General features: G+C 67.5%; 56 protein-coding genes and 1 pseudogene (2 of these 57 only partly in view). 28 read left to right on the top strand and 29 right to left on the bottom strand.

The annotated features are described in order from the left end of the window. From FHR32_RS37700 to FHR32_RS37685, 4 genes are all read left to right on the top strand, one after another. Positions 1–776 carry the 3' portion of a S8 family serine peptidase gene (locus FHR32_RS37700; RefSeq protein ID WP_184759254.1) on the top strand. 910 nt of this gene lie to the left of the window's left edge, so only the last 776 of its 1686 coding nucleotides appear in the window; its start codon lies off the left edge, out of view; the stop codon is at positions 774–776. After that, entirely contained in the window at positions 773–1249 is a 477-nt protein-coding gene (locus FHR32_RS37695; RefSeq protein WP_184759253.1) for a hypothetical protein, read from the top strand. The genes FHR32_RS37700 and FHR32_RS37695 overlap by 4 nt, the downstream gene beginning before the upstream one ends. 120 nt (positions 1250–1369) lie before the next feature. Then, the gene (locus FHR32_RS37690) at positions 1370–1996 is read left to right on the top strand and encodes a hypothetical protein (RefSeq protein WP_184759252.1); all 627 of its coding nucleotides are present in this window, start codon (positions 1370–1372) and stop codon (positions 1994–1996) included. A 193-nt stretch (positions 1997–2189) separates the two neighbouring features. Beyond that, a complete protein-coding gene (locus FHR32_RS37685; RefSeq protein ID WP_184759251.1) occupies positions 2190–2513 on the top strand; it encodes a putative quinol monooxygenase in 324 nt (107 codons plus the stop codon). A 208-nt stretch (positions 2514–2721) separates the two neighbouring features. On the opposite strand, the gene FHR32_RS37680 is transcribed toward FHR32_RS37685, so the two are convergent. Continuing rightward, a complete protein-coding gene (locus tag FHR32_RS37680; RefSeq protein ID WP_184759250.1) occupies positions 2722–3150 on the bottom strand; it encodes an HIT family protein in 429 nt (142 codons plus the stop codon). 95 nt (positions 3151–3245) lie between these two features. Then, positions 3246–4982 (bottom strand): IS1634 family transposase, encoded by a 1737-nt coding sequence (locus FHR32_RS37675; protein ID WP_184757321.1) that lies wholly within the window; start codon positions 4980–4982, stop codon positions 3246–3248. A gap of 233 nt (positions 4983–5215) precedes the next feature. On the opposite strand from FHR32_RS37675, the gene FHR32_RS37670 reads away from it, so the two are divergent. Then, the gene (locus FHR32_RS37670; protein ID WP_184759249.1) at positions 5216–5734 is read left to right on the top strand and encodes a hypothetical protein; all 519 of its coding nucleotides are present in this window, start codon (positions 5216–5218) and stop codon (positions 5732–5734) included. 669 nt (positions 5735–6403) lie between these two features. Here the strand turns inward: FHR32_RS37670 and FHR32_RS37665 are convergent. The 3 genes from FHR32_RS37665 to FHR32_RS37655 form a co-directional block, all read right to left on the bottom strand. Further along, positions 6404–6844: a hypothetical protein gene (locus FHR32_RS37665; protein ID WP_184759248.1), complete on the bottom strand. Its 441-nt coding sequence runs from the start codon at positions 6842–6844 to the stop codon at positions 6404–6406. A 123-nt stretch (positions 6845–6967) separates the two neighbouring features. Next, positions 6968–8614 carry a helix-turn-helix domain-containing protein gene (locus tag FHR32_RS37660; RefSeq protein WP_184759247.1) on the bottom strand — a complete coding sequence of 549 codons (1647 nt, stop codon included), beginning with the start codon at positions 8612–8614 and terminating at the stop codon, positions 6968–6970. Positions 8615–8724: 110 nt separating this feature from the next. Further along, the gene (locus tag FHR32_RS37655) at positions 8725–9276 is read right to left on the bottom strand and encodes a transposase (RefSeq protein ID WP_221466769.1); all 552 of its coding nucleotides are present in this window, start codon (positions 9274–9276) and stop codon (positions 8725–8727) included. A 150-nt stretch (positions 9277–9426) separates the two neighbouring features. On the opposite strand from FHR32_RS37655, the gene FHR32_RS37650 reads away from it, so the two are divergent. Beyond that, positions 9427–9735, top strand: coding sequence for a hypothetical protein (locus FHR32_RS37650; protein ID WP_184759246.1), 309 nt, complete (start codon positions 9427–9429; stop codon positions 9733–9735). A 255-nt stretch (positions 9736–9990) separates the two neighbouring features. Here the strand turns inward: FHR32_RS37650 and FHR32_RS37645 are convergent, their stop codons facing one another. Continuing rightward, positions 9991–10545 (bottom strand): class I SAM-dependent methyltransferase, encoded by a 555-nt coding sequence (locus FHR32_RS37645; RefSeq protein ID WP_221466767.1) that lies wholly within the window; start codon positions 10543–10545, stop codon positions 9991–9993. Between the two features lie 62 nt (positions 10546–10607). Then, the gene (locus tag FHR32_RS45380) at positions 10608–11087 is read right to left on the bottom strand and encodes a MarR family winged helix-turn-helix transcriptional regulator (protein WP_184759244.1); all 480 of its coding nucleotides are present in this window, start codon (positions 11085–11087) and stop codon (positions 10608–10610) included. 59 nt (positions 11088–11146) lie between these two features. On the opposite strand from FHR32_RS45380, the gene FHR32_RS37635 reads away from it, so the two are divergent. After that, complete coding sequence (locus tag FHR32_RS37635) at positions 11147–11332, top strand: hypothetical protein (protein ID WP_184759243.1); 186 nt, start codon at positions 11147–11149, stop codon at positions 11330–11332. After that, a complete protein-coding gene (locus tag FHR32_RS37630; protein WP_221466766.1) occupies positions 11329–11556 on the top strand; it encodes a hypothetical protein in 228 nt (75 codons plus the stop codon). Before FHR32_RS37635 ends, FHR32_RS37630 begins: the two co-directional genes overlap by 4 nt. Positions 11557–11722: 166 nt before the next feature. Here FHR32_RS37630 and FHR32_RS37625 read toward each other — a convergent pair whose 3' ends face one another. Both FHR32_RS37625 and FHR32_RS37620 read right to left on the bottom strand, forming a co-directional pair. After that, positions 11723–13027: an ISAs1 family transposase gene (locus tag FHR32_RS37625; protein ID WP_184752030.1), complete on the bottom strand. Its 1305-nt coding sequence runs from the start codon at positions 13025–13027 to the stop codon at positions 11723–11725. 308 nt (positions 13028–13335) lie between these two features. Beyond that, on the bottom strand, positions 13336–14118 hold the full coding sequence (locus FHR32_RS37620) for an alpha/beta hydrolase family protein (RefSeq protein WP_184759242.1): 783 nt from the start codon (positions 14116–14118) through the stop codon (positions 13336–13338). Between the two features lie 133 nt (positions 14119–14251). On the opposite strand from FHR32_RS37620, the gene FHR32_RS37615 reads away from it, so the two are divergent. Beyond that, the gene (locus FHR32_RS37615; protein WP_184757841.1) at positions 14252–15067 is read left to right on the top strand and encodes an HARBI1 family protein; all 816 of its coding nucleotides are present in this window, start codon (positions 14252–14254) and stop codon (positions 15065–15067) included. 168 nt (positions 15068–15235) lie between these two features. On the opposite strand, the gene FHR32_RS37610 is transcribed toward FHR32_RS37615, so the two are convergent. From FHR32_RS37610 to FHR32_RS37600, 3 genes are read right to left on the bottom strand one after another with little or no spacing between them, the layout of a single operon-like run. Then, positions 15236–16147 carry an IS3 family transposase gene (locus FHR32_RS37610; protein WP_184759241.1) on the bottom strand — a complete coding sequence of 304 codons (912 nt, stop codon included), beginning with the start codon at positions 16145–16147 and terminating at the stop codon, positions 15236–15238. Then, positions 16114–16401 carry a transposase gene (locus FHR32_RS37605; RefSeq protein WP_184755296.1) on the bottom strand — a complete coding sequence of 96 codons (288 nt, stop codon included), beginning with the start codon at positions 16399–16401 and terminating at the stop codon, positions 16114–16116. Before FHR32_RS37605 ends, FHR32_RS37610 begins: the two co-directional genes overlap by 34 nt. A gap of 30 nt (positions 16402–16431) precedes the next feature. Continuing rightward, complete coding sequence (locus FHR32_RS37600; protein WP_184759240.1) at positions 16432–16842, bottom strand: hypothetical protein; 411 nt, start codon at positions 16840–16842, stop codon at positions 16432–16434. A gap of 479 nt (positions 16843–17321) precedes the next feature. Between FHR32_RS37600 and FHR32_RS43615 the strand changes: the two genes are divergently transcribed. From FHR32_RS43615 to tnpC, 3 genes are all read left to right on the top strand, one after another. After that, complete coding sequence (locus FHR32_RS43615) at positions 17322–17558, top strand: hypothetical protein (protein WP_221466765.1); 237 nt, start codon at positions 17322–17324, stop codon at positions 17556–17558. Positions 17559–17562: 4 nt separating this feature from the next. Further along, positions 17563–17832 (top strand): DUF6191 domain-containing protein, encoded by a 270-nt coding sequence (locus FHR32_RS37585; RefSeq protein WP_184759239.1) that lies wholly within the window; start codon positions 17563–17565, stop codon positions 17830–17832. A 201-nt stretch (positions 17833–18033) separates the two neighbouring features. Further along, a complete protein-coding gene (gene tnpC / locus FHR32_RS37580) occupies positions 18034–19614 on the top strand; it encodes an IS66 family transposase (RefSeq protein ID WP_184759238.1) in 1581 nt (526 codons plus the stop codon). A 179-nt stretch (positions 19615–19793) separates the two neighbouring features. Here tnpC and FHR32_RS37575 read toward each other — a convergent pair whose 3' ends face one another. From FHR32_RS37575 to FHR32_RS37565, 3 genes are all read right to left on the bottom strand, one after another. Beyond that, positions 19794–20048, bottom strand: a complete 255-nt coding sequence (locus FHR32_RS37575) for a hypothetical protein (protein ID WP_246466180.1) — start codon at positions 20046–20048, stop codon at positions 19794–19796. A 240-nt stretch (positions 20049–20288) separates the two neighbouring features. Beyond that, on the bottom strand, positions 20289–21542 hold the full coding sequence (locus tag FHR32_RS37570) for an IS256 family transposase (RefSeq protein WP_184759237.1): 1254 nt from the start codon (positions 21540–21542) through the stop codon (positions 20289–20291). 177 nt (positions 21543–21719) lie between these two features. Beyond that, a complete protein-coding gene (locus tag FHR32_RS37565) occupies positions 21720–22625 on the bottom strand; it encodes a helix-turn-helix transcriptional regulator (RefSeq protein ID WP_184759236.1) in 906 nt (301 codons plus the stop codon). 172 nt (positions 22626–22797) lie between these two features. On the opposite strand from FHR32_RS37565, the gene FHR32_RS37560 reads away from it, so the two are divergent. Then, positions 22798–23778, top strand: coding sequence for an aldo/keto reductase (locus FHR32_RS37560; RefSeq protein WP_184759235.1), 981 nt, complete (start codon positions 22798–22800; stop codon positions 23776–23778). 12 nt (positions 23779–23790) lie between these two features. Here the strand turns inward: FHR32_RS37560 and FHR32_RS46390 are convergent, their stop codons facing one another. Beyond that, positions 23791–23925 carry a hypothetical protein gene (locus FHR32_RS46390; protein ID WP_281391180.1) on the bottom strand — a complete coding sequence of 45 codons (135 nt, stop codon included), beginning with the start codon at positions 23923–23925 and terminating at the stop codon, positions 23791–23793. Between the two features lie 302 nt (positions 23926–24227). Between FHR32_RS46390 and FHR32_RS47815 the strand changes: the two are divergent. The 4 genes and pseudogenes from FHR32_RS47815 to FHR32_RS37540 all read left to right on the top strand — a co-directional run. After that, positions 24228–24509, top strand: a pseudogene (locus FHR32_RS47815) (transposase); the annotation flags it as partial. Positions 24510–25115: 606 nt separating this feature from the next. Continuing rightward, complete coding sequence (gene ltrA / locus FHR32_RS37550; protein ID WP_184759234.1) at positions 25116–26540, top strand: group II intron reverse transcriptase/maturase; 1425 nt, start codon at positions 25116–25118, stop codon at positions 26538–26540. Positions 26541–26682: 142 nt separating this feature from the next. Next, complete coding sequence (locus FHR32_RS37545; RefSeq protein ID WP_184759233.1) at positions 26683–28140, top strand: transposase; 1458 nt, start codon at positions 26683–26685, stop codon at positions 28138–28140. Further along, positions 28052–28663: a type ISP restriction/modification enzyme gene (locus FHR32_RS37540; protein WP_281391179.1), complete on the top strand. Its 612-nt coding sequence runs from the start codon at positions 28052–28054 to the stop codon at positions 28661–28663. The genes FHR32_RS37545 and FHR32_RS37540 overlap by 89 nt, the downstream gene beginning before the upstream one ends. Positions 28664–28996: 333 nt before the next feature. Here the strand turns inward: FHR32_RS37540 and FHR32_RS46385 are convergent, their stop codons facing one another. The 4 genes from FHR32_RS46385 to FHR32_RS37525 form a co-directional block, all read right to left on the bottom strand. Then, positions 28997–29131, bottom strand: coding sequence for a hypothetical protein (locus FHR32_RS46385; protein WP_281391178.1), 135 nt, complete (start codon positions 29129–29131; stop codon positions 28997–28999). Between the two features lie 393 nt (positions 29132–29524). Beyond that, positions 29525–29890, bottom strand: a complete 366-nt coding sequence (locus tag FHR32_RS37535) for a DUF2809 domain-containing protein (RefSeq protein WP_184759231.1) — start codon at positions 29888–29890, stop codon at positions 29525–29527. Positions 29891–30112: 222 nt separating this feature from the next. Beyond that, positions 30113–30544: a hypothetical protein gene (locus FHR32_RS37530; protein ID WP_184759230.1), complete on the bottom strand. Its 432-nt coding sequence runs from the start codon at positions 30542–30544 to the stop codon at positions 30113–30115. Between the two features lie 39 nt (positions 30545–30583). After that, positions 30584–30883 (bottom strand): hypothetical protein, encoded by a 300-nt coding sequence (locus FHR32_RS37525; RefSeq protein ID WP_184759229.1) that lies wholly within the window; start codon positions 30881–30883, stop codon positions 30584–30586. Between the two features lie 306 nt (positions 30884–31189). Here FHR32_RS37525 and FHR32_RS37520 point away from each other — a divergent pair, with 306 nt between their 5' ends. From FHR32_RS37520 to FHR32_RS37510, 3 genes are all read left to right on the top strand, one after another. Continuing rightward, on the top strand, positions 31190–31417 hold the full coding sequence (locus FHR32_RS37520) for a hypothetical protein (protein WP_184759228.1): 228 nt from the start codon (positions 31190–31192) through the stop codon (positions 31415–31417). Next, positions 31414–31965: a hypothetical protein gene (locus FHR32_RS37515; RefSeq protein WP_221466763.1), complete on the top strand. Its 552-nt coding sequence runs from the start codon at positions 31414–31416 to the stop codon at positions 31963–31965. Before FHR32_RS37520 ends, FHR32_RS37515 begins: the two co-directional genes overlap by 4 nt. 176 nt (positions 31966–32141) lie before the next feature. After that, complete coding sequence (locus FHR32_RS37510) at positions 32142–33149, top strand: RNA polymerase subunit sigma-70 (RefSeq protein ID WP_184759227.1); 1008 nt, start codon at positions 32142–32144, stop codon at positions 33147–33149. Between the two features lie 317 nt (positions 33150–33466). Here FHR32_RS37510 and FHR32_RS37505 read toward each other — a convergent pair whose 3' ends face one another. Further along, positions 33467–34030, bottom strand: coding sequence for a dihydrofolate reductase family protein (locus FHR32_RS37505; RefSeq protein WP_184759226.1), 564 nt, complete (start codon positions 34028–34030; stop codon positions 33467–33469). Between the two features lie 845 nt (positions 34031–34875). Continuing rightward, positions 34876–35844: a recombinase family protein gene (locus FHR32_RS37500; protein ID WP_312882885.1), complete on the bottom strand. Its 969-nt coding sequence runs from the start codon at positions 35842–35844 to the stop codon at positions 34876–34878. 223 nt (positions 35845–36067) lie between these two features. Between FHR32_RS37500 and FHR32_RS37495 the strand changes: the two genes are divergently transcribed. Beyond that, on the top strand, positions 36068–37132 hold the full coding sequence (locus FHR32_RS37495; protein WP_184759224.1) for a protein kinase family protein: 1065 nt from the start codon (positions 36068–36070) through the stop codon (positions 37130–37132). A gap of 208 nt (positions 37133–37340) precedes the next feature. On the opposite strand, the gene FHR32_RS37490 is transcribed toward FHR32_RS37495, so the two are convergent. After that, positions 37341–39077 (bottom strand): IS1634 family transposase, encoded by a 1737-nt coding sequence (locus tag FHR32_RS37490; RefSeq protein WP_184759223.1) that lies wholly within the window; start codon positions 39075–39077, stop codon positions 37341–37343. A 684-nt stretch (positions 39078–39761) separates the two neighbouring features. Between FHR32_RS37490 and FHR32_RS37485 the strand changes: the two genes are divergently transcribed. Next, on the top strand, positions 39762–41216 hold the full coding sequence (locus FHR32_RS37485) for a transposase (RefSeq protein WP_281391177.1): 1455 nt from the start codon (positions 39762–39764) through the stop codon (positions 41214–41216). 14 nt (positions 41217–41230) lie between these two features. Here the strand turns inward: FHR32_RS37485 and FHR32_RS37480 are convergent, their stop codons facing one another. Both FHR32_RS37480 and FHR32_RS37475 read right to left on the bottom strand, forming a co-directional pair. Then, positions 41231–42583 carry a 6-phospho-beta-glucosidase gene (locus tag FHR32_RS37480; protein ID WP_184759221.1) on the bottom strand — a complete coding sequence of 451 codons (1353 nt, stop codon included), beginning with the start codon at positions 42581–42583 and terminating at the stop codon, positions 41231–41233. Positions 42584–42650: 67 nt separating this feature from the next. After that, entirely contained in the window at positions 42651–43409 is a 759-nt protein-coding gene (locus FHR32_RS37475; protein WP_184759220.1) for a DeoR/GlpR family DNA-binding transcription regulator, read from the bottom strand. A gap of 131 nt (positions 43410–43540) precedes the next feature. Here FHR32_RS37475 and FHR32_RS37470 point away from each other — a divergent pair, with 131 nt between their 5' ends. The 5 genes from FHR32_RS37470 to FHR32_RS37450 are packed head-to-tail and all read left to right on the top strand — an operon-like array spanning position 43541 to position 50561. Beyond that, a complete protein-coding gene (locus FHR32_RS37470) occupies positions 43541–44758 on the top strand; it encodes a PfkB family carbohydrate kinase (RefSeq protein WP_184759219.1) in 1218 nt (405 codons plus the stop codon). A 4-nt stretch (positions 44759–44762) separates the two neighbouring features. After that, positions 44763–46166, top strand: coding sequence for an extracellular solute-binding protein (locus tag FHR32_RS37465; protein ID WP_246468406.1), 1404 nt, complete (start codon positions 44763–44765; stop codon positions 46164–46166). Then, entirely contained in the window at positions 46163–47044 is an 882-nt protein-coding gene (locus tag FHR32_RS37460; protein ID WP_184759218.1) for a carbohydrate ABC transporter permease, read from the top strand. Before FHR32_RS37465 ends, FHR32_RS37460 begins: the two co-directional genes overlap by 4 nt. Next, positions 47041–47868 (top strand): carbohydrate ABC transporter permease, encoded by an 828-nt coding sequence (locus FHR32_RS37455; protein WP_184759217.1) that lies wholly within the window; start codon positions 47041–47043, stop codon positions 47866–47868. Before FHR32_RS37460 ends, FHR32_RS37455 begins: the two co-directional genes overlap by 4 nt. Positions 47869–47882: 14 nt before the next feature. Continuing rightward, positions 47883–50561, top strand: a complete 2679-nt coding sequence (locus tag FHR32_RS37450) for a sugar-binding protein (RefSeq protein WP_184759216.1) — start codon at positions 47883–47885, stop codon at positions 50559–50561. A gap of 137 nt (positions 50562–50698) precedes the next feature. Here FHR32_RS37450 and FHR32_RS37445 read toward each other — a convergent pair whose 3' ends face one another. From FHR32_RS37445 to FHR32_RS37430, 4 genes are read right to left on the bottom strand one after another with little or no spacing between them, the layout of a single operon-like run. Continuing rightward, positions 50699–51607 (bottom strand): aldose epimerase family protein, encoded by a 909-nt coding sequence (locus FHR32_RS37445; RefSeq protein ID WP_184759215.1) that lies wholly within the window; start codon positions 51605–51607, stop codon positions 50699–50701. Beyond that, the gene (locus FHR32_RS37440; RefSeq protein ID WP_184759214.1) at positions 51604–52380 is read right to left on the bottom strand and encodes an IclR family transcriptional regulator; all 777 of its coding nucleotides are present in this window, start codon (positions 52378–52380) and stop codon (positions 51604–51606) included. The genes FHR32_RS37445 and FHR32_RS37440 overlap by 4 nt, the downstream gene beginning before the upstream one ends. After that, complete coding sequence (locus FHR32_RS37435; protein ID WP_184759213.1) at positions 52377–53207, bottom strand: NAD-dependent epimerase/dehydratase family protein; 831 nt, start codon at positions 53205–53207, stop codon at positions 52377–52379. The genes FHR32_RS37440 and FHR32_RS37435 overlap by 4 nt, the downstream gene beginning before the upstream one ends. After that, positions 53207–55135, bottom strand: coding sequence for a DUF6259 domain-containing protein (locus tag FHR32_RS37430; protein WP_184759212.1), 1929 nt, complete (start codon positions 55133–55135; stop codon positions 53207–53209). Before FHR32_RS37430 ends, FHR32_RS37435 begins: the two co-directional genes overlap by 1 nt. Before the next feature lie 147 nt (positions 55136–55282). Between FHR32_RS37430 and FHR32_RS46980 the strand changes: the two genes are divergently transcribed. Continuing rightward, positions 55283–55806, top strand: partial view of an enolase C-terminal domain-like protein gene (locus FHR32_RS46980; protein WP_221466762.1) — the 5' portion only. Its footprint extends 790 nt past the window's final position; 524 of the gene's 1314 nt are visible here — the first part of the coding sequence; it begins with the start codon at positions 55283–55285; its stop codon lies beyond the right edge, outside the window.

The raw sequence follows: 55806 nt of genomic DNA, 5'->3' as shown, positions 1-55806 counted from the left end.
TCGGCAGGGTCTGCAACAACTCCGGCTGTCCCAACTCCGCCATCATCGCGGGCATGGAGTGGGCGGCCGCGTCCGGCGCCAAAGTGGTGAACCTCAGTCTGGGCGGCGCCTACACCGACGGCACCGACCCGATGTCGCAGGCGCTGAACACGCTCACCGACAAGTACGGCACGCTCTTCGTCGTGGCTTCCGGCAACGCGGGCCGTGACCGTACGGTCAGCGCGCCCGGCAGCGCCGATGCTGCGCTCACCGTGGGCAGCGTCACCAAGGACGGCCAGCTCAGCTACTTCTCCAGCCGTGGTCCCAGGGTCGGCGACGACGCGGTCAAGCCGGAGATCTCCGCGCCCGGTTACGCCATCGCCGCCGCGCGGGCCGCGGGCACCAGCATGGGACTGCCGCTCGACGACCGCTACACGCTGGCCAACGGCACCTCGATGGCCACGCCGCACGTGACGGGAGCGGCCGCGATCCTCGCCGCCCAGCACCCCGACTGGCCGCCGGCCCGGCTCAAGGCCGCGCTCGTCAGCACGGCCGAGCCCATCGACGACGCCACGGTGTTCGAGCAGGGCGCGGGGGTCGTGGATCTGGACCGGGCGACCCGCCAGCAGGTCCGCGCCGAGCCCGCCACACTCAAGCTCGGCACCGCCCCCACCGGCACGATCACCTATCGCAACGACGGTGACCGGCCCGTGAAGCTGAAGCTCGGTGTGCCGCCCGGCAGGACGTCGTCAGGACCGCCGTCTCCGCCTCCTCGACACCGGTCACCCACCAGGTGACCGTCAACACGATCGACAGGGACGGCGTGACCAACGGCACGACGTACGGCTTCGTCGTCTACCTCGCCCGGCACGAGACCGGCCAGTACTACGGCGGCGGCACTTTCGGCACGTCGATGCGGGGCGCGCTGCCAGAGGGCAGGTACACGGCTTTCTCCTGGATCCCGACCAGGAATCCCGCGCGTGAACCGTGGATCCCCTCATTCACCCTCGTCGCCCAGACCGTAAACCTTGACGGGGACGGCGAGGTGACGCTGGACGCGCGTAACGGCGTGAAGATCGCCGCCACCCTGAACGGCACGGAGGCGGACGGAATGACCGGCACGGCGCTCGGCCTGGCCGGGACCGGCACGGCGTACGCGGCCCAAACGGTCGAGGGCTACGTCGCCCCGGCCGAGCCCATCAGGGCCGACGAGCTGAGCCTGCCGGGCACCCTCACGTCCTACTTCCACGGAACCGGCCCTGTCGGCTGATCCTCGGTCGTCTACCAAACCTCGCCGGGGCTGGCGCAGCTTCAGAACCAGACGAGGCGGGAGTACGCCGGAGGCCGGGAGTACACGGAGCCGTGGCTCTCCGGCGTGTTCGGCCCGGCGGTGAGCTCCACCACGGCCAACCGCCAGGGCAATCTCATCACCGCGTCTCTGCCGCTGCTGTCGGATCCGACCCCAGGTCACTATGCCCACGCGACATGGGGCGGCGGCACTGGAAAGACCGAGCTCTACCGGAACGGCAAGATCTTCTCGGGTGGGCTCTCCCCGAACGGCGGCGGCTTCCAGGTGCCGGCTGACCGCTCTCATTACCGGCTGGCGATGTCCGCGACCCGCCAGGCGGACGTCTCCACCAAGGTCGAGGCCGTGTGGGAGTTCGACTCGAAAACCACGCGCGACGCCACCGCACTGCCGCTGCTCGCCGTCCGCTTCTCTCCCCGGCTCGACGGGGACGGCTCCGCGCCCGCGGGCGGCGTGTTCCAGATCCCGTTCCTGGTCGACAGGACCGCCACGGCGAGCCGAATCCGCAAGGTCGACGTCGAGGCATCCTTCGATGACGGCACGACATGGACAAAGGCGGAGGTCAGGCTGCTCGATGACGGTGGCGTCGTGACGGTCCGGCATCCCAGCCTGGCCGACTCCTCCGGGTACGTGTCGTTGCGGACGAGCGCCAGGGACGTACACGACAACACCGTGAACCAGAACATCCTGCACGCCTACAGGCTGCGATAGGAAGTCCCGATCGAGGGCGTTCCCGCCGTAGCGGCCGGGAACGCCCTCAGGGCGAGTGACGCCGCCGCCGGGGAGTACGCAAGTACTCCTTGACCATGCTCTCGCTTATCTTGGTCGTGGCGCCGCATGCCCGTCCCATCCGGCGCCCGCACGCGGAGAACACCCACCCCAGCACAGCGGAAGAAACCAACTCATGATCTTCATCGCCGTCAAGTTCACCATCCGTCCCGAGCGGAGCGAGGAATGGCTCTCGCTCGTTGACGACTTCACCCGGGCCACCCGGCAGGAGCCGGGTAACGTCTTCTTCGAATGGTCCAGGAGCGTCGACACGCCCAACCAGTTCGTCCTGCTCGAGGCGTTCGCCTCATCCGCAGCAGGTGAGGCCCACGTGGGCTCCGAGCACTTCACGACCGCCATGGCGTGGATGCCTGACGTGATCGCGAAGACGCCGGAGATCATCAACGTCGAGGTGCCCGGCGAAGGCTGGTCGCAAATGGCGGAACTGACCCCGGCCTAGTAGTGCTTCGTTAGGCGGTTAGGGCGGTCCTTGCCGGCAAGTGGGGCATCGGCCGGTCCAGGTGGCCAGCAGGGCCTGCAGCTCTTTGAGGGTGCAGCGAACGTCTCCAGTCGCCGACGGATATGAACGAGCTGTTCGGGGGTCACGCCCGCATCGAACCACCACCCGGCCGACCCGACCAGCCACAACAGGCTGGCCTAACAAAGCACTACCTGGCATCCAGGGCGTGCCGTATTGTCGCGGCCAGGGCGGCGGCCTCTTCGGACGTGTGCTCGATGATCCCGTTCTCCGCCATGAGCGCGTGGTACTGCTGTTGTTCATATGGGACGCCAGGTGGCAGGGCCGCGATGTGCCAGTGCAGGTGGGTGTTTCCCTGCTGGCTGCCCAAGGACAACAGGTACGTTCGCTCGCAGGGCACGCTTGCCTCCAACGCGAGAGCGACTCGGCGCACCACCCGCATCACCGCTATGAACTGGTCCTCATCAAGATCTCGGACGACGTGCTCGACGTGGGCTTTGGGTGCCACGAGGATGTATCCAGGCAAAGCGGCAAAGCGCGCAAGAAACCCGATGTGTGTGCCGTCGTCATAGACGATCTCTTCCCCGGGTTCGACAGATGATTGTTCTACTAGGGGCATCAATGCCTGCCTGAACAGCGGAAACGCCTAGGGCGCGCCGGAAGGGCGTGTCACTAGGCGTGCAGGTGGTCGCGAGGCGGGACTCGGGCCGGCGGTCAGTCGGCGACGGCCAGATCGAGGATTTTCTTGGGCGCGGGGACGTCGAGGGCGATGAACAGGTCGCGCTGGGGCTTGGTGAGCTCGGTGGACTGGCGGAAGGCGCCCGAGGGGCCGGTGTAGGCGATGACGTGCAGGCGCTGCAGTTCGGCGCGCAGCGTGGTCCAGGTCTGGCCGGTGGCGTTCTCGGCGACGCGGATCAGCAGCAGGGCGAGCCAGCAGAGCAGGACATGGGCGCGGATGCGGTCTTCGCGGCGGTGGTAGACGGGCCGCAGGTCGATGATCGATTTCATGTCGCGCCAGCCTCGTTCCACCTGCAGGAGTTGCTTGTATCCAAGCGCGACATCCTCGGGGCTCAGGCTGGGGTCGCTGCAGCGCAGCAGGTACTTGCCGTCCAGGTTCGTCTCGCGTTCGATCTTCGCGCGGTCGACGCGGAGTAGTCCACCGGGCGTCTGGCGTAGGAAACGGTGCAGGCCTGGCTTGGTGGAGATGACTCCGGCGAGCTCGGCTCGTTTGGTGCGGCTAAGGGTGTCGGTGCCGTCGATCATCTCGGTCAGCTGGGAGATGAGTTGCTCACGGACGGCGGCATCGCGGACGGCCTGATCGGGGTTATAGCAGATGATGAAGCGGTCAGCCGATCCGATCTTCACCTCTTTGACCTGCAGGTTGTCGGCGACGGTGGCATAGCGGCCCTGCCGGGACAGGGCCGTCTTGGCCTCGGCGGTGCCCGAGCGGAGCTTCTCGCCGATGATGTAGCCGGTGCCCCCTTGCATCAGAGCCTTGCGGTTCGTGGCGGAGGAGAAGCCTCGATCGGCCACGTAGATGACCTTGGACAGCGTCCATTCGCGCAGGTCGTCGCGGACCTGGCGGATGAGGGCCGAATCGCCGGTAGCGCCCGGCCAGGACCAGACCCGCACCGGAATGCCGTCGCGGGTCACCGCCATGCCGACCACGACCTGCGGGAGATCAGGCCGTGAGTCCTTGCTCTTGCCGTAGGAGCGGAACCCGCGCAGCTTCACCTTCTCCCCGGCGCCGTCTGGGTTGTCGTCGCCGGTGGCGGACGGGCCGGCGGGCTGGTCGAGGAGGCGGCCTCGCTCGTCGCGAGCGACGGGCTCATCGGCCTGATCGGTCTCGAAATACGTGCTGGTCGTATCGAAGAAGATCAAGTCGACTTCGAGGTTCAGCAGGTCGGTGACCTGGAAGTACACGTCCTTGGCCAGGACGGGTTCGATCTCGGCCAGCCAGTCCATTGCCCGGTGGCAGGCCTGCTCGTCGATGACGGTCAGGCCGTCGATGTGCACGTCGGAGTTGATCCACTCGGTCGCGGCCGGCTTGGACGACGGCGCGAGCGCCCGGTTGGCGACCAGCGCGAACAGCGTCCGCTCGGCTCGGGCGTCCATCCGCCGCCCGGCCAGCAGCCGCTTCATCGTGGCGTCGATGCCCAGCCGTCGCCACAGCCCGTCGAGCATGTGGGTGCCGCCCAGCGGGCGTGCCTCCAGGAATTCCAGTCCCGCCGGGGCGCTCAACACTGCGGCACGGTCCGGATCGAGCAGTCGGCCTAGCGACACGACCAGCCGCTCGATCGCGGCCCGGTCCAACTGGTCGGCGCGGCCGAAGGAGTGCAGCACCTTGGTCCGGGACCGCTGCGCGTCGGCGTCCCACTCGTTGTGGGCCAGTTGGAGGTAGCGGATCTCCTGGCCGTCCTTGGTCCGCCGGGTCGCAGTCTTCACGTACATGCCACTAGACGATACCGCTATATCCCCGCGTAAATAGCCATCTTAGAGCGAAAGCGTGTCACTAGGCGATTTCGTTGTTTCCGCTAGCCGTGCGGCCTGTGACCTGCACGTACAGATCCATAATGTCCCCGAAAGCCCGATGATCTGTCGAACCCGGGTGGAAGGGCCTGCATCAAAAGCTCACCCGCACCGGTCGCTGGGCCGGTCACCCCGCCGATGAGCGGCTGCCCATCGTGCGCGGTACCGTCCTGCAGATCGTCGTGGACCGGCTGCCCGACGGCCGCAAGCCCACCAAAGATCTCTGGCTGTGGCATGCCGGGCCCGTCGAGGTCGATCTGGATCTGGTGGATCTGCTGTGGAAGGCCTACCTGCGTCGCTTCGACCAAGAGCATTTCCACCGGTTCGCCAAGGTCTACCTGGGTATGGCCCGCGCCCACCTTTCCTCCGCGCAGGCCACCGACCGCTGGATGCATCTGATCATGGCCGCCTACGCCCAACTCCGGCTGGCCAGCCCGCACGTCGATGACCTGCGCCGCCCCTGGCATCCACGCCCCGAACCGGGAAGGCCGCTCAGCCCGTACCGGGTCCGCCTCGGCTTTCGCCGTCTCCGTGCGAAATTGGGGACGCCCGCCGGCTCACCGAAACTCACCCGACCCGGACCCGGACGCCCAAAAGGATCAAGGAACCGGCCGAAGGACAAGCGTCCGCCCTACCGAAAGACCGTAACGACCGGCAACGAACACCGAGAGTGACGTTAAATCGCAAGCTAAGTGGTCTGCGCCGTAAATCCTTCGGGGGTTATGTGGCGGCATCCTTGTGGGCCGGCTCGGCCTGCAGCGCCTCTACCTGGCGCCGCAGCCGGTCGATCTCGGCCTGCTCACTGCTCTTACGCGGGCGTTTACCGGTCTTGGCCAGCCCGTCCAGCGCCCCGGCATCGGCCGCTCGCCGCCACTCGACCAGGTGCGAGGAGTACAGGCCCCTCGCGGCGCAGCAGCGCGCCTCGCGCGCCCGGCTCGGTCAGCGCGTCGTACTCGGTGAGGACCGCCTGCTTGTATTCGGGCGTGAACGTTCGAAGTCGCGGCCGATCCGCGCGGTCCCTCGTTCTTGCCGGCGCCCACCACTCCATCATGGACGATCGTCGCTTCCGAGTGGTCGGTCAGCATCGTGCTCACGGTTCGTTGACATCCTTACTCGCCCTCAAACGTGCCCGCCGCGCGAGCCTGCTCCAACGCGGTGGCCCCGGGCAAGGCGCCGGGCTTGTGGGCCAGCGTCTCCAGATAGTGATCCAGCTCCAAGCGGATCCCACCCTTGGCGAGTGGCGCCTTCGGCCCAGCGCTGGCCACCCTCCTGATCACGTGACGCCGCGTGAACGGGAGGCGAGGCACCCGGCGCGCCGGGTGCCTCGCCTCCGTATACTGCGGCTATTCCTTCTTCCACTTGCCGCATTTGACGTCGCCGGTACGGTACTTGACGCACGCCCGGACACCGTGTCCAGGATTGGACAGGTACTGGACCCCCGCGAAGTAGGTGCCGTCCCCTTGCGAGACCACCGTCTTCGGTCCGCAGATCCGCCCGTCGGTGCGCTCCAGGTAGATCTTCATTCCCTTCCACTTGGTCGTTACCGTGGCAGCGTTCTTGTCCGAGATACGAAGCTGTGAATGCTTCACCTTGGTCGATCCGAACGTAAAGCTGTAGGGAGAGCCGAAGGTGTAGAGGTAATCCGGATACCACGGTCCTGATGCACACTTGCTCGCCGCGGCGAACTCTCGATCTTCTGTCATTTCAGCATGTGCCGCGGGCCCAACGGACAGTGCGACGACCGAAGCCAAAGCCGTGACAGCGGCCGACCCCCATCGGTTCATGCCAACCACCCCTTGCCGTGTTCGGCACCGCAGTTGCGATGCCTCCACCACCGTCTCCGGCAGCGGCCACGAGTGACAAGCGGTTCATCGTCCCGTGTCGTGGTGGGACATCTGTACACGCGACTACCAGCCATTTCGTCCCGAGCGCGGGACGGCATCATCGGCCCGATGCGTGATCAGCAAGGGCGTCTCGGTCACCCGAATCGAGTCGCCGGGTCGCAGCGCTGTGGTCGTGCCGTCGATGCCGGTGAGTGATTCGACACCGGGGCCCGCAGCGGTGTCCGCCGTACCCGTATGGGTCCAGCGGACGATCAATCGGCGGTCCGCCTCGTCGATGAACTCACACTGCCACGCGTTGCCGGGCAATCCTGCGGGAAGCCCCTGCCCGCAGGATTGCAGCCGGGTCCCGACCAGCCACCGCTGGAGCGTCTCCACCGCGAGTCCCGCCCCGGTCGGCGGGGTCCCCTCCGCCTGCAGCACCAGCGGTAGCCGGCCGGATCCCCAGTTGTAGAAATACATCCGCGCCAGGCCGAATTCTCTGCCGTAGAGCCCGGCGAGATAGAAACGCATCGCGTAGTCGACGGAGCGTCGCCGATCGAGCGAGCCCTGCAGCGGGATGTCATACGTGGTGCCCGTATTCCACAGCGCGGGATGGACGCCGGCCGCGTGCATGGTGCTGTCAATCTCGGTGAGCAGCCGCACGAGTGTCTCCGGCGGGTCGGCGGCGTGGCGCTGGTGCAGCTTCACGCCGGCGGCGTCGCAGTGCTCATAGCCTCCCAGCTCGGCGAACCTGCGCAGGATGTCACGCCCCTTGGCCTGCCACAGATGTCCCATGGAGGGGCACACGATGACGGCGTCGGGGTCGGCGGAACGCACAATCGTCGCTGCCCTTCGCGTCATCTCCGCCAGAGTGTCGACCGACCCAGAGTAGAACCTCGGGTCGGTGGCATAGGCCCACAACTCGTATGCGTCCAGCCTGCCCCGATATCGCTCGACGAGAGCACGGACGAATCGGTCCCAGTCGGCCAGGTCGTCCGGCGGCGCGGTTCGCGAACCGTCAGGGTAGGCGCCTTTCGGCGAGTTCGGTGCTGCCCACTGCGGCGTACCGCCCAGCACGAACAGCGCGGGCAGGCCCGCGTGCCGCGCACCGTCGACCAGCCTGTCGAGCGTGGCCCAATCGAAGCGGTCCCGCTGCGGCTGCAGGTTCGCCCAGCGCGTGTGGCTGTCCCACAACCGCACGCTGCCGACCCTGAACGACGGCATCGCGCCGGTGGTGCTGTTCATCGTCACGCCGAACAGTGCCGAGGGCACCGGATCCGGATCCGTCACCCAGGAGAGAGCGGCAATCGGTTCGGTGGACGCGACACCAGTCGTGTCCGGCGCGCTCGAATGGACCAGAAGGAACGTGAGTACGACAAGCGCGGCGAGCGCTCCGACCGTCAACCGTCTGTGGCGCCGACCGGCCTGTGGCCTGCTTGCCCTTACGGCGGGCGGGTCCTTCGTCGGTCGCGACGGCTGCGGAGATTTCCCGGTCGAGCACCGCCACCGGCGTAGCAGGTCGTTCAGCTCCTCGCCGGAGGCGCCGCATGCCTGACCGATCTTCGCCACCAGTTGGTAGTCCGGCGGGTTGCCACGCCCGGTGCAGTAGCGATGCAGCGCGGAGCTACTGGTGTAGGTCCGCCGGGCCAACTCCGCATAGCTCAGGCCGCTGCGCTGCTTCAACTCCGACAAGAGCCCGGCAAGGTCATCCCGTTGCCGCTCCACGGCCATGCCGATGCCCCCCGTGACTAGCGCCCCCGTGACAGGCTGCCACGATATGTCCCATCATGAAGCCGAAACGGCGGACTAGCTAATGTCCTGCGCCGTAAATCCTTCGGGGGTTATGCGGCAGGGTCCAGCACGGCTGGCTGATGGTCGCAGTCATCGTGCTGCTGGAGGTTCGGCTCCTTCTGTTCGTGTCGCTCGATCCGGGCCAGCAGGTCCTCGAGGGCGGCCGGGGTGAACTTCCATCTGAACGGCCGGGCGGTCGCGTTGTAACGCCACTCGAAGGCGATGAGCCGGTCTTCGACCTGGTCAAGGCTGGTGAAGTCGTTGGGCGTGACAACTTTGCGCTGCACGATGGAGAAGAAGATCTCTATCTGGTTCAACCAGGATGCGTATACGGGCGTGTGCACCATGACGGCGTTGGAGAACCGCTTGGTCAGCCGGTCGGCGGCGGCTTTGCCGCGGTGGGAGGAGCCGTTGTCGACGACCCAGAACACCCGGCGTGCGGAGGCGTACGGCTCGGTGGTCATGACCTGCTCGACCAGGTCCATGAACGGCACGATGCCGGTCTTGGCCGCGCAGTGTCCGAATACGCGGGCGCGGTGGACGTCGTAGGCGGCCAGGTAAGCCAGTGCGCCGCCTCGTTCGTAGGTGTGGTTGACCCGCATCGTCCGGGCGGCTCCTGGTGGCAGGGTGGGGTGGCAGCGGCAGCGGGCCTTGATCTCGGCCCGGGGGATCTTCGCGATGATCCGCTCGACAATGCCCTGAGATGCGTCGATGGTGGGCCAATGACACGCCGGAGGGGCATGATGTGCCTCATGCCCGCGATCCCCGAGTCGACCAAGACCTCCCTGGCGCAGCGGCTTCGTGCGCACGCCAAGGACGCCTGGCCTCAGCTGGCCGCTGTCCATGTGCGCTACCGCGCGTCCTTCGGCTACGTCGAGGGGGAGTTGGCCGACGGTGAGATGCAGCCGCTGATGCGGCTGCGCTACGGAGGCTCAGCCCACCGCTGGGGCCTTGCCATCTATTCGGCCGGCAAGGACGGCCATGAGGAGCAGATCTGGTTCACCGGCAGCCCGCAAGAGGCCCTCGACCTCGTCTGTGACATCTACGTCACGAACGCCTGACCGCTGAGCCAGCCCGGCACATGATCAGCTTCCAGGTCAACCCCAACACCGCCCGGTCCTACGCCACGGCGCTGCGCGCCCTGGTCGCGAGGTTCGGCCCTTTCACGCCGGTGACCGCGCTGGTATCCCGTTAGGGGATCGGGTTATGCAACACCCGATTATCTTGTTGCCGGCGCCTTCTACACATCGGGGGTGTGGCCGGCTGTCGGTCTGCGCGGTCCTTGTCGTGTCCATGAGGCCGCGGGTCCGCTCGGGTCAGTGATGCTTTCGGGCATGGACGCGTTCGATCGCGCCCATGGTCAGCCGCTCGTTCTCCTCGATGGTGACCCCGAGTCCACGCAGCTTGGTGACGGGTCGGCGGGTGTAGTGCTCGCCCTGCAGGGGGACGCTGACCAGGTCCACCGCGTGCTGGAGTACACGAAGCGGCCAGAAGGAGGCGGCGACATGGTCGGTGAGCAGCAGACGCCCTCCGGGCCGCAGCACGCGGAGCGCCTCGATGAGGGCGGCACGTTCGTCGGGAATGCAGCACAGGGCGAAGGTGCTGACGACAGTGTCGAACGTCTCCGAAGGGAACGGCAGGGCGGTGGCGTCGGCCTGGTGGAGCGTGACGCGCCGGTGGATCCGGTCCCCCTGGCCGCGTGCGACGAGGAGCATGGCAGGGCTCCAGTCGATCCCGGTCAGGTCGACCTCGTCGGGATAGTGGGAGAGGTTGGCCCCGGTGCCGATGGCGATCTCCAGGGTGGCGCCGCGGGCCCGGCCGCAGACCCAGCGTCGGCTGTCGGCGAAGAACCGGCGTTCGACCGCAGCCATTCTCGTGTCATAGGTGGGTGCTTGCCGGTCCCAGTAGCGGACAAGTGTCCCGGTGGACCGAGTCATAGCACTGAGGCCTTGGGTGTGTCGGCGCCGTGAGGTGAGGAGGCGCCGAGGATGTCGGCGAGGGCGGACTTGACGTCCTGGAGCCGGTCGCGTCCGACAATGTCGCCCCAGCGGACATCCATGTCGGCGAAGAAGGTGGTGGCGACCTCAGCGGCGTGGGTCCCACGGTCGGCGTAGACGACGATGCGGCCGCGGCCGTCCGAGGGATCGGGGACACGTCGGACGTAGTCGCATCGTTCCAGGTAACCCACGAGTTCGCTCATCGCCTGAGGGGTCATCCCGGCTCGACGGGCCAGCTCGCTGGGCCGGGTGCCGTCGCAGTCCATGAACCGGAAGACGTTGAGGCAGTGGGTGGGGCGCAGGTCCCCATGACCGGTCTCGACGAGGTGGTGGAGCAGGTCGTCCATGACCAGGTTCAACGCCTGGCTGATGAGCTGTGGCAGGTACGGCACCCCACTTGCAGGTTCTTCGGGCACTTTATAACCTCACCTTATAAGGTTCCTTGAATACTTTTATTGTAGCCGAACGGAGCGCCATGACCAAGCACAACCCGTCCGACGTGGTACCCGTCCAGGACTTCACCATCGCCATCTCCCACCCCGACCTTGACGACCTAGACCGGGGTTCGGCCGCCGCCCGTCGCCCTCCAGGTGCGGCGCCGGCTACGGGGCCCCTGGCCAACGCCCGGGCTCGCACCGAGCACTGGGTGGTGTGGCCGTGACATGGCGCAAGACCGCGAGGGTGGTCGCGGGAATGCTCCTGATCCTGCCGGGACTGTTGTGGATCCTTCAGGGGGCCGACCTGGTACGGCTAGGGCCCATCCTGTGCGTCGCGGAATGTCAACCCATCACCGGTGGGTCACTCGGCTGGTTCGCCACCGGCGTGGTCACCTTGATTGCTGGACTCGGAGTGGCGGGTGTCCTGCGGCGACGACGTGAACCGTGACTGACCTGCCCTGAGCATCGGCCTCGCTCGCCGGGGGGTGTCTCTCCAAGTGTGTAAGGAGTGATACCCCCCGGCAATGACTACGAGGCGCTACTAAATGCTGGCCGGCGGCCACGGCCCCGGCATGTTGAGGATTTGAGTGTGGCTGGTCCGATTGATACCGCGTTCACAGGGTGAACAGCGTGAGGAGTCGTTGTGGGACGTGGGTGTAATGCCTGCGGGCGTGCGCGATGTTGACATGACCGCGTTGACGAAACGTACTGATGACCAGGTTGCGTAGGGTGGCCAGGACGTGAGGCAGCTGTCCGGTTCTGGCCTGGCAGTCGTCCTCGTGGAAGGTGCGATCTCGGACGTAGTGCTCGGAATTTTCCACGCTCCAGTGCTGGCGAACGTAGGTGCTCAGATGCGCGGGACCGGCCACGTCCGGGGGCGCGTTGGTGATCCCGTAGGCCACCTCTTTGCTGGTGCCGTGGCCGTCCAGGTCGGCGACGTGTCGCACGATCCGGAAGAGCTGTGCGGCGTGCGGGAAGTCCAGACCGATGGCGAGCGCGGTGCGGATGGTGCGGCTTTCGATGCGGCCGTGGCCTCGGTCGGCCTCGGTGTGCCCGGTGCCGGCCCGCTCGTGGTCTGCATCCGTTCCAGGGGCGAGCCGGGCCTGGGCCGCGGCCAGGAGACTGGGCTGGTTCTCCTTGAGGACAAGCACGTAGTAGCAGCCGAAGTCCTCGCTGATCTGCCGGGCGCTTTCGCGGGCGGTGTGCAACGCATCCGCGGTGATAACGGCCACGTCGCTGCCGCACAAGGCGTCGGCCAGCAGGGGCGCGAGCTCGGGCACCTCGTTGGTTTTGTCGGCGATCTGCCGCTGACCCAGCACCACGCCACGGCGGTGATGCAGCAACGACAGCAGTTGCGGTGCGCTCGCCTGCCCATGGCCCGCGCCGCGCACGGTCTTGCCGTCAGCCGCGCCTGCCTCCAGCATCCCCGCAGGCCGAGGACGCTCCCGCGTCCGCTGAGCGGCCCGGCGCCCCTCACGCTCACAGCCCTGACCGACGCGGAGCTCGGCGGGAATTTCCCGGCCATCGCCCCCGTCCCGCTCTCCGGCCCGTTCCCCGTGGCCCGGTGCCGACAGATCGCGGACGTCGTGGCCGCCGGCCAGGTAGGAGCAGGTCTGCCGGTCCAGCTCGTCCCCGTCGGTCTGGGCCAGGACCCGGCGCAGGGTGCGTTCGCTGGGCGGATAGTGCCGACCGGTGAACGGATCGCGCCTGCACCCCAGCCCGGCCAAGATCTCCTGCGGGGCATCATCGGCCCAGTGGCTGATCGCGGTCACCGTGTCCCCTCCCACCGTCGCCGTACCGAACGCGGCCACCGCCAAAATCGACTCCAGGGAATGCAGCGTGTTGTAGACGGCCCGTTTGTCACAGATAACCCGGAATCGCGCCCTCAGCCCGCCCTCACCACCACGACCGGATGGCACGTCATGACCCAAGCCGGCACCTCGGGCGGGGCTGGTCGGCGATGATAGGGCGGCAGCGGGCACGATTCCCCCTGGAGATCGGTTGGTGTGAGAACCCCGATCTTGGGGAGTCGTGCCCCCTCTCATGCCCGGATTGGGGCAGAGATTACCGGCCGCGAAGGTCGGCACCGGTCACACGCAAAGAATCAAACCCGATCAAATCCTCAACATGCCGGGGCCGTGGGCCGGCGGCGGTCTTCTCGTGACCCGGTCGCGGAGGTCGCGGAGCTGGCCTTGAAGTGAGCGTGAGCTGGGAACGTCCCCGATCATCAACGTTCGAAAATCATCTCGGGGTAGCGCCCGGAGGGCCTGTCCAGGAGCCGCTGATGGTGATGGTCGAGCTGTTCGATGAAGAACGCGAGGAGGTATTTTCGCTCGATGGTGACGGCGCGTTCCGGGGCGAGCGTCCCGAACAGCGCTTGTCGTGTGGCCGGTGGGGTGTTGAGTTGGGGGGCGAAGGTTTCGAAGTCGGTGAAGGCTAGGTGGCCGGTACCGCGAAGCCTGAGCCAGCGGCTCCAGCCGGTCAGATGCGGCCACAGGGTGGTCAGGTTCTCTTCGGTCATGGGATGGCCCGCCGAGGAGTTGCCGCTGATGACCATGAAGGGGGTGTTCAGCCCGGCGGTGGCGACACGGTCGCTGACGCCTCCGTCCAATCCTGCTCCCGCGGTGATGCGGTGGTCTTGCAGCATGGTCTCGGCGGTGGCCTCAGCACCGTGGGAGTGGCCGAACATCCCTACCCGGGCCAGGTTGAGGGTGTGACGGAAGGCGGGCAGACGCTGGTGATCGACATCGGGATTGTTACCGGTGTTCAGCCGGGCGATTTGGTCGAGCACGAATCTGGCGTCAGCGGTGCGTACCAGAGTCTCCTGGTCCGCGCTGTCAGGCGGGATGGACTGGGCGACTTCGACCCTGCCCCCGGGGAACTCGACCTGCCCCGAATCGTGGGTGTGGTCGATGCCCGCCACGACGAATCCATGACTGGCCAGATCCTCCGCGAGGCTCGTCAGTGAGACGTTGTCAGCAACGGTCGATGACCGTGTGTAGCCGATCACGGCGGGCGTGGGAGTGATCAAGTAGAGAAAAGCGTGAAGCCCCTGGTAGGGGTGGGTCTTGTCGAAGGATCCACCGCACCGCACACAAGGGCTTCACGTGACCTCCAGTATCACCTACACAGCCGAGTTGGACATGCCGCGCGAGGTTGTGCTGTTTCTGGCCGGGCTGTTGCGCGCCGAGCGGGTACGGCGCCGCACCCGCGCGGGCACTCGGGCGCTGGGCGAGTTCAAGCAGGCCGTTCTGATCATCCGCTGGCTGGTGGACGGCGCTCGGATCGCCCGGCCGGCCGCCGATAACGCCATCTCGCACGCGACCTGCGATCGGTACGTCGAAGAAGGGGTCACCGTATTGAAGGCCCAGGCGCCGACGCTACAGGAGGCGCTCACGGCGGCGAAGGCCGCCGGCTACACCCACCTGCATCTGGATGGCACGCTGATCGAAACCGACCGCTGCCGCGCCCTGGGCCCGAACGGCGCCGACCTGTGGTGGAGTGGAAAACACAAGCAGCACGGCGGCAACATTCAGGTCCTGTCCAGCCCCGGCGGCGACCCGCTGTGGACTTCTGAGGTACGGCCCGGCCGTGAACACGATCTCACCTGTGCCCGCCTGCACGGCCTCCTCGACCCGCTGGCCAAGGCCGCCGAGGACGGGCTGATCACGTTGGCCGACCTCGGCTACGTCGATGCGGGTATGGGGTTTCGCCTGCCGTACAAGAGGTCTCGGGGTGGCACACTCACCGACGATCAGATCCAGTACAACAAGGTCCACGGTGCGCTCCGAGCCCTCGCCGAACGAGCGAACGCCCAGCTCAAGATGCGGTTCAAGGCACTGCGGAACGTCAGCAAGTGCCCTTGGAAGATCGGCGGTATCGTCGCCGCGGCGCTCGTCCTCTTCCACCGGGAGCAAGCTCACAAGCAGCTGTCACCCAGCGTGAACGCCGGTTGCTGACAATGACTCAGTGACGAACGATTCATCCCATCACCTGGAGAGAACACGATGATCGGCCAGCCTGCCTTGCCCGGGCGAGCAACCGGCGCGCCTTGATAGGAATGCGTCCGCAGCTCATGAAAGGTGACGAGCCCCGCATTTTCCGGACACCGGAGTAAATGAATCATATCACGCCGCCGTGCTATTCGTCAGCCATTCATCGAGCACTTCGACGGGAGGTCTGTATCCCAACGCGGAGTGCAGCCTCCTGGAGTTGTAGAAGCCCTCGATGTACCGAATGACGGCACGACGCGCTTCCGCGCGGGTGGCGAACGACCGATGGTGCACCAGCTCGGTCTTCAGCTTTCCAAAGAACGATTCAGCCATCGCGTTGTCGAAACATATCCCGGTTCTCCCCACCGACCTCCGAATCCCGCGCCTTTCGAGTACCTGCCCGAACTCAGCCGAGGTGTAATGGCTTCCCCTGTCAGAATGGAATATCGCATCCACCGGAAGAGGAATGCGCTGCGCGGCCATCTCGATCGCCGCGCACACCAAACTCGCCGGATAGCGCATATCGATCGACCACCCGATAACCGACTTGGAGAAACAATCGACGACCGTGGCCAAGAACAGCGGCCCCTCGCCGGTGTCGATCTGTGTGATGTCGCCGACCATCTTGGCGCCGGGCGCCGACGCGGTGAAGTCCCGCCCGACCAGGTCAGCGATCGGATCGGCCTGCGCGTCGGCCACGGTGAGCCCACGACGCCGCTTGACCTGCACCGGAACCAGCCCCATCTGCCGCATGAGCCGGCGCACCAGCTCGTCGTCGACCACCTGGCCCGAGCGCAGCAGCTCAGCGTGCACCCGCCGGTAGCCGTAGGTACGGCCCGATTCGTCGAAGATTTCCTGAATTCTTTCCGCGAGCTCGCGTCGGCGTTGTTCGGTGACCGACGGCGGGCGATCCTTCCATTCGTAGTATCCCGAGGTCGACACATGGAGAAGACGGCACATCATGGCCACGGGAAAGTCGGCCTCCTCCGCACGGACGAGCGTGTACCGCTCGCTTACCGCTGCTCTTTCGCGAAGAAGGCGGCACATTTTTTTAGGAAGGCGTTCTCTTGTTCGAGCTCGGCGATCCGACGCTCCATCTCACGGACCCGCGCTCGCTCCGCGGCATCCCGCGCCTGCTCGGTGTTCCCCGACCGGCGACGCTTTTCCTTGCTCACCCAGTTCCGTACGGTCTCCCGTGAAACCCCGAAATCCTTCGCGGCCTGCCCGATCGTCACCTGATCGTCCAAGACAGCTTTGACGACTTCGTCCTTAAACTCCTGGGCGTAGTTCTTTCCTGCCACGTACCCGTTCCTTCCAGATCAGTCAGCACCCTACTGGGCACCGTGTCCGGAAGACTGGGGGCTCCTCAAGGTCCCGGCCGGCACCGATGTGCCCAGCGCTTGCGCCGTCTGCGCGTCCAACAGCCGCCCGGCCAGCGCAGGAATGTAGCGAGCTCGAGGAAACCCCGCGGTATGTGCGGCCGGATACCACAACTGCACCATCAGCTCTCGCAACGGATGCGAAGAGACCCAGGGATCGCGCCGGGCGCTGTCCACCAGATGGAGCGACACCGTGCCCACCTGATGTTGGCCAGCCGGGCTCGGCAGCGACAACATCGAATCAGCTGCCACGAGCTGGACCGGAGGGGAAGCCAAGACGGTCGCCGAGATCGGTCGGGATCCCGGAACCAAAGCGGCCACCATGGTCAAGACCGCCATCGCCATCCAAACAAGCCTGCGCATCGCCTACTCCTCTCACCGACAAGTCATCCGACCCGTGCAACGGATAGGAGCGGCCACCGATCACACTCAAGATCACATCGTTACTGTCACGTGATGTGAGGTGCTCAGGGACTGAGAGATGTGCGCGACTGCGCCATGGGTGTCCGGTCAGCCGAGGGCTTGGGCGACGTATATACCGCCGAGGACGACGGCGAGAGACGGCGCCTGTCGTGGGATCGACGGTGGACGGCGTAAACCAGGGCGGTCCCGACCGTGGTTGGCCGCCGAAGTAGCAACGTCAGAGAGCAGAGCAGTCGGCGCCGATGCGAAGCACCCGAAGCGCCTTTAGAGATTGGGGCCAGTAGTCGAAGCCCTGCCCCTGGACGACCGATTTGAGTCCGAGACTCGGCACTGACGCCCAGGATGCTCCGTTCCGGAAGGCATTCCACAATTCATGTTCCAGAAGCGCGTCACAACGATGAACTCGGTACGGTTCTATTATGGGAACCGATCACCACCTCAGCGCCGGCGTCACCCTGGGGTATGCCCGCGGTTCGACCACTCGTCAGTCCCTAGAGCGCCAACTCGATGCACTGACCGCTGCCACACCTCAGACCAGCGAGTACTCTCGCCTCCTCAAGGTGGGAGGCGCCTTCCTCGGCAAGATCGCCACCAAGACCGGCACCCCCAGGACCTCACTCCACTGCTACTTGGCCACCAGCGACCAGGCGGTGTGAGCACATGGAACTGGTGGCGTGTCTGCTGATCATCGTGGCCCTGCTTGAACGCCTGTGGAAGTGGGCAGCCGGGGTGAAGCGATCCGGCCGCTCCTTGGCGTCCCCCGGATTCGATGAGTTCACGGCCGCCTTCCAAAGCACGAAACGGATACAGCTGGAACAGCAGCAAGCAGAATCGATGCTCCGCGACGACGAAACGGACGGCGCACCACCGGCTGACCGCGCCGACCTCACCCGTGGCAAAGTCGTCATCAGTGTGCCGGATAAGAAATAGGCGGCGCGGCCCCGGTACAGCGGGCCGGATGGGCGCGGCTCGAACTGACCTAGGCCGAGCAAGATGGGGATGCCTTCGGCGCGCAAGCTCTCGACACTTCGGCGGGCCTCCACGGAGGTTGCAGGACTTCCCTCGGGTGTAGGCATTCAGAGGTTCGCGATCATGGTGTGAGCACCGCCCGCGCGGTGGGATGATCTTTGGGTGCCGAAGACCCCGGATCGCCGCCCGTCGTATGACGAGCTGGCCGCGTTGGTGGTCCGGCAGATGGCCACGATCGAGGCTCAGCGGGAGACGATCGCGCAGCTGGAAGCGACGGTTGAGCGGCTGACCGCGCGGGTCGCCGAGCTGGAACGCAGGCAGGGCCGCAACTCGGGGAACTCCTCGCTGCCGCCGTCCAGTGACACCTTCGTCCGGCCGGACAAAAAGCCGACGGCCAAGAGCGGGCGCAAACGGGGCCGCCAGCCCGGAGCACCGGGAAGCGGCCTGGCCATGGTCGATACCCCCGACGAGGTCGAAGACCACGTCCCGGCCGCCTGTGGCGGATGCGGGAAGGAGCTGTCGGCCACCGACAGCGTGGGCTATTCGCGCCGCCAGGTCCGCGACATTCCCCTGGCCACCGTCACGGTGACCGAGCACCGCGCGCATCGGTGCCGATGCGGCGGGTGCGGCCGCCTCACCAGCGCGGACATGCCCGAGACGGTGGCAGGCGCGCCATCGTCGTACGGGCCGAATCTGCGAGCACTGGCCGCCTATCTGCTGGTGTTCCAGCACGTGCCGGTGGAACGCTGCGCCCAGTTGATCGCTGACGTCACCGGAGCCCGGGTCTCGCCGGGCTGGGTGTCGTCGATCCTGGCCGAGGCCGCCACCCTGGTCGCCGACGGCATCAAGGTGATCCGCGCGCTCCTGACGCTGGCGCACGTGCTGCATGTCGATGAGACCACCACCCGGATCGGGGCCGGGCGGCGCTGGCTGCACGTGGCCTGCACGAACACCTTGACCCTGCTCGGTCTGGGCGAACGCTCCCGCCAGGGTGCCAACTCCCTCGGCATTCTGCCCGAGTTCCGCGGGGTGCTGGTGCACGACTCGCTGTCGCTCTACAACGGCTACCCGCACGCCAGGCATCAACTGTGCGGTGCCCACCTGGTCAGAGAGCTGACCGCCGCGGCAGAGGACCATCCCGGCCAGCGGTGGCCGGTACAGATCCGCTGGGCGCTGGCCGAGTTGAACAAGCAGGCCGTCAAGGCCCGTGAGAGTGGGTTGACCGAGATCCCGCCCGAGCGGTCGCGGATCTACCTCGAATCCTTCCACCACGGGATCGCGGTCGGGCTGTCGCTGCATCCCCGCGCGCCGGGACGGAAACAGGCCCCGGCCCGCAACCTGCTGGAACGCCTGCGAGACCGGGCGGCTGACGTGCTGCGCTTCGCCGACTTCCCCGGCTGGGTGCCGTTCACGAACAACACGGGCGAGCGCGCGCTCCGCCCGGTCAAGACCCAGGTGAAGATCTCCGGCTGCCATCAATCCGAAGACGGCGCCGCGCACTGGCTGACCGTCCGCTCCTACCTCGACAGTGCCCGCAAGCACGGGCTGAGTGCCTTCGAAGCGATCCACCGCGCCTTCACCGGCAACCTCTGGATGCCCCCCCGTCGCACTCAACGCCTGATCAGCGCGTATCACGCAGCGTCACAGAACCTTCTGATTGCTTACCCTCGGGTTGTGCTCGGGACCGTTGACCGCCGATCTTCGGACAAGTCCGTCTTTCCCCTGCCCGGTGGCCCTTTTTAGAGACTCAGCGAATCAACATTTCGTCAACAGAAGGAGGTGGAATGGGTGACATCGGACCCACCAACTTCCAATGACCCTCGCCCAAATCTGCCTTCTGACCTGGCTAACAGCAGAAGCCCGGAGTCACACACTCCCCCCCCACTCTGAGCAATTGTCAAATCCTGTGGATTGCGGGTGATTCACAGAGCTCGAAGCCATTGATCGAGGGCTGCGAAGTCTTCGTCGGCGAGTCCTCGGAATGACTCCACGTGGTGCAGGAGTGCCCGGCCGCTATGGTGCGTGGAGACCCAGTCTCGATCGGCGTCGGTGATCTCGTCGTCGACCCAGGCGAACGGGCGTCCGGCCGCCCAGTTCACCAGGGTCCGGGTCTTCCAGTGGAGCCCGAACCATTGGTCCTCGCGTTCATGCTCGTCGGATGGCTCCGGCCAGTTCACGACTGGCAGGCGTGGCAGCCCGATTCGGGGGGGCTATCTCGGCGTTCGCCTCGTCTTCCCAGGTTGTGGCCCAGACGAGATCGCAGGGCAGCGCCGCCAGTCGACGCCCCACCTCGGAGGGGAGCCGCGCCAAGTGCGAGTCCGGTGTAGTGACCCGCGGTGCGCGTTGCGGGTCCTCGCCGAACGGGAGAAGCGGCCCGTCGATGTCGAGGAAGAGCAGCGGGCGTTCCGTGTGGCCGGTCATGCGGCGGTGTCCTCGTCGCGCTCGACGAGGACACCGCGTTCGAAGCGGGCTCCGGCACGCACGAGAGCGACCAGGTGGGGCGCGTTGACCGAGCGCCAGCGTTGTTGGGCGGACTCGATGAGCTTGAACGTCATTGCCAGGGCCGCCGCGCGGGAACCGGCACCGCGGGTGACCTTGGTGCGCAGCCGGACGGTGGAGAATGTTGACTCAATCGGGTTCGTGGTGCGCAGGTGGATCCAGTGTTCGGCCGGGTAGTCGTAGAACGCCAGCAGCACGTCCGCGTCGTCGACGATCTTCTTGACGGCCTTGGGGAACTTCGCGCCGTACTGCCGCTCGAATGTCTTGATGGCCTTGGTGGCCTGGTCTTTGTCCTCGGCGTTGTAGATGTCTGCGATCGCGGCTTTGGCCGCCGGCTGCGCCGACTTCGGCATGGAATCCAAGACATTCGCAGTTTTGTGCACCCAGCAGCGCTGCTCCTTGGTCTCGGGGAACACCTCGCGCAGCGCCTTCCAGAAGCCCAGCGCCCCATCGCCGACGGCAAGGTGCGGGGCGCGCATCCCGCGCCGGGCGCAGTCACGCAGCAGATTCGCCCACGACTCCGACGACTCCCGATAACCCTCGTCCAGGGCTATCAGCTCCTTGCTGCCGTCAGCTCGGACGCCCACCAGGACCAGCACGCACGCCTTGGCCTGGTCCAACCTGACCTTCAGATGCACGCCGTCGGCCCAGACATAGACGAAGTCGGTCGCCGACAAGTCGCGCTTCTGGAACGCCTTGTGATCGTCGGTCCACTGCGACGTCGGCCTCGACACCGTCGCCGACGACAGCCCAGCGGCCGACCCGAGGAACTGCTCCAGGGCCGGGACGAAGTCGCCGGTGGACAGACCGTGCAGATACAGCAGCGGAAGCACCTCGGAGATCTTCGGGGTCTTGCGTGCCCAGGGTGGCAGGATCGCTGAAGAGAATCGCTTGCGCTCCCCGGTCTCGGCATCTACACGCTTGTCGTTCACCCGCGGTGCCTTGACCTGCACAGGCCTGGCCGAGGTTGCTATCGTCCGCTCGGCGTGGAACCCGTTGCGCACCACCAGACGGCGGCCGTCGGCGTCGCGAGCGTCGGCCAGTTCGGCCAAGTAGGAGTTGACCTCGGCCTCCAGCGCGGCGGCCAACATCCGCCGCGCTCCCTCCCGGACGATCTCATCGATCAAGGAACCATTCGACGTCGCGCCGTCGGCATTGACTACGGTAAGCATGGGCGTGCCCTCCCAGCCGACGCGCCAACGTCGGCCTACTCAGTGACCTTCGAATCGATCACTCGGGAGGGTACGCCCCCGAGCCGATCCACAGGTTCTGAGCATTGCTCGGTCGAGAAGCTGCTCCACTCTCGGTAGGGACTGAGGCGGTCGCGATGATGGACGATCGGCATGCTTTTAGGCGGAGGTGCCGGGCCACGGAGTGGGAGTGGGATGAGTCTCCGAATCGGAGATGTTGTTCTGGTTGATGGTCGCGGCCCAACTGGCCAGCAGGTTCAGGGCGTCGCGTGCGGGTGTGGCGGGTGCGGCGCTGTAGGCCATGATGGTCAGTCCGGTGTCGGCGGGTAGTTCCAGGGCGTCGTAGTCGAGGGTGAGTTCGCCGACGACGGGGTGGTGGAGGGTTTTGACGCCGGTGCGGTGCTGGCGGACGTTGTGGGTGGCCCAGCGGGTGCGGAATAGGTCGCTCTGGGTGGAGAGTTCTCCGACCAGGTCGGTCAGGGCTTTGTCGTGGGGGTCGCGTCCGGCTTCGGCCCGCAGGATCGCGACGGTGCCGGCGGCCATGCGTTCCCAGTCGAGGTAGTAGTCGGTAGCCGTGGGGTCCAGGAACATGAAGCGGGCTACGTTGGGCGGCCGGCGCGGGGCCGCGAGGATCGGGTTGATGAGGGCTTTACCGAGTTGGTTGGTGGCCAGGATGTCCAGGCGGCGGTTGCGTACGTAGGCCGGGGTGGTGGACATGGAGTCCAGGATGCGCTGGATGCTGGGGCGCACGTGGGGTTTGGGGGTGCGCGTAGGTGTCCGTGTTCTGTTGGCGGCGGCCAGGTCGAACAGGTGGGCGCGTTCGGCCTCGTCGAGCTGGAGGGCGCGAGAGAGGGCTTCTAGGACGCTATCGGAGACGCCGCGGGCATTGCCGCGTTCGAGTTTGATGTAGTAATCGGCGCTGACGCCGGCCAGTAGCGCGACCTCCTCGCGACGCAAACCAGTCACCCGGCGGTTTCCGCCGTTGGCGGGCAGGCCGGCCTGTGCGGGGGTGATTCTGGCGCGGCGGGAGGTGAGGAAGTCGTGGAACTCGGTGCGCGCGTCCATATCTACCACTGTAGGTCTACTTCTGCGTGCATGGGAGGTCCTGGCAGTACTTGCAACAGCAGGAACCCCATGGTGGGAAGCCATAGGCGGCAGTTCGTGCCACGGTGGGGAGTGCAGGCAGCCGCCTTCTGGAGCAAATACACAAGTCCACCTCACCGAGGAGAAGTAAGCCATGGAGTACACGCGGTTGGGAACGTCAGGGCTCAAGATCAGCCGGATCGCCTTGGGCTGTATGAGCTTCGGCGACCCCGCCAAGAGGACGACCTGGGCGCTCGACGACAACGCGGCCGAGCCGATCTTCCGCCAGGCTGTCGAGCTCGGCATCACGTTCTGGGACACCGCGAACATCTACAGCCTGGGCACCTCGGAGGAGATCGTCGGGCGGGCGCTGCGCAAGTACACCCAGCGTGAGGACATCGTTCTGGCCACCAAGTTGTGGGCGCCGATGCACCAGGGCCCGGGCGGGGCGGGGCTGTCCCGCAAGGCCATCATGGAGCAGATCGACGCCTCGCTGCGGCGCTTGGACACCGACTTCGTTGACCTCTACCAGATCCACCGCTTCGACCCGCAGACGCCGGTCGCGGAGACGATGGAGGCGCTGCACGATGTAGTCAAAGCAGGCAAGGCCCGCTATATCGGTGCTTCGTCGATGTGGGCCTGGCAGTTCGCCACCATGCAGCATGCCGCGCAGGCCCACGGGTGGACCCAGTTCGCCTCCATGCAGGACCAGTACAGCCTGATCCACCGCGAGGAGGAACGCGAGATGTTCGGCCTGCTCGCCTATCAGGGCGTGGGAAGCATCCCGTGGAGCCCTCTGGGTGGGGGAATGGTCACCCGACCCTGGGGCGAACGCTCCACGCAGCGCGCGGAGACCAACCGGAGGGTCGACCAGCAGGACCGGCCGATATTCTTCGACAGCGACCGGGCCATCGTCGAGGCCGTCCAGCGCATCGCCCTGGCACGTGGCGTGTCGATGGCGCAGGTTGCGATGGCCTGGGTGTTGAAAAACCCGGTGGTCTCCGCCCCGATCGTGGGCGCGACCAAGCCGTACCACCTCACCGACGCCGTCGCCGCGCTCGACATCAAGCTCACCGCTGAGGAGATCGACTCCCTCGAAGAACCCTACGTCACGCGCCTGCCCACGTTCTTCTAGCCCCGTCCCCCGTTATTGATTGCACAGCACGTGTCGGTCGGCGTAGATGATGTCGCGGGAGATGCCGACGGCACGGGCGAGGGCGCGGATGTTGCGCTCACCAGAGCGCCAGGCCACCGCGATCAGATTCCATTGGCACGATTTCATCGAGCTCCGAGAGCCGGTCCTTGAGGGGAGCGGCCCCATCCCACAACCCATATTGAGTGGATAAGGAATAACCCCACAGTTCCCTGAGCCCTCCATCGTCGTAATAGCTCCAGGACCTGGGCGTTCTCCGTACATGGCCCTCCACCCGGGTCGGCGTCACCAGGGGAAAAGTAGCGAGAAAGACGACCCTGCTGGTTAACTCGCGGCATGCGAACGGCCAGCCCGTGACATGGCCCGGTAGACCCTGACAACATGCCGTGCACGGTCGTCTCCTCATCGCGGCCGTGGATGGAGCACGCTGGATGTCGATGCAGCCGAAGGCCTGGCCCGAGCCTGACCCGCAGATCGCTCAGGCGATCAACGCGATCTACCGGGGAAAACGGCAGCGACCGCTACCGGTCCGGGTCCGTGACGAGCTCGGCGAGTTGTTCACCGACACCGAGTTCGCGGGTGCGTTCGGCGCCGAGGGCCGGCCGGGCTGGTCACCGGGACGGCTGGCGCTGATCACCGTGCTGCAGCGGGTGGAGAACCTGACCGACCGCCAGGCCGCCGAGGCCGTGCGCGCCGACCTGTCCTGGAAGTACGCGTTCGTGCGCCACGAGGCGCCACCGTTCCGGATGGGGGTGGAAGACCCCCGTCTCCGGATTGTCGCAGCAGTTCGGTGAAGCTGAGGGCAGCTCGATCGTGGAGACGCACGGGAGAGTGGCAAGCGGCCCTGACAACGACGGGACGCACCGGGACTGCCAGACGGTGCGGGTCCGGCAAGCGAGATGAGATGCCGTACGCGAGGAACCAGCGTCTGAAGCTCCGTAACATTTCCACCGGCTCGAATCTGGCGGATCTGGGCCGGGATGCAGTGCACGCCGCCGGAAGCTCGGCGGCGACTTCGAAGCCGGTTAAGTGCGACGGTGAGGAGGCCACGCCGAAGGTCTGCGGCGTAGGTGTGGCGATGCTGCCGGGGTACAGCTGGGCGGCGTGCTCGTCGACCGGGTGGTGGTGAACGTGGGAAGCGGTCTGGTGCCGCCCACCCTGTCCGGCGGCCAGCCGGATGGAGGGCAGGCACGTCGTCGGCTGACGGCATCAGGCCGTGGCGGAGTCCTCGTAGTAGTCCGAGCGCGCGAAAGGCGCGTACACGGCGAAGGGGGACAGCAGATCAGCAGCCGAAGAACTGGAAGGCCGGGAGGTCGCCGGTGAATACCGACGAACTGGAGTACGCCTTACTCAAGGCGGAGCGCCGGGTACTGGAGATCCAGACCAAGCTGCACCGTTGGGCCCGCAAGGTCCCTCAACGCAGGTTCGATGACCTGTTCAACCTCGTCGCCGATCCCGCGTTCTTGCTGATGGCGTGGACGCGGGTGCGGGGTAACAAGGGAGCCAGGACCGCCGGGGTAGACGGTGAGACCGCCTACTACGTGGAAACGGTGCGGGGCGTCGAGGTTTTCCTCGGTGAACTGCGGTCGCAGATCAAGGACCGTAGTTTCCGCCCGTTGCCGGTCCGGGAGCGGATGATCCCCAAGGCGAATGGCAAGTTGCGTCGCCTGGGGATCGCCACGATCCGTGACCGGGTGGTGCAGGCATCTCTGAAGCTGGTGCTGGAGCCGATCTTTGAGGCGGATTTCCTGCCGTGCTCCTACGGGTTCCGCCCCAACCGTCGGGTTCATGACGCAATAGCCGAGGTGCACCTCCTGGCCTCCCACTCCTATGAGTGGATCGTGGAGGGCGACATCACGGCCTGTTTCGACGAGATCTCACATTCGGCCCTATTGGACCGGGTGCGCGCTCGCGTCGGTGACAGACGCGTCTTGACCTTGGTGAAGGCGTTCCTCAAGGCTGGGATCCTCGGGGAGGATCGGGAGCTGCGAGAGAACAACACCGGCACCCCGCAAGGATCGATCTTGTCCCCGTTGCTCAGCAATGTGGCCCTGTCGGTGCTGGACGAACACATCGCCCGAGCACCAGGAGGACCAGCGAGCACCGCGTGGCAGCGTCGCAAACGCCGACGAGCCGGGCAGCCGAACTATCGGCTGATACGTTTCGCCGACGATTGGTGCCTGATGATCTCGGGCACGCGTGACGACGCCGAGGTGCTGCGGGAGGAGATCGCCGGGGTCTTGGCCCCGATGGGTTTGCGCCTGTCGTCGGACAAGACCCTGATCACCCATATCGACGTGGGCCTCGATTTTCTCGGGTGGCGCATCCAGCGTCATCGCAAGCGAGGCACTGATCGGTACTACGTCTACACCTATCCCTCTCGCAAGGCCGTCAAGGCCGTGATGGGCAAGGTGCGGGCGCAGTGCCGCAAAACAGGCACCGGAGTGCCACTGGATGCCCTGCTCATCTCGCTGAACAGGATGCTGCGGGGCTGGTGCGCCTTCTTCCGGCCCGGCGTCTCCAGCGCCACCTTCCAGTACTTGAGCTCCTACGTCTGGGGCCAGGTCATCAGGTGGTTACGCCGGAAACACCGCCGGATCACCTGGAAGGAGCTGCGCCGCCGCTATTGTGCAGGCCGGTGGTGGCCGGTCGGCGAGGAACGGGAGCTGTTCAACCCGGCGAAGGTGAGCACCACGCGCTACCGCTACCGAGGTTCCGCCATCCCTTCCCCCTGGCCGGCCTGAGATGAAGACAACGCGCAGCACAGCGGGGTCTGTGGAGCGCCCGGTGCCTTGAGAGGGGCACGCCGGGTGCGGGAAGCGGTCCGGGGAAACGGCCCGACTGAAAAGTCGGGACCGCGCCCCGGGCCGACTTCACGGGCTGGCCTTGGACGATCCCGGCTTCGATGCCAGTGTGCTGTGCGAGTTCCGCTCCCGCGTGATCGCCTGCGCTCTGGAGGAACGGGTGCTGGAGGTGCTCTTGGCCGCGCTGGTCGGCAAGGGCCTGCCGGCGGCGGGCGGCAAGCAGCGCACCGACTCCACCCACGTGATCAGCGCGGTGCGGGACCTGAACCGGCTGGAGCTGGCCGGCGAGTGCGTGCGCGCGGCGCTGGAGGCGATCTCGGCCGCTGCCCCGGACTGGGTGGAACGGGTGCTGGAGGTGGGCGGGTGGGCCGAGCGCTACCGGACCCGGGTCGATTCCTGGCGGCTGCCGACCTCGGAGGCCAAGCGCAAGGAACTGGCGCTCGCCTACGGCGCCGACGGCTATGCGCTGATGGCGGCGGTATACGCGCCGTTCTCCCCGGCCTGGCTGCGCCGGCTGCCGGCGGTTCAGGCGCTGCGCGTCATGCTGGTGCAGAACTACACGCGCACCACCGATCGGCAGGGACGGGAGGTGGTGGTGCGGCGGCGTCCTCTGGAGGAAGACGGAGAGGGGCTGCCGCCGGGTAGATGGCGGCTGACCTCTCCCTACGACACCGATGCCCGTTGGGCCGCCAAGGGCGACGACCTGTTTTGGAACGGTTACAAGGTCCACATCAGCGAAACCTGCCATACCACCGCCGACGGCACGGACGGCACGGACGGCACGGACGGCACGGACAGGGTGCCGCCCAATCTGATCACGAACGTGGCCACCACGGACGCGACCGTGCCCGACGCGAAGATGACCGAGAAGATCCACCAGGCGCTGGCCCGGCGGGGTCTGCTGCCCGGCGAGCACTACGCCGATTCCGGCTACGCCGCCGCCGAGCTGATCGTCGGCGCGCGGCAGACCTACGGGCTGACGCTCATCACTCCGATGCTCCTGGACCACTCGCCCCAGGCGCGCGCCAAGGCCGGATACGACCGCGCCGCGTTCACCGTCGACTGGGACAACCGGCAGGTCACCTGCCCGCAGGGGCAGACCAGCGTGTCCTGGAGTCCCTGCCTCCAGCGCGGCAAAGACGCAATCGTCGTCGCCTTCGCCACCGCTTCCTGCCGTCCCTGCCCCGTGCGCGCTCAGTGCACCGCGGGCAAACGCGAACGGCGTCAGCTCACGCTGCATCCCCAGCCCGCGCAGCAGGCGCTGGACGCGGCCCGCGCCGAGCAGACCGGCACCGGCTGGCGGGACAAGTACAAGCTTCGGGCCGGAGTCGAAGGAACCGTCCGCCAGGCCATCGCGGTCACCGGGTTACGCCGGGCCCGCTACCGCGGGCTGAAGAAGGTCCATCTCGAACACGGCTTCTCCGCCGTCGCGCTCAACCTGATCCGCCTGGATGCCTGGTGGAACGGCCATCCTCTGGATCGGACCCGCACCAGCCACCTGGCCCGCCTCGAACTGGCCGACCTCGCCCTGGCCGCATGAACCCGAGTTAACCAGCAGGGTCCCGGCTGAGGACCGTCCCTCTGGAGCGCCCAAACCGTCTGCCGACAAGCGGCCCAAGGTTCAAGAGGCCATCCCAGGCGGGACAGACGACATGCCCGAGGAGATCACCTACGACCCGGACACAGCTACCCTGCACGTCGGCGCTGGACAGATATCCCCGGTTCGCCCTGAAGTATGGGCCTACGAAGTCTCAGGGTGGCGGGTCGTCAAACGCTGGTTCGACTACCGCAAGAAGAACCCAGCCGGCCGCAGGTCCTCTCCCCTTGACGACATCAACCCCAAGGAATGGAGTGCGGAGTTCACCACGGAGCTGCTGCAGCTGCTCAACGTTCTGACGTTGTGCGTGGAACTGGAGCCTGAGCAGGCAGACCTGCTAGAGCGCATCTGCTCTGGCCCCCTCATTACCGTCACCGACCTGGAGCTGGGGAAGGTGCTGCCAGTGTCTCCCGGCTCCCGGAAACCTCCGACCGCGGAATCCCCTAACGCCCCGACCTTGATGTGACGAAGAGGACCACTCGCCTTCGGCGAGAGCTGGGGCGCGTCGGCGTGTCGCCAGCCGCTGACGTCCACCGCGGCGATCGCCCGCTCGGCCGTCTCGTACAGGGCTCGCCGTACCTCGCCGGCGGTAAGCCGCTCGTAGTCCTCCGACCGGAGCCATGCGGCCCCGTGCAGGGTCAGGGAGGTCTCCCACCACCGGGATTCCCGGCCTGACACGTCCAGGTGCTCATCCAGGGCGGCCATGAGGGCACGCATCGCCGACGAGGCGGACCACTCGACTTCGGTAGCCGCGGTCATGAGGCGGCCTGCCCTGAGGGGGAGGTGAGGTAGATAGGGCTCATGTGTAGATCATGTCCTTCATCACCTCGTACACCTCGGCTGCCTGCCCGGACTCGTTGAGCTCGATCCGGCCGGTTGGCCAGGCGACACCGTAATCCCACCCGTGCTCCGGCGGCAGGAGCAGCGGGCCCATCTGTCTGACGCCGGCGCTCGCCCGGAGCGTCCATGGGGTCCGGCCCACATAAGCCCAAAACCCACATTCGATCTTGCTGGGCTGCTGATGTACCGGATAACGCACCCGAGTCGCGCGGCGACCGTTCCGGTGAACCCGCAGGTCGCCGATACCTTGGCGACGGCCATGTACCGGATAACCGTCCCTTATCCGGTACATCAACCCGTGTCCGCCGCGCGCCGCCCATCAGGCTCCTCGCCAGTGGCAACACCTGGTGAATGTGGGTTTTGGGCTTATATGGGCCGAACCTCGTCCTGCTTTGCAACGGCTGGCCGCCGCGCAGGACGAACCCGATGACCTCGCCGCTGTGGGGCATCCGTACCGTCAGCGTGCCGGTGGGGTGGAGTCCGAGAGTCAGCCGGTCTGATCACCGGATCGGACCAATCGGCGTTCCCAGGCCAGGGCCGCGACCACACCGATGGCATAGGCGACCAGGTCCCATGGGTCGGGGAACGCGCCGACCAGGACACCGCCGATGCCCGGCGGGGTCATGCCGACTATTTGGTAGAACTCGACGGCGGCGGCGATCGCGGCCGTGGCCAGGGTGCGGCGTGCGGCGGTGGTGCGCCACAGCAGCCCCAAGAACGCGTAGACCAGCATGGTGGCGCCGACGTCGCTCACGTAACCGCGGATGAACGGTTGTCCCGGGCCCCGGTAGAAGAGGGCGAACGCGCCGACGGCGAGGGCGACGCCACCCAGAAGGACCATGGCACGGCGCATGAGATTGACATCTTCTCCGAATCTCAACGATCAGGACGAACCTGATCATAGAGCTCGTCCCTTATGGCGGCATGCTGATTGCGGCAGGTCAGCGACCGCGGTGGAGTGCCATGGCGACGGCATGCCAGCACGCTGGAACGTAGTGACGATCCATCCGGAATGAGGCCCGACCAGATGAAACAGTGCCCCGCGTGGTGCGAGGAAGAGCACTCCAACACCCGTTCATGATCCACCGAATGTGGGTTTTGACCTTATGTGGGCTGAACCCCTCCATCGGCCGTCCCACTCGTCCGGGAACCAGCCATCCGGGAGGTTCGGGGAGGCCCGGAGCACGATGTGCTCGGTGGCGTCGGGGATCGCGCGCAGGGACGCGGCATACACCGCGGTGTACCCGCCCGTTTGCAGTAGCCACGCCGACCACCGGAGCTCATCGATGTCGGCGCTCTCGGCGGCGGCGAGGTCGGGCAGCTCCTGGACGAGCGTGACGTACGGGCCGTCGTCCAGCCGGCGGCCGAGGTCTTCCTTGACCCAGTCGAGGAGGGAGCCCGGCCCTCTCCAGTGCTCGATCTCGATGTCGAGGATCAGGCGCCGGGCCCACTTGTTGGCGCGGGTCCCGGCCGGGGCCAGCGCGTCCAGCTCCTTGAAGACGTTCACGCCTCTACAGCCGATCCTGTGCGGGCGGCATGGGGCCGGTCAGGCTTCCCACGTCGCGCTCCAACCGGGGTGCGGGGTCTGGATGAGGCTGCTCATGCGGAGCTGCTTCTGGATGCGGTCGGCGTCCGGCCGGTCTGCGAAGCGGGGCGTCTCGATCACGTAGAGCTTCACCTGCAGGACGCCGCGGATGGAGTCCGGGGAGACGGCGTAGATGGAGTTACCGCGGTTCAGGCCGACCTCGCGGCGGATCCGTTCGGCCTCCGGCGTGTCGTAGGCGCAGATGACGGTGGGTGTCTGCTCGGCTGGCCGGTCATCGGGGTGAGGGGCGGTGTCGATCATGTCCGGTTCCTTGGCTGGTCGGTGATCGCAGTGGGTAAGGGCCGACCCCGGGGAGGGGTCAGCCGTGGATGGGGTGAGGTCAGCGGGTGGTCAGGTGGATCGGCGGCTTGCTGCGGTGGGGCCGGTCGAGGCGCCGGCCAGCGGGGTGGTTGCGCGTCGGCGTCAGCGTGCGCGGGCGACGCCGCTCGGCGGCGGGGCGGGCCACCGGCCGGGCCAGGGCTCAGCCCCGACGTCATCCGCGCCGAGCGGGACTCCTATGCCGCACAAGCTCGCGAAGCCAGCGAGGGATCGCAGGCCGAGGCGTCCATGGACGTCTTCAACGCCATGGCCGAGATCCGCATGGCCGCCTCACGAGCGCTGGCGTTGCTGAGCAAGCAGCAGATCAACTTCACCACGGACCGCGCCGAGGCCATCGCGGAACTGTGTGACGGCGCCGAGGCGGCGATCGCCGCCGTCCGTGACATGGCCACTGGCGCTGCTCTGGACGACGCCGCGCTCGCGGCTTTCATGGACGAGAACGGGAAATTCCTGTGAGCCGCCGCCGTGATGAAATGGGCTGGACCCGCGCCGAGACCGACGTCGCAGAAGTGATGATCTGGCTGCGCAGCAACCACGGCCGCGAGGTCAGCTACGCCGACATCGCCGCCCGCGTCGGCATCAAGGATGGCGCCCGCCTGCGGCGGGCCGTCAAGGTCGCCCGCGTGGTCGCGGCCAACCGGGGCGACCGCCTGGAACGGTTCATGCCCTGCACCGACCCTGCCCGGCGCCGGGTCTGGGTCACCCGCTACATGCGCCGCGGGCACGGTGACGAGTTCAGCGCCCGCGACGCGATGTCGGCCGCACGAGCGGCGATGACGTCGGTGAAGGATATGCACCGCGCCACCACGTTCGAGGCCGGCAACCCCCGCTCGATCGCCCGCAGCGAGTTCGCGACGATGGCCCAGGCCGCCGATGAGTGCATCACGAAGGTCGCCGGCATCGACACGGTCGGCCCGCAGGCGGTCCGGCGCGAGAACACCAGCCTGCTGACCCAGATGATCTCCGACCTGGAAGCCCGGCTCACCGAGCCGGCGGCGCCTTGACCACGGGGACCCCACCTCGACATCGAGGGTGTGCCCGACCCGGAGCACGTCCCCTGGATCGACCCGACCCACCCGGCCTGACGAACGGCCTGGTGTCAGCGGCTTCACCGATCAGAAATCCTCCGCCACGTCGTCAGTTCTGGTAGCCCCTCGCACCGGTGGAAGGATTGATGACCATGACCGACACCAGACCGCTGGGCGCCGACGAGGCCACGTTCCTCGCGGCGGTCCGCTCAGACGACACGGCGAGATTCGCACTCATCACGGAGCGCCACCGCCGTGAGCTGCAGGTGCACTGCTACCGGATGCTCGCGAACTACGAGGACGCCCAGGACATGACGCAGGAGACGTTCCTGCGAGCGTGGAACAAGCGGAAGTCGTTCAAGGGCCACGCGGCCCTGCGGACCTGGCTGTACCGAATCGCGACGAACGCCTGCCTCGACTTCCTGGAGAAGCGCAACGACCGCACACCCGTACCATCCGAGCTGCCGGACCCCGGCTCCGAGGTGCTGTACCTGCAGCCCTACCCCGACCGGATGCTCCCCGAGGACCCGCAGGAATCGGTGGTGGCGCGGGAAACGATCGAGCTGGCGTTCATCGTCGCCGTCCAGCACCTGCCGCCGCGGCAGCGGGCGGCGTTCATCCTGCGCGACGTCCTCGGCTGGCCGGCGTCGAAAGCCGCCGACGCCCTCGAACTGACCGTCGCATCGGTAACCAGCGCACTGCAGCGGGCGCGCGTGACGATGCGCGAGCAGCTACCCGACCGCCGCCTCGACTGGCGGAGCCCCGCCACCCACGAGCTGTCGAATGACGAGCGCGGCGTGGTGAAGTCGTATATCGACGCCCATGAGCGCAACGACCTCGACGGGCTGATGTCCCTACTGCGCGACGACCTGCGCTTCGCGATGCTGCCCGAGCCGGGCACCTTGATCATGACGGCCAAAGACGCGGTGGACGGCTGGGTCTCCGCTGGGCTCTTCCAGCGCGGCTACGACGACTGGCGCTGTATCACCACGACGGTCAACCGCATGCCTGCCGCCGCGCTGTACCTCCGCACCCCCGACGACCCGGAGTACCGGCTATTTACCATCGCGGTCCTGCACATCGTCGACGGGAAGATCGCCGAGCTCACCGGATTCGACGCCACCGACAAACCATGGCTGGGCCTGCCCCCGACACTGTGATCAGACAAGTCCCCATCGTCGACGAATCCAGCGCACGGGCCGCCGTCACCGAAGTCACCGCGGAATGAGCACCCCGACCAGCTGAACACCAACGCGACAACTCGAACACCACCGCCCCGCCGGCGTTGCCGGCGGGGCATCCGAAGAACATCGTCATGATCAACGACGCCGTCGTCCTCATCTCCAGCGAGTCGGTCAACAGCTCACTCGGAACGCAAGGAAGGGCCCGGGGAAGGTTCCCTCATAGCCGAGGGTCACGGTGAGCACGCCAGGAAGGATTTGGACCTGGTCTCACGAGCCGAGCATTTGGCCCGTGCTCATCGCCTCGTCTCGTATCGGGTCAGCACCACGCCGCCGGGAAACGTCCGCGTCTCCACCAGGTTCAGGTTCACCCAGCTGTCCAGGGCCGTGAAGAACGGCGTGCCGCCGCCCAGCAAGGCCGGTGCGGTGACCAGCACGTACTCGTCGATCAGCCCGGCCCGCATGGCCGCCCCGGCGAGCGTGGCGCCGCCGATGTCCATCGGGCCGCCGTCTTCGGCCTTGAGCCGGGTGATCTCGGTGACCGCGTCGCCGGTGACCAGGCGGGTGTTCCAGTCGACCGTGCTGGTCGTCGAGGAGAACACCACCTTCGGCATGTCCCGCCAGCGGCGGGCGTACTCGATCTCCGCCGGTGTGGCGCCGGGCTGCTGGTCGGCGGTCGGCCAGTGGGAGCTCATCGTCTCCCACAGTTTGCGCCCGTACAGCGCCAGGCCGGTCGCCCCCACCCGGTCGGACCACCACTGGAACAGCTCGTCGCTCGGTACGCTCCAGCCGAGGTCGTCGCCGGGCGCGGCGATGTAGCCGTCCAGGCTCAGGTTCATGCCGAAGATCAGTTTCCGCATCGTGCCAACCTCTCGTGAGTCGATCTCACACGTACAGACGGGCGCGGCGCGGAAACCTAATCGGTGCGCGATCTGCGTCCGCAGATAGTCCCCCGGGTTCCGGACTCAGCACGGCGTACCCGGCGGGCTCGAGCACCACCCACCGGATCTCGACTTCACCCTCGCACGGGCAGCGGCGCACCCATGGCCAGCTCTCCCCGACCGCTGCTGCCGTCTGCCCGGACGGGAAGGCCTTCCACGGCCACCTGCAACAGAGGCTGTCTACTTTCGCAGAGGCGTTGCGGTAGCGCTCGACGCGCTCGCTGCGCGAGCAGGAGTGTGAGCGATCTGGGTCCCCGAACGCCTGGTCCCACAGCTACAGCGCCGACAGGACGTCCGTCCGGAGGTGACCCGATGATCACGCAGCGGCTCACCCCCACGTGCGTGGGGAGGACGCTGCGAGGGCTGAGGGCGGCTTTGATGCGGTCGGCTCACCCCACGTGCGTGGGGAGGACGGTGGCGGTGAGCTCACCGGACCGCACTCGGGCGGCTCACCCCCACGTGGGGGTGAGCCGTTCGCGCGAGCGACCTCCGCCTCCGCGTGGAGGTCCTCCCCACGCACGTGGGGGTGAGCCGGGCGTGTTCGTCCACCAGGAGCCCGTGGTGGAGTCCTCCCCACGCACGTGGGTGTGAGCCGTCGGTGGCGCCAACGCCCTGGTCGCCGCAACCGTCCTCCCCACGCACGTGGGGGTGAGCCGCCAGTACTCGCCGTTCTCGTCCTCGCGGCGGAGTCCTCCCCACGCACGGGGTCCCGGTAGTCCTGTCGAAGAATCCAACACATATAGCTCTGACCTGCGGCGGTGTGGTCAGGTTCCTGTTGTGAGCTCGGCGAACTCTGAGTGGGCCTGGGCGACCGCGTCGGGGTAGGCCTGCGCCTTGTCGTGCTCGGCCAGGGCGCGGTAGATGCTGGCCAGGCTGGGGTTGCGGCCCTTGCGTTTCCCGGTGGGGATGATCAGGTCGGCTCGGATGGTCTCGACGGACTCGCCAGCGGCCCTGCGGCGCAGCACGGTGTGCAGCATGTCCTCGGTGATGACGGCGGGCCGTCCGCCGTGGTTGCCCTTGCGGGCGGCGGCGTCCAGGCCCTCCAGGGTCGCCTCCCGTATGGCTTCGCGTTCGGTTTCGGCCATCGCGGTGAAGAAGGCGAACAGCATCCGGCCTGGGCCGGATGGGTCGTACAGGCCCGCCAGCGGCCCGCCGAGCATCTCCAGGACCAGGCCGTGCGCGACCAGGTGGTCGGCCAGTGCGGTGAGTTCGGCGGCGTCGCGGCCGAGCCGTTTCATTTCGTACACGGTCAGGATGACGCGGCAGTGCGGGGCGTGTGCCTTGATCTGGCGGGCCAGGGTGAGCGCGGCCTCGAACTGGGGGCGGACCCGGACCCGGGTCGAGATCTTCTCGGAGAAGATCTTGTCGCGATCGATGCCGTGGGCCGCGAGGGCATCCAGCTGTGACTGCAGTTCCTGGGTCAGCGAGCTGCAACGGGCGTATCCGATCCGGATGTCAGCGGTGGGCGCATCCGTGGCGAGTGGGGCCGGTGGCGGGGTGCCGGGCCGCCACGGCTGTCCCGGACCGCGATCGGCAGGGGTCTGTACCCGCAGCAGCTTTGCCAGCCGGCCGACCTTGGTGAAGCGGCCGGTGTGGTAGGTCCCGGCGACGGCGCCGGAACGGGATCGGCACGGCGAGCCCGCCGCCACGCCGCAGCGCGGGCACGGGTGGTGCTCGACGTCGTCGGCGTCGCGGTCGGCAGGGGGCACGGAGGATGCGGGGAGGTCGGCCACACCTCGCATCGTGTCACAAACATTTCTCACAAGGGGTGGGTCTCGCTTTTTGAGTGAGAACGAGTTGTGAAAAGGGATTGGTGATCCAGACGGTCACCGCGATGTCCGATTGATCTTCCTCCGGGAATGGAGCGTTTGTGAGAGCATGCTGGCCTTGTCGAATAGGGCCGATCACGCCGATAGCTCGCCAACGTCTGGCGGGGAGACTCAGGAGCCACCACTGATGCCCAACCCAGACTCGCGGTACGCCGCGCGCCTGGCCGCCTACGGAGCGGTCTCCACCCGGCTGTCGCTGCTGAGCGACCGCCGACTCAGCCAAGCCGTGACGGAAGCCACTGCGCTCGGGTCCGGCATCGGCGGCAGATCGGCGGAGATGGACATCAGCGGGAGGCGGGTCTTCATCAAACGGATCCCGCTGACCGACATCGAGCTGCGGCCGGAGAACGTGCGCTCGACGGCGAACCTGTTCGGGCTGCCGTTATTCTACCAGTACGGGGTGGGCTCGGCCGGGTTCGGAGGCTGGCGTGAGCTGGCCGTACACACCATGACCACCAACTGGGTCCTCGGGCGGGAGTATGAGGGCTTTCCGCTGATGTACCACTGGCGGGTGCTGCCCGACTCCCCACCCGAGGGGTTCGTCGACGAATTCGGCGGCATCGATGGGGCGGTCGCGCACTGGGAGGGCTCGTCGGCCGTCCGTGAACGCCTGGAGGCCGTCGGCCGCTCAACATCCAGCCTGGTGCTCTTCTTGGAACACGTGCCGCAGACTCTCGCCGCCTGGCTGGCCGACTCGCGGAAGGCCGCGCCGGGCAGCGGAGAAGGCTCGCCGTACCCCTGGGTGGAGGAGGCTCTGGCACGTGGAAGCGCCTTCATGAGCTCTCGCGGGCTCGTCCACTTCGACGCCCATTTCGTCAACATCCTGACCGACGGCCAGCGGCTCTACTTCGCCGACTTCGGACTTGCCCTGAGTTCCGGCTTCGAGCTCACCGTGGCCGAGGCCGCGTTCCTGTCCGAACATCTCGACTATGACCACTGCTACACCACGGGCCATTTGCTGCACCACCACCTGCTCGACGACCTGCGCGGCGACCTCGACCAGCAGGCGTTCCTGCGGGAATGGATCGCAGGGCGACAGCCCGATGACGTCCCGCCCGCGACTGCCGCGATCATCGACCGGCACGCCCCGGCGGCCATCGTCTTGAACGAGTTCCACCACCGCCTGCTCAACACGAGCAAGCGGACGCCGTTTCCAGCCGCCGAGATCAAGCACGCCAGGCAAGTCACCTGAGACGCTACCGGGCGGGCCATGGTTGTCCTGGGGTCCGAGGAACATCGGAACCGGATCGTGCGCTAAGCATTGTCCTGCCCGGGTTCGACAGATGATTGTTCTACTAGGGGCATCAATGCCTGCCTGAACAGCGGAAACGCCTAGGACGCGCCGGAAGGGCGTGTCACTAGGCGTGCAGGTGGTCGCGAGGCGGGACTCGGGCCGGCGGTCAGTCGGCGACGGCCAGATCGAGGATTTTCTTGGGCGCGGGGACGTCGAGGGCGATGAACAGGTCGCGCTGGGGCTTGGTGAGCTCGGTGGACTGGCGGAAGGCGCCCGAGGGGCCGGTGTAGGCGATGACGTGCAGGCGCTGCAGTTCGGCGCGCAGCGTGGTCCAGGTCTGGCCGGTGGCGTTCTCGGCGACGCGGATCAGCAGCAGGGCGAGCCAGCAGAGCAGGACATGGGCGCGGATGCGGTCTTCGCGGCGGTGGTAGACGGGCCGCAGGTCGATGATCGATTTCATGTCGCGCCAGCCTCGTTCCACCTGCAGGAGTTGCTTGTATCCAAGCGCGACATCCTCGGGGCTCAGGCTGGGGTCGCTGCAGCGCAGCAGGTACTTGCCGTCCAGGTTCGTCTCGCGTTCGATCTTCGCGCGGTCGACGCGGAGTAGTCCACCGGGCGTCTGGCGTAGGAAACGGTGCAGGCCTGGCTTGGTGGAGATGACTCCGGCGAGATCGGCTCGTTTGGTGCGGCTAAGGGTGTCGGTGCCGTCGATCATCTCGGTCAGCTGGGAGATGAGTTGCTCACGGACGGCGGCATCGCGGACGGCCTGATCGGGGTTATAGCAGATGATGAAGCGGTCAGCCGATCCGATCTTCACCTCTTTGACCTGCAGGTTGTCGGCGACGGTGGCATAGCGGCCCTGCCGGGACAGGGCCGTCTTGGCCTCGGCGGTGCCCGAGCGGAGCTTCTCGCCGATGATGTAGCCGGTGCCCCCTTGCATCAGAGCCTTGCGGTTCGTGGCGGAGGAGAAGCCTCGATCGGCCACGTAGATGACCTTGGACAGCGTCCATTCGCGCAGGTCGTCGCGGACCTGGCGGATGAGGGCCGAATCGCCGGTAGCGCCCGGCCAGGACCAGACCCGCACCGGAATGCCGTCGCGGGTCACCGCCATGCCGACCACGACCTGCGGGAGATCAGGCCGTGAGTCCTTGCTCTTGCCGTAGGAGCGGAACCCGCGCAGCTTCACCTTCTCCCCGGCGCCGTCTGGGTTGTCGTCGCCGGTGGCGGACGGGCCGGCGGGCTGGTCGAGGAGGCGGCCTCGCTCGTCGCGAGCGACGGGCTCATCGGCCTGATCGGTCTCGAAATACGTGCTGGTCGTATCGAAGAAGATCAAGTCGACTTCGAGGTTCAGCAGGTCGGTGACCTGGAAGTACACGTCCTTGGCCAGGACGGGTTCGATCTCGGCCAGCCAGTCCATTGCCCGGTGGCAGGCCTGCTCGTCGATGACGGTCAGGCCGTCGATGTGCACGTCGGAGTTGATCCACTCGGTCGCGGCCGGCTTGGACGACGGCGCGAGCGCCCGGTTGGCGACCAGCGCGAACAGCGTCCGCTCGGCTCGGGCGTCCATCCGCCGCCCGGCCAGCAGCCGCTTCATCGTGGCGTCGATGCCCAGCCGTCGCCACAGCCCGTCGAGCATGTGGGTGCCGCCCAGCGGGCGTGCCTCCAGGAATTCCAGTCCCGCCGGGGCGCTCAACACTGCGGCACGGTCCGGATCGAGCAGTCGGCCTAGCGACACGACCAGCCGCTCGATCGCGGCCCGGTCCAACTGGTCGGCGCGGCCGAAGGAGTGCAGCACCTTGGTCCGGGACCGCTGCGCGTCGGCGTCCCACTCGTTGTGGGCCAGTTGGAGGTAGCGGATCTCCTGGCCATCCTTGGTCCGCCGGGTCGCAGTCTTCACGTACATGCCACTAGACGATACCGCTATATCCCCGCGTAAATAGCCGTCTTAGAGCGAAAGCGTGTCACTAGGCGATTTCGTTGTTTCCGCTAGCCGTGCGGCCTGTGACCTGCACGTACAGATCCATAATGTCCCCGAAAGCCCGATGATCTGTCGAACCCGGGTCCTGGTGAGCATCGGTTTGACCGCCGATGATCGCGACCGGAAGCCTTCGAAGGTCCTGGACCCCCGTACGCAAAAGGCCCCCGCCGCCCGCAGGGGACAGGGGCCCTCCCGTAGCCTCTGGAGCTGACCGAGGAGTCGAAAGTGTTCGCAGGTTCGGCGGGACGGCCGAACTAGAGGCCGTGGCGTGTTGCTACGGCTTTACCCATAGTTCGTAATGGTTGGTCGGGAAGGTGCCTACGTTGCGGCATTGGACGATCGCCGACGGGCCGTAGTAGCGGAGGGCGTCGGTCGCGCAGCCCACGGAGGTGTGCGAGGTTTTGCCGCTGAATACATAACTTGCGATTTAAGCAGGTCCGGATGTTGGTGCAGTCTGGGGCAGATAGCGGCCGATAGTAGGACTATCGCGACATGGCGGGATGCACCGGAATGTAACCGTCGTGGTACGGCGTGTCGCGCCCAAGAGAGCGGCCACCATCTCCATCTTCGGTGTTGTCAAGACGCCGGAGACCCGAGAGGTGGCCGCAGATGCCGACTATCGCAGCAGCGCGCGAGGTGACGGAGCACATTGGGGCATCCGGTCGGTCACATCTTCGTCCCCTGATCGATTTCCGGGCCGGCCTCCACCGGCTCTTGTGGCGCCGGGCGGACGCGTTGTTCGAGCTCACCGATGCGTTGCTGTGCGCGCAGGGGCCGGTGCGCTCGCCGGTGGAGTTGTCGATGGAGCCGGAGTTCCGCCGCGGGCACGGCTCGGTCTACGCCGCTTTGGATCAGGGCCGGATCGACGCGGGCGGGCTGCGGCGCCTGCTGCTCGGGGTATCTGCCGCGGCCCGGCCGGGCGAGCCGTTGATGTTCGCGCTGGACATCACGCCGGACGCGCGGCCCGACGCCGAATATGCCGACGAGCGGGTGATGGTGCAGGTACGCGGCAAGGGCGGCGACAAGTTCCTGCCCGGCTGGCCCTACAGCCTGCTGGTGGGTGTGCAGTGGGGAGACTCCTCATGGGTGGACCCGATCGAGGCGCGCCGGCTGCGGCCGAGCCAGGAGCACACCGATGTCACCATCGAGCAGATCACCGGCCTGCTGGCGGACCTGGAGTCGACCGGCCGGCTCACCGGGGGCGATCCGCCGCCGCTGATCATGCTGGACGCCGGGAACTACGCCACCGACATCTCCCACGCGCTGACCGGTCGGCACGTTCAGGTCCTGGTTCGGCTGCGCGCCACCCGCGTCTTCTACGCCGACCCCGAACCCCGGCGACCTGGCGAAATGGGCGCGGGTAAGCGTCACGGCCAGGAGTTCTCCTGCTCGGATGCGGCCAAGCGGTATGCCCCGGACATCGACCTGAGCGCAGGATCGGCCCGGTACGGCACCGTGAGGGTACGCGCGTGGAAGGGCCTGCATCAAAAGCTCACCCGCACCGGTCGCTGGGCCGGTCACCCCGCCGATGAGCGGCTGCCCATCGTGCGCGGTACCGTCCTGCAGATCGTCGTGGACCGGCTGCCCGACGGCCGCAAGCCCACCAAAGATCTCTGGCTGTGGCATGCCGGGCCCGTCGAGGTCGATCTGGATCTGGTGGATCTGCTGTGGAAGGCCTACCTGCGTCGTTTCGACCAAGAGCATTTCCACCGGTTCGCCAAGGTCTACCTGGGTATGGCCCGCGCCCACCTTTCCTCCGCGCAGGCCACCGACCGCTGGATGCATCTGATCATGGCCGCCTACGCCCAACTCCGGCTGGCCAGCCCGCACGTCGATGACCTGCGCCGCCCCTGGCATCCACGCCCCGAACCGGGAAGGCCGCTCAGCCCGTACCGGGTCCGCCTCGGCTTTCGCCGTCTCCGTGCGAAATTGGGGACGCCCGCCGGCTCGCCGAAACTCACCCGACCCGGACCCGGACGCCCAAAAGGATCAAGGAACCGGCCGAAGGACAAGCGTCCGCCCTACCGAAAGACCGTAACGACCGGCAACGAACACCGAGAGTGACGTTAAATCGCAAGCTAAGGGGTGCCGTGGAGGACGGTGGCCAGCTCCGGGATGCGGGCGCGGTAGCCGTCGAGCAGCTTGCGCGCGGTGCTGACCGAGTCGACCAGGGGGTGCAGGGCGAATGCCTCGATGGCCAGGCGGGACGAGCCCGACAGGGCGGCTGCGATGGTCGTCTGTTCGACCGCCTTGACCTGTTCCACGAGGCCGAGGAAGCGGCCGGGGAGTGGGCGGGTGGCCAGCGGCCGGATTCCGGAGCCGTTCACCACGCAGGGGATCTCGACAACCGCCTCCGCGGGCAGGCCGGGCACCGCGGTGCCGTTGCGGACGTTGAGGATCATGGTGGTGGACTCTCCACGGGCGATGGCGGCCATGAGGGCGAGTGCGATGCCTTCGTACCCGCCCGCCTCCATGTCGGCGGCGTCGCGTTCGCCTGCGTCGGCGATGTCGCGGGTCTCGGCCATGTACGTCGCGTCGCGTTCCTTGCGTGCCCTGCCCCACTCGGCGAGTGCGTGTTCGGGCCGCTCTCGTACGGACGCGTAGAACCGGTCCTGCTGCCCGAGCAGGGACTCACCGCGGGTGTGCTCGGCGCCGCTGATCGCGGCGACGGATTCGCGGGTGAAGTAGTAGTAGTAGAGATATTCGTTGGGCAGTGCGCCAAGGGTCCGCACCCAGTCGCCGCCGAAGATCCGGGCCTCCTCGATTTGGCGCAGCGCCGCGTCGTCGGCGAGCAGGTCAGGCAGCACGTCGCGGCCCTGGTGGGTGAGCCCGCGCAGCCAGCCGAGGTGGTTCAGCCCCACGTAATCCGGCGACACGCGCGCCGGATCGAGCCCGAGGGCGGCGGCGGCCCGCCGGATCAGCCCGATCGGCGAGTCGCAGATACCGACCACGCGGTCGCCGAGCACGCTCTGCATGGCCTCAGTGATCATGCCGGCCGGGTTGGTGAAGTTGATGACCCAGGCCCGGGGCGCGAGGGCGGCCACTCGCTCGGCCACGCGCACGGCCACCGGGACGGTGCGCAGACCGAAGGCGATGCCGCCGGGTCCGGTTGTCTCCTGGCCGAGAAGGCCCAGCTCCAGCGCGACCCGCTCGTCCGCGGTGCGTCCCGCCAGACCGCCCACTCGGATCGCCGAAAAGACGAAGTCGGCGTCGCGCAGCGCGGTGTCCAGGTCCGTGGTGGTCCGCACCCTGGGCGGGAGGTCGTAGTCGGCGGCGAGCTGGTCCAGCACATGGCGGATGGCCGCGAGCCGCTCCGCCGACACGTCGTACAGCACCACCTCCTCCACGCGCGGCTTGGCGGTGTCGCGCAGAAGCGCGCCGTACACGAGCGGGACCCGGAAGCCTCCGCCTCCGAGAACGGCCAGTTTCATCGCAGCCCTCTGCCTTCCCTGATAGCTGTCTCGTTCTGCTCACAGGCCCTGACTGTGCGAGCGGCGCTCACGCGAGCAGCACCTCCGCGCCCGCTGCCGCGCAGTTACGCAGCGTCGTCTCGTCGGTGCCCTGGTTCGTGACGATGACGTCGATGTCCTCGGGGCCGCACACTCGCAGGGCACCGGTGCCGGGGAACTTGTGCCGGTCGGCCAGCAGTACCACCTGCCCCGCTGCCGCGATCATCGCCCGCTTCACCGGCACCTCGGCGAGCGTGCTGTCGACAAGCTGGCCGTCCGGCCGGACGCCGCTCGTGCCCAGGAACACGCGGTCGGCGCACACCTGGCGCAGCGCCTCCTCGGTCAGCACCCCGACCAGCGAGTGGTAGGTCCGTCGGACCATGCCGCCGAGCAGCAGCAGCTCGATCGCAGGGTCGCTGCGCAGCACATCGAATACGGCGAGACTGGAGGTGATCACGGTGACGCGGCGGCCGCGAAGCTGACGGGCCAGGCGCATCGTCGTCGTACCGATGTCGAGCAGGATCACGTCGCCGTCGCGCACGAGCTGCGCGGCGCGGACGGCCACGGCCTCCTTGTCCTGCTCGTCGAGGGCCGCCACTTCGGCGAAGGGCAGGTCGTCGTCGGCGTCGACGCTGGCGAACGCGCCCCCGCGCACGCGCCTCAGCGTGCCGTCGCGGTCGAGCACCTCGAGGTCCCGGCGGATGGTCGATGGGCTCACACCGAGCTGTCTGGCGAGGTCGCTGACGCTGGTGGCGCCTGAGAGGCGGACCCGGCGCATGATCTCTGCATGCCGAAGGCGCTGAAGCACAGTCGGACTCTATCAGTCATCTCCACGCATAAGCGAGCAGGATACACCAGGTACGTACGCAAGGCCCTTGATATACGCGCCTAAACGTGCAAAATTACGCACACCTGTCTGTTGAGGAAGGACTCATCCCTGTGTCTGCTCAGGCATACGACCCTCTCGCCGATCAGCGGACCCCGGAAGGGCCGCAGTTCGATGTCTTCCTGGCGGGCACCGTCTTCCTCGACATCGTCTTCACCGGCCTGGCGGCGATGCCCGCCGCAGGCACTGAGGCGTGGGCGGAGGGCATGGGCTCGTGCCCGGGCGGGATCGCCAACCTCGCCATCGCGACCAGCCGGCTCGGACTGCGCACCTCGCTGGCCGCCGCGTTCAGTGACGACGACTACGGTGACTTCTGCTGGCGCACGCTCGCGGAGCAGGAATCGGTCGACCTGTCCAAATCACGGCGCTTCGAGCACTGGCACTCACCGGTGACGGTCTCGATGGCCGTCGACCGCGACCGCAGCATGGTCACCCACGGCCACCCCGCTCCCATGTCGGCGTCGGAGATGATCGGTTCCCCGCCGCGATCCAGGGCCGTGATCCTGGCACTCTCCGCCGAGGAGCCACTCGGCGGAACCAACCCGTGCAACTGGGCCGAGTTGGCGCGCCAGGACGGCGCGCTCCTCTTCGCCGACGTGGGCTGGGACCCGTCGGGCACCTGGTCGCCCGAACTGCTGGACCAGCTCTCGGTCTGCCACGCGTTCATGCCCAACGCGGTCGAGGCCATGGCCTATACCGGCACCGACACCCCCCGCGACGCGCTGTACACGCTCGCCGACCGGGTTCCCCTCGCCGTGGTCACCGATGGGGCCAACGGCGCCATGGCCATCGACTCCATGACCGGCGAGGAGGCGTTCGTCCCCGCCCCGCGGGTGACGGCGCTCGACCCGACCGGCGCGGGGGACGTCTTCGGTGCGGGCATCGTGCTCGGCACCCTCTGTGGCTGGCCGCTGGCCGACCGGCTCGCGTTCGCCGAGGTCTGCTCGGCGCTGGCCGTACAGCAGTTCGGCGGATCGCTGGCCGCGCCCGGGTGGGGGGACATCGCCGACTGGTGGCATGGGGTGCGGGCGGCGGCCGGTCACACCGGCGCCTACGCCGACTCGCTGGCCCGCCGGTACGCCTTCCTCGACAGGCTGGTCCCCACCGTCCCGGTGGGCGCGGTACACCGGGCGGCGGCCACCATCGCCCGGTACGCCGACCTGGGAATGGCCTCCCAGGCAGTGGAGGAGCCACCGGTCAAGGCCGCCGCCACCACCGTCACCGACACCGAGGACCCGGACAAGACCCGCGTGCCTGCCCAGAAGGAGTAACACCATGATCGCCTCGACGCGAAAGGGCTGGCCGCGGAACATGCGGCACGCCCGGACCCGCGCCGCACTCGCCGCCGGTCTCGTTGCCCTCGCCGCGTCGGCGTGCGCGCCCGGATCCTCGGCTCCGCCCGCGGCGTCCTCGGCACAGCCCAGCGCCTCGGCGGTGCGCACCGACGCCGCCGCCCTCGGCAACGTGACCCTCACCATCTGGGACCAGGAGGTGCGCGGCGGACAGAACGCCCAGATGAAGCAGCTCAACGCCGCGTTCGAGGCGAAGTACCCCAACATCAAGCTTAAGCGCGTGTCGCGCTCCTTCGACGACCTCAACACCACCCTGCGCCTGGCGTTGAGCAGTAATGAGCCACCGGACGTGGTGCAGGCCAACAACGGCCGGCCCCAGATGGGTGCGTTCGTCAAGGCCGGCCACCTCCGCCCGCTGGACGCCTACGCCGACGCGTACGGGTGGAAGAAGCGCTATCCGCGGTCTGTCCTGCAGTACGTGAGCTACAGTGCCGACGGCAAGGTGTTCGGCAAGGGCAACCTGTACGGCATGCCCCAGGTCGGCGAGGTCGTCGGCATCCTCTACAACGCCGCCAAACTGACCAAGCTCGGCCTGCAGCCGCCGAAGACCTGGGAGGAGTTCCAGACCGCACTGGCCAAGGCCAAGGCTGCCGGCGAGGTGCCGATGCAGCTCGGCAACCTCGACAAGTGGCCGGGCATCCACGTCTTCGGCACCGTACAGGGACGGCACGTCCCAGCCGATCAGATCACCACGCTGGCCTTCGGCCGCAAGGGCGCCTCGTGGACCACGCCGGAAAACACCAAGGCCGCCGAGCAGATCGTGGACTGGGTCGACAAGGGCTATTTCAACAAGGGCTTCAACGGCCAAGGCTACGACCCGGCGTGGCAGGCGTTCGGCAAGGGTGAAGGGGTCTTCCTGATCGGGGGCACCTGGCTGATCACCGACCTGGAGAAGTCCATGGGCAAGAACCTGGGCTTCATCCTCCCGCCCGGCACCACGCAAGCAGCCGCACCCGTCGCGACCGGCGGCACGGGCCTGCCGTTCGCCATCACGGCCAAGAGCCCCAACCCCGACGCCGCGGCCGCGTACATCGACTTCATCGCCAACGCCGACGCCATGAAAGTGCTCACCACCAACGGCCTCCTGCCGATCGCCGACACCGATCAGCAGAGCGTGAAGGCCGGCTCGCAGCAGGACATGTTCACGGCGTTCGGCACCGTCACCAAGCAGGACGGCCTGGTGCCCTACCTCGACTACGCCACCCCCACCTTCGCCGACACGCTGGGCGCGGCGGTGCAGGACCTGCTGGCCAAGAAGTCCACTCCGCAGGAGTTCCTGGCCACGCTGGAGAAGGATTACCAGTCTTTCGCGGAAAGCAACGAATGATCGGCCGTCCTCCCGGTGAGCCCCGCCGCGTCGCCTATCTCTTCCTGCTGCCGGCTTTCCTCGTCTACGCGGCGTTCCTGCTCTATCCGATCGGCCGCGCGGTGCACCTGTCGTTGTACGACTGGGACGGGCTGAGCCTCGGCCGGTGGGTGGGGCTGGCCAACTACGCCGCGATCGTCGCGGACGAGAGATTGCGAGCCGCGTTCGGCCACGCCCTGGTTCTCATGGCGTTCTATGCGCTGGCGCCGCTGGCCATCGGGCTGACACTGGCCGCGATACTCAACCACGCGAAGGTGCGCGGGCTCGGCTTCTTCCGTACGGTGGTGTTCCTGCCGCAGGTGGTCGCCATGGTCGTGGTGGCCGTCGCCTGGCGGCGCGTGTACGCCCCGGACGGCACACTCAACGACCTGCTCGGCGCGGTCGGGCTCGACTCGCTCACGAGGGGCTGGCTGGGCGACTACACCTTCGCCCTGCCGGCGGTCGGCGTGGTCGGCACATGGTTTGAGACCGGCCTGGTCACCGTGCTGCTGCTCGCCGGGATGAGCCGCATCCCGACGGAGCTGTACGAGGCGGCCCGGCTCGACGGGGCGGGCGCGCTCAGGGAGTTCTTCGCGGTCACGCTGCCCTCGGTGCGAGGGGAGATCGCCGTGGCGTTGACACTGACGGTGATCGCCGCGCTGCGGACGTTCGACCTGGTGTACATCACCACGCGAGGCGGTCCTGGTGACTCGACCTCGGTGCCGTCGTACGAGGTCTACCATCGGGCCTTCGGGCTCGGCCAGGTCGGCTCGGCGGCGGCGATCGGCGTCACCCTGACCGTCGCCATCTTCGCGATCTCGTTCGTGATCAACCGCTTCGCCGACAGGGGCGTCTCGTGATCTCTCGCTCTGAGCGACTGGCCAACTACGTGATCCTGACGGCGTTCGCCGCGTTCGCGCTGTTCCCCATCCTGACGATCCTGCTGGCCGCGCTCGGTCCCGACGACAGCGCCGGCCCGGCCCGGCAGGGGTTCAGCGTGGCCGGACTGCACATGGGCAACTTCGCGGCGGCGTGGGAGATCGGGCGGTTCGGCACCTATCTGCGGAGCAGCCTGGCGGTGTCGTTGTTCGTCGTGGTCGTCAGCGTCGTATTGTCGATCATGAGCGGGTACGCGTTCGGCACCATGCGCTTCCGCGGCCAATCCGTGCTGTTCTATCTGTTCCTGCTCGGGATCATGATGCCGAGCGAGGCCATCGCGGTGCCGCTCTACTTCGACCTGCGCACTCTCGGCATGATCGACACGTTCTGGTCGGTCGCGCTGCCGCAGGTGGCGCTGTCGGTGGCGTTCGGCACCTTCTGGATGCGGGCCTACTTCCGCGCCAGCAGCCGCGCCATCGTCGAGGCCGCCCGCATCGACGGCGCCTCGGTCTGGCGCATCCTGTGGCAGGTGCTGGTGCCTCCCGCCCGGCCCGCCATCGTCACCCTGACCGTCCTGGTCTTCATGTGGACGTGGAACGAGTTCCTCATCCCGCTGATCATGGTGACCGACGAGTCGCTGCGCACCGCACCACTGGGACTGGCCTTCTTCCAGGGCCAGTACACCTCCGGCTTCACCCTCCTCGCGGCCGGATCCGTCATCGTCGCAACCCCGGTTGTGATCTTCTATCTGTTCCTCCAACGTCACTTCATCCGCGGACTGCTCCAGGGGGCGGTCCGCGAGTAACTCCCGGAGGCTCCATGCGCACACCCTTGACGCTGCTCCTGGCGTCCGTGCTCGCCCTCGTGCCCACCGTCCTTCCCGCGTCGGCCGAGAAGGCTCCCGCCGATCTCGATGCGCTGTTCGTCGGCGCCCATCCCGACGACGAGGCCTTCAGCCTGTCGACGCTCGGACAGTGGAACGAGGACCACGACATCCGCACCGGCGTCGTCACCGTCACCAGGGGCGAGGGAGGCGGCAACGCCGTCGGGCCCGAGGAAGGCCCGGCGCTCGGCCTGCTGCGGGAGGCCGAGGAGCGTACGGCTGTCGCCAAGGCCGGCGTGCGGGACGTGTTCAACCTCGACGACGTCGACTTCTACTACACCGTAAGCGCCCCGCTGACCGACCAGATCTGGGGAGGCGACACGCTCGGGAAGGTCGTGCGGATCGTCCGCCAGACCCGGCCCGAGGTCCTGCTGACCATGGATCCGGCCCCCTCCCCCGGCAACCACGGAAACCACCAGCAGGCGGCACGGCTGGCCGTCGAGGCGTTCTACGCGGCGGCCGACCCCAAGGCGTTCCCCGAGCAGATCACCCGTGAAGGGCTGCGCCCCTTCGCGCCCGCCCGCGTGCTCCTCGGCCGGGCGCGCGGCACCTCCCAGAACGGCCCCGACTGCGCCTCGACGTTCCGCCCCGACAACCCGGCGCAGAACGTGTACGGCGTGTGGAGCGGGCGCGCTTCCCAGAGCCAGGGCAGAGCCTGGGCGGCCATCGAGCGCGACGCGCAGCGCGCGTACGCCTCCCAGGGCTGGGCCGTCTTCCCCGACGTACCGTCCGACCCCGCCCAGCTCGGCTGCGACTTCTTCACCCAGGTGGACTCGCGGGTGCCGTTCCCCGAGCCGGGCACCGCGGCGGCCGCCGCGCCCACGGCGGTCCTCGACGGCGCACTGGTCAGGGCATCGGGCGCCGTCCCGCTCGGCACTCTGCTCGACCTGCGTCCCAGCACGTTCGACGTGCGCCCGGGGACGCCGTTCACCGTCAAGGTCACCGCGACCGCGCCGTCGCGCGAGCCGCTGGGCCGATCGGCCGTGGCGCTGCGCGTCCCCGAGGGCTGGCAGGTCAGCGGATCTGGCGAGCTCGACAGGCTGGCTCCGGGACGTACCGGATCGGCGATGTTCACGGTGACGCCACCGCAGAGCTCGGCCCCGGGTGACCGGGCGCGCGTCGCGGCGACGCTGACCACCGAACGGGGCCGCGGCTACACCGACCGGCAGGTCGAGGTCAGCCCGGCCGTACGAGGGGGGCAGCAGCTGCTTCCCCAGGTCGGCCAGTACGAGAAGTGGGCTGCGGAACTCAACGTGCCTCAGCTTCGCAGCCTGGTCACGCCCGTGCTCACCCTCCCGTCCGGCGGCTCCCGCCAGCTGGGCGTCGTGGTCACCAACGTAAGCGACACCACCCAGTCCGGAACCGTACGCCTGGACCTGCCCGCGGGCTTCACCGCCGACCGTGCCGAGTCGAGCTACAGCGGCCTGGCGGCCGGGGCCTCGATGACCGTGCCGTTCACTGTCGACAACTCCGACGCCTCGCTGAAGACCTCGAACGAGGGCGGCGACTACGCCTACACCATCACCACCACCAGCTCGGACGGGTCCAGCGTGAGCAAGCCCGCGCTCGAACTGGTCCCGGCGACATCCATCCCGCAGGCCGCGTCGGCGCCGGCCGTCGACGGCGTCGAGGGCGCAGGCGAGTACACCAGCCCCTCCCTGGACATCTCCCGCCTGTGGGAGGGCACCGCGTGCTCGTCGGCGGCAGACTGCTCGGGCACGGCCAAGGTCACCTGGCATGACGACACGCTGTTCCTGCTGGTCCAGGTGAAGGACGACGTGGCCGGCACCCGCCTGCCCACGTCGGACTGCAAACGGCACTGGCGTACCGACTCTGTCGAGGTGACCTTCGACCCGCGCGGCACGTCGGAGAACACCTCCACGACGTTCAAGGCCGCGGTGCTGCCGGTGACCGCCGAGGGCCCGCCGTGCTTCGAACGGGACGCCGACAACCGTCAGGGACCTGGCGAGCAGACCGCTCCGGGCATGCGGGTGGCCTCGAAGGTCTCCTCCGGAGGGTACGCGGTGGAGATGGCCATCCCGATGGGGATCCTACCGGGCGCGGTCGATCCCGAGCATCTCGGGATGAACATCCTGGTGTACGACTCCGACACCCAGGACAAGACCGGCCAGACCCGGATCGGCTGGTCAACGTGGGGTGGCGTGCAGGGCGACCCGTACCGGTGGGGCATCGCGACGCTGCCGGGGTACCAGCCTCCGGCGGGACGGCCGACCACTCCGCCCGACCCGGTGATCCCCGACACCGGCCTGTCCAGCCTGGACTCGCCGCAGTCGCTGGAGCAGGCGGTCCGCATCCACCTCCCGCTCGCGGGCGGTCCCGCGGCGAAGGCGTCCCAGAGCGGGTCGGTCACCTCCGCCGTGAGCGGCCAGAACGTCGTGGAGGTGACGCTGCGCGCCAAGGCCGCCGGCAAGGCACACCTGTTCGTGCGCGATGACCAGGGTACGGCGGGCAGCCGAGTCGTCACCGTCTCCAGGAGCGGCACCACGACCGTGAGGGTGCCGCTGACGCGCACCACGGGCGCCCACCCGTGGGTGGTGGCCGGGTGGGAGGCCTCTGCCGGGGGCACGCTGGCATCCCAGACCCGCGTGCGTTGACGGGCACGGGCCGGAACGCTGATCGCGTTCCGGCCCGTCCTGCTCCGGACTTGGGATATCTGGCCCGGCCGGATCTGTCCAGTAAACGGTGGCTCGATCTTCGTTGGTTATCGGGAAGCCGGGGTCAGGCGGGCGAATCAGTCCGACGGCGCTCCATCCACAGACCATGCCGCCGAGCCGGACTCGCCGGGTTGGAGCACAATCAGATCCGTTCCCGTCGCAAAAGCGTTCGGCGGGCAGGTCTGTGGTTCGATCCCGACACCGGTGCGGGTGAGGTGCTTGCTCGGGAGGTCGCCTGAGAACACCTGGACCCAGCGGAATGCCGGGGAGGTGCGGATCGTGAGGGTCAAACCGGCCGGATCAGAGAGTGTGACGTCTCCTGCATCCTCTGTGGGAGCCACCGCGTACGCAACGCTGAACCGATCTGGACCGAGCGCGCGGCCCTCTCGAAAATCGAACCCGGAGTTGTCCACGAGACGCAGTCGGGTCGGGAGAGCCGAGAGCGGGTCGGTCTCGAGGTAGCTCGGCGCGGTGAGCTTCAGGATCCAATCCGTCAGCGGCGACGGTCCCGGTCTGAAGTAGGGGTGGAACCCGATGCCGAACGGAGCGATCCGATCACCGATGTTGACCCACGCTGCGTCGCAGTGCAAACCCGTGGCCGTGACCGTGTAGGTGACGGTCACGGCCACAAGGAACGGATACCCGTCGACCCCTCCTACGATGCGGCCGAACGAGACCGACGATGTGCTCCGGCGCTCCAGGGCCCATAGCTGGTCGAACGCGAGGCCGTGCAGGGCGTGGCCGTACGCCGGATCGTTGATCGGGAGTTGATGGGCGCGCCCCGCGAACTCGTACCTGCCGTCGGCGAGGCGGTTGGGCCAGGGGGTGAGCACCGCGCCGTGGTGGCCCAGTGCTGGCGCGACCCGGCCGGGGCCGGCCAGGATCGACTCGTCGCCGAGCCGGAGCCCGGTGAGGGTGGCACCGATGGGATCGACGGTGGCGCGGGTGCCGCCCCACGCGATGGTGGCGGGTTCAGCAGCGGTCACTGGCCGTGCTCGCGTGCGCGGATCCCGTATGCCGCGCGTGACATCTTCGCCGCGGTCGCGCGCGCTTCGCGTCCGAGCTCGGTGACGCGGCTCTGCATGCGGTATTTCGGGCCGTAGACGGACACGGCCGCGAGCGGGAGGCCGTTCCGGTCCTGGGCGAGCGCTGCGACGCGTTCGACGTCGTCGGTTCGCGGGATCCAGACGTACCCCCGTGATCGGGCGAGCTCCAACTCGCGTGCCCAGCTCTCGCGGTCGAGCCGGACTTCGGGATGCTCGACCGGTGCGTCGCGGAGGTTGTCGAGGATGCGGTGCTGCTCGACGACTGGAAGGGCGAAGAGGATGGCGCGGCCCGCGGCGGTTGCGTGCAACGGGGCGAGGTTCCCGATGTGCGGGACCATCCGGAACGGTTGCTCCGGATCGATCTGCTCTATGCTGACGGTGTAGTCGCCTTGCCGGATTGTGAGGATCACGGTCTCGCCGACCACATCGCAGAGTTCTTTGAGGTAGGGCCGGGCGATCTCGCTCAGGTTGTACTGCTTCTGGAATCCTTTCGCGAGACTCAGGACCCGGCCGGTCAGGACGACGCGCCTGTTGCCGAGGCGGGCGAGGAATCCCAGGTCGACCAGCGTGGCGACGAGCCGGGAGACGGAACTCTTGTCCGTTCCGGTGAGCTCGGCCAGTTCGGTCACGGTCAAACCTCCGCGGCCGTCTGCGACGGCTTCCAGGATCCGCAACCCGCGCGCCAGTGCGCGGTGGCGAGCCTCCTCCGTCACGCGATCTCCTTTCGGCGGGTCGAGGATTCGATCTCCTCGCGCATTCCCGACTCCATCGCGCGGTCGGCGACCCCGCCCACCGCGCGGATGGCCTCACGGAACGGGGTCGACAGCTGGAACGAATCGTAGTCGGGTACGTAGCCGAAGTCTTCGCGGGCTTTGTTCATCGGCAGACGCGTGAAGGTGTTCCCGCTCACCGCGTTGTAGATCTCGAAGCGCAGGGGTTCGGCGTCGATCACGGTGTCGATCAGACGGTACAGGTCGGTCGGTGCGGTGTAGTCCTGCAGCATCCAGCCGGTTTCGGGAGCGTCGATGACCCGCGGATCCTGGAACGCGCCAATGCGGAGCGCAACGAACGACAGCTGCTCGGTGCTGGCGACGAAGCTGCCGAGCGCCTCACCGAAGGCCTTCGTGACGCCGTACAGATCCCCCGGGTGGACTGGGTCGTCCTCGGTGACACCCGAGCCCGGCGGGTAGCCGGAGACGGCGTGGACGGAGGATGCGTAGACGACTCTCCGGCAGGCCGCTGCCACGGCCGCGGCGATCACGTTGTACGTCCCCACGATGTTCGCCGGCAGCAGGCTCGACCACGTCGCCCAGGGGTGGCGTTCACCGCCGAGATGGAGGACGGTGTCGACGCCGTCGAACGCTTCACGGATCTCATCCAGTTGCCTGAGGTCGGCTTCGACCAGTCGCCCGAGGTGCGCGTGCCGGTCGTCGAACTGTCCCGGCAGGTCGAGGAGCGTGACCTGATAGCGATCGCGCGCCCACTCCGCGTAGCCCGAGCCGATGGCGCCGGCGCCGCCCGTGATCAGGAGCTTTCGCATCAGCGGCGCCCCGCACTGACGACCACGTCGCTGGGATGCACCTGCAGGCCCTCGTCGAGTTCGGCCGGCAGACTGCCGCGGTTCCAGTAGATGTCGACCTGGTCATCTTCGAGCGAGTAGCGCGTGTGCAGGAGCGTGCCGTCGTCGATCAGCTCGAACGAACCGTCGTCGAAGATCCGCGCGTGCTCGCGGCGCAGACCGACCAGACGCCTGATCCGGTCCGCGTAGGCGGGCGCGGAGTCGATCGTGCGCCGTGCACGATGGATCGCGACGTCGAATGCGAGGTTGTACGCGAACGCGAAGTTGAGCTGGTCCTCCCAGCCCGGTCGTTCGTCGTGGATGAAGCGGTTCGAGACGACCGGCTCGGGGAAGGCCGTGCGGAACAGGCCGGGGAACGCCTCGTCCTGGTACTGGAACGCGAATCCGAGGCCGTGGTTGAAGTCGAGGAGCGGGATGAGATTGTCGACCATGCCCTCCGAACCGACCGCCGCGCCATCCGCTGCCTCCCGGATCTGCTTGAAGGTCTGCGCCCGGTACGCGGTCTCCAGGTTCGTGCGCTCGCCGTGCTCGTGGCGCTCGTCGTAGCAGGGCCAGGCGGTCAGGTGGAACCCGGTCTGGTCGAAGAACACGGAGCGGGCGCCGAGCGATGCCTGGGTAGCAGCGACGGATGCCATCTGATCCCGCCACCGCGGCGCGCCGTGGCAGGCGGCGACGAACGACGGTGCCGCGAAGTAGCGCATGGTCAACGACTCTCCGGCGAAGTCGTAGCCGGCGACGTAGTCCAGGCCGCGGGAGTCCTTCTTGGTGACCTCGTCGGCGTGGTCGGAGTAGTACTGCGTCGTCCTGTCGATGATGTTGCCGTTGGCGTAGAGCGAGATGAATCCGCCGCGATCGTTGATCGTCTTGATCGCCCGAGCCAGGGCCTCCGCACCGCCCAGCTCCTCGTCCGCCTCGTAGATCGGGTAGCCGCGATCGAAGCCGGCCTTCCACCACCCGAACAGGAGGATCCCATCCAGTCCGTGTTCGCGGCCGAGCTCGAAGATGGGCACCAGGTCGTCGTAGTGGAACTGCTCGGCGCCGAACTGATGCCGCATGATGATCCGCTGCCACCCCTTGAGCTTGCTCCGCGACGCCGGCGGGCCGTGGTACCAGCTGTCGGCCCACTCCCGGTATCGCCGTGCTCCTGCACGCCAGCCTCCTGCGAGCAGCGCGACGACGATCTCCCCGGTGTCGATCGAGCTTCGGTCGAGCGGGGTCACGACGGACAACCAGAGCTCGCCCTCCGTGCCGCGAGCCGGGATCCCGGCGCTGAAGAGGGCCCCACGGAAGTCCGGATCGTGGCGGGCCAGGTAGAGGAACCGGTCGCCCGACTCCAGTCCCTGCCACGGCATGCTCATCTCGCCGGGGTACGCGGATTGCTCCCAGATGCCGGCCGAGTCGTCGCGCATGTACTCGGAATGTGCACGCGCAAGTCGAGTACGCGGCCTCTCGATCTTCCTACCGAGTCCCTCCGACCGGTAGAGCGCCTCGTGCTGCGAGGCGGGGCCGGGTGCGAGCTCGACGATCGGCAGCGACATCTCGCGCAGCGTGATCCCGGTCCCGGCCTCGCCGGTCGCGCGGAACGAGAGCTCGTCCACTCCTGCGGAGACCACGATGACGAGATCCACGTCGATGGTCGCTCCGGCGACCGTGGTCAACGTGTCGTAGGAGATGACGAGCGTGTCGTCGTGCCGAACCACGGTCGAGCGCTGCTGCTCCGAATGCACTGCGACATCGCGTTGGTCGCCGATCATCACGGATAGCGACCAGAACCGCCCACGCGCACTGGTCGTGAAGCGGCCTCCCGTGAGGGAAGCGCGCGTGCCAACCGAATCGAGACCGAAGGACAGGGACCCTGCCGCGAGTGTGTGGTCTTCTTCGCTAGTCATGCCGCGATCATAGGATCGCGGTGCATATGGCTCAATAAAGTTGCATATACGACAACAAAGCTAGGCGGTAGTTGCACCATCGGATCCATCATTGCCGTATATGGATTCTCTCCCTAACGTGGCCCGCACACCTGCCAAAGGGGACACGTGAAGGACATCGACCAGCTCAGCGAAGGCGCCGCGGACGTCGCCGATCGCCGCCGCATCGCGCCGGCCTACGCGCCGAAGGCGGTGGATCACACCGTCCCCTGGGGGAACGACGAGGATGTCCGCATCACGTCGGTCGAGGCGATCATCACGGCTCCCGAGGGTGTGAACCTCGTGGTCGTCCGCGTGCGGACAAGTGTCGACGGACTCGAGGGGCTGGGTTGCGCAACGTTTCATCAGCGCGCCGATGCCGTGAAGTGCGCCGTCGACGAGTATCTGGCTCCGCGGCTCGTCGGGCGGTCCGCCCAGGAGATCACCGACATCTGGAACAGCAGCCAGGTCGACAGCTACTGGCGGGGCGGGCCGGTGCTGAACAGCGCACTGGCCGGGGTGGACATGGCTCTGTGGGACATCACGGGCAAGACTGCCGGGCTGCCGGTGTGGCAGCTCCTCGGGGGAAGGGTGCGCCGCTCGGTGGCGACGTACGTGCACGCCTCCGGTCGTGATGTCGCGGAGCTCATGGA

Origin of the sequence: Streptosporangium album, from assembly GCF_014203795.1 — a bacterium.
GTDB classification, from domain to species: Bacteria; Actinomycetota; Actinomycetes; order Streptosporangiales; family Streptosporangiaceae; genus Streptosporangium; species Streptosporangium album.
This window is presented reverse-complemented; position numbering and strand designations above follow the sequence as displayed.

What these genes read in the sequence shown, in the direction of transcription:
- FHR32_RS37535 (WP_184759231.1), bottom strand. Translation starts at nt 29,890, where the DNA reads ATGCGCCGTGCCATGGTCCTTCTGGGTGGCGTCGCCCTCGCCGTCGGC.
- FHR32_RS37525 (WP_184759229.1), bottom strand. Translation starts at nt 30,883, where the DNA reads ATGATCGACACCGCCCCTCACCCCGATGACCGGCCAGCCGAGCAGACA.
- FHR32_RS37585 (WP_184759239.1), top strand. Translation starts at nt 17,563, where the DNA reads ATGGAACTGGTGGCGTGTCTGCTGATCATCGTGGCCCTGCTTGAACGC.
- FHR32_RS37610 (WP_184759241.1), bottom strand. Translation starts at nt 16,147, where the DNA reads ATGTGCCGCCTTCTTCGCGAAAGAGCAGCGGTAAGCGAGCGGTACACG.
- FHR32_RS37460 (WP_184759218.1), top strand. Translation starts at nt 46,163, where the DNA reads ATGATCGGCCGTCCTCCCGGTGAGCCCCGCCGCGTCGCCTATCTCTTC.
- FHR32_RS37520 (WP_184759228.1), top strand. Translation starts at nt 31,190, where the DNA reads ATGGACGTCTTCAACGCCATGGCCGAGATCCGCATGGCCGCCTCACGA.
- FHR32_RS37465 (WP_246468406.1), top strand. Translation starts at nt 44,763, where the DNA reads ATGATCGCCTCGACGCGAAAGGGCTGGCCGCGGAACATGCGGCACGCC.
- FHR32_RS37480 (WP_184759221.1), bottom strand. Translation starts at nt 42,583, where the DNA reads ATGAAACTGGCCGTTCTCGGAGGCGGAGGCTTCCGGGTCCCGCTCGTG.
- FHR32_RS37435 (WP_184759213.1), bottom strand. Translation starts at nt 53,207, where the DNA reads ATGCGAAAGCTCCTGATCACGGGCGGCGCCGGCGCCATCGGCTCGGGC.
- FHR32_RS37565 (WP_184759236.1), bottom strand. Translation starts at nt 22,625, where the DNA reads ATGGACGCGCGCACCGAGTTCCACGACTTCCTCACCTCCCGCCGCGCC.
- FHR32_RS37450 (WP_184759216.1), top strand. Translation starts at nt 47,883, where the DNA reads ATGCGCACACCCTTGACGCTGCTCCTGGCGTCCGTGCTCGCCCTCGTG.
- FHR32_RS37635 (WP_184759243.1), top strand. Translation starts at nt 11,147, where the DNA reads ATGACCAAGCACAACCCGTCCGACGTGGTACCCGTCCAGGACTTCACC.
- FHR32_RS37510 (WP_184759227.1), top strand. Translation starts at nt 32,142, where the DNA reads ATGACCGACACCAGACCGCTGGGCGCCGACGAGGCCACGTTCCTCGCG.
- FHR32_RS37680 (WP_184759250.1), bottom strand. Translation starts at nt 3,150, where the DNA reads ATGCCCCTAGTAGAACAATCATCTGTCGAACCCGGGGAAGAGATCGTC.
- FHR32_RS37490 (WP_184759223.1), bottom strand. Translation starts at nt 39,077, where the DNA reads ATGTACGTGAAGACTGCGACCCGGCGGACCAAGGATGGCCAGGAGATC.
- FHR32_RS37485 (WP_281391177.1), top strand. Translation starts at nt 39,762, where the DNA reads ATGCCGACTATCGCAGCAGCGCGCGAGGTGACGGAGCACATTGGGGCA.
- FHR32_RS37570 (WP_184759237.1), bottom strand. Translation starts at nt 21,542, where the DNA reads ATGCTTACCGTAGTCAATGCCGACGGCGCGACGTCGAATGGTTCCTTG.
- FHR32_RS37650 (WP_184759246.1), top strand. Translation starts at nt 9,427, where the DNA reads ATGCCCGCGATCCCCGAGTCGACCAAGACCTCCCTGGCGCAGCGGCTT.
- FHR32_RS37540 (WP_281391179.1), top strand. Translation starts at nt 28,052, where the DNA reads ATGCCTGGTGGAACGGCCATCCTCTGGATCGGACCCGCACCAGCCACC.
- FHR32_RS37665 (WP_184759248.1), bottom strand. Translation starts at nt 6,844, where the DNA reads ATGAACCGATGGGGGTCGGCCGCTGTCACGGCTTTGGCTTCGGTCGTC.
- FHR32_RS46385 (WP_281391178.1), bottom strand. Translation starts at nt 29,131, where the DNA reads ATGGGCCCGCTGCTCCTGCCGCCGGAGCACGGGTGGGATTACGGTGTC.
- FHR32_RS37505 (WP_184759226.1), bottom strand. Translation starts at nt 34,030, where the DNA reads ATGCGGAAACTGATCTTCGGCATGAACCTGAGCCTGGACGGCTACATC.
- FHR32_RS37430 (WP_184759212.1), bottom strand. Translation starts at nt 55,135, where the DNA reads ATGACTAGCGAAGAAGACCACACACTCGCGGCAGGGTCCCTGTCCTTC.
- FHR32_RS37615 (WP_184757841.1), top strand. Translation starts at nt 14,252, where the DNA reads ATGCCGCGCGAGGTTGTGCTGTTTCTGGCCGGGCTGTTGCGCGCCGAG.
- FHR32_RS37685 (WP_184759251.1), top strand. Translation starts at nt 2,190, where the DNA reads ATGATCTTCATCGCCGTCAAGTTCACCATCCGTCCCGAGCGGAGCGAG.
- FHR32_RS46390 (WP_281391180.1), bottom strand. Translation starts at nt 23,925, where the DNA reads ATGAAATCGTGCCAATGGAATCTGATCGCGGTGGCCTGGCGCTCTGGT.
- FHR32_RS37660 (WP_184759247.1), bottom strand. Translation starts at nt 8,614, where the DNA reads ATGGCCGTGGAGCGGCAACGGGATGACCTTGCCGGGCTCTTGTCGGAG.
- FHR32_RS37560 (WP_184759235.1), top strand. Translation starts at nt 22,798, where the DNA reads ATGGAGTACACGCGGTTGGGAACGTCAGGGCTCAAGATCAGCCGGATC.
- FHR32_RS37600 (WP_184759240.1), bottom strand. Translation starts at nt 16,842, where the DNA reads ATGCGCAGGCTTGTTTGGATGGCGATGGCGGTCTTGACCATGGTGGCC.
- FHR32_RS37645 (WP_221466767.1), bottom strand. Translation starts at nt 10,545, where the DNA reads ATGGCTGCGGTCGAACGCCGGTTCTTCGCCGACAGCCGACGCTGGGTC.
- FHR32_RS37495 (WP_184759224.1), top strand. Translation starts at nt 36,068, where the DNA reads ATGCCCAACCCAGACTCGCGGTACGCCGCGCGCCTGGCCGCCTACGGA.
- FHR32_RS37655 (WP_221466769.1), bottom strand. Translation starts at nt 9,276, where the DNA reads ATGCGGGTCAACCACACCTACGAACGAGGCGGCGCACTGGCTTACCTG.
- FHR32_RS43615 (WP_221466765.1), top strand. Translation starts at nt 17,322, where the DNA reads ATGGGAACCGATCACCACCTCAGCGCCGGCGTCACCCTGGGGTATGCC.
- FHR32_RS37675 (WP_184757321.1), bottom strand. Translation starts at nt 4,982, where the DNA reads ATGTACGTGAAGACTGCGACCCGGCGGACCAAGGACGGCCAGGAGATC.